63 protein-coding genes (1 of these 63 only partly in view) are annotated in these 52863 nt (G+C 66.9%); 26 read left to right on the forward strand and 37 right to left on the reverse strand.

The window, feature by feature from the left end; translation table 11 throughout:
- Positions 1-390: 390 nt before the first annotated feature.
- The 8 genes from Q8Q80_RS05615 to Q8Q80_RS05650 form a co-directional block, all read right to left on the reverse strand.
- Complete coding sequence (locus Q8Q80_RS05615; RefSeq protein WP_305631986.1) at positions 391-1002, reverse strand: nitrogen fixation protein NifQ; 612 nt, start codon at positions 1000-1002, stop codon at positions 391-393.
- A gap of 32 nt (positions 1003-1034) precedes the next feature.
- Entirely contained in the window at positions 1035-1343 is a 309-nt protein-coding gene (fdxB, locus tag Q8Q80_RS05620; RefSeq protein ID WP_305613780.1) for a ferredoxin III, nif-specific, read from the reverse strand.
- 117 nt (positions 1344-1460) lie between these two features.
- Entirely contained in the window at positions 1461-1658 is a 198-nt protein-coding gene (locus Q8Q80_RS05625; RefSeq protein ID WP_257080224.1) for a CCE_0567 family metalloprotein, read from the reverse strand.
- 10 nt (positions 1659-1668) lie between these two features.
- Positions 1669-2145 carry a NifX-associated nitrogen fixation protein gene (locus Q8Q80_RS05630; RefSeq protein ID WP_305631987.1) on the reverse strand — a complete coding sequence of 159 codons (477 nt, stop codon included), beginning with the start codon at positions 2143-2145 and terminating at the stop codon, positions 1669-1671.
- Complete coding sequence (gene nifX, locus Q8Q80_RS05635; protein ID WP_069040494.1) at positions 2138-2551, reverse strand: nitrogen fixation protein NifX; 414 nt, start codon at positions 2549-2551, stop codon at positions 2138-2140. The genes Q8Q80_RS05630 and nifX overlap by 8 nt, the downstream gene beginning before the upstream one ends.
- Before the next feature lie 35 nt (positions 2552-2586).
- A complete protein-coding gene (gene nifN / locus Q8Q80_RS05640) occupies positions 2587-4032 on the reverse strand; it encodes a nitrogenase iron-molybdenum cofactor biosynthesis protein NifN (RefSeq protein ID WP_305631988.1) in 1446 nt (481 codons plus the stop codon).
- A 10-nt stretch (positions 4033-4042) separates the two neighbouring features.
- On the reverse strand, positions 4043-5437 hold the full coding sequence (nifE, locus tag Q8Q80_RS05645) for a nitrogenase iron-molybdenum cofactor biosynthesis protein NifE (RefSeq protein WP_305631989.1): 1395 nt from the start codon (positions 5435-5437) through the stop codon (positions 4043-4045).
- A 201-nt stretch (positions 5438-5638) separates the two neighbouring features.
- On the reverse strand, positions 5639-5953 hold the full coding sequence (locus Q8Q80_RS05650) for a hypothetical protein (protein WP_305631990.1): 315 nt from the start codon (positions 5951-5953) through the stop codon (positions 5639-5641).
- Positions 5954-6071: 118 nt separating this feature from the next.
- Here Q8Q80_RS05650 and Q8Q80_RS05655 point away from each other — a divergent pair, with 118 nt between their 5' ends.
- The 4 genes from Q8Q80_RS05655 (at position 6072) to Q8Q80_RS05670 (ending at position 9509) form a co-directional block, all read left to right on the forward strand.
- Entirely contained in the window at positions 6072-6497 is a 426-nt protein-coding gene (locus Q8Q80_RS05655; protein ID WP_305631991.1) for a response regulator, read from the forward strand.
- A gap of 10 nt (positions 6498-6507) precedes the next feature.
- Entirely contained in the window at positions 6508-8217 is a 1710-nt protein-coding gene (locus Q8Q80_RS05660) for an AAA family ATPase (RefSeq protein WP_305631992.1), read from the forward strand.
- Between the two features lie 26 nt (positions 8218-8243).
- Positions 8244-8786: a flavodoxin gene (locus Q8Q80_RS05665; protein ID WP_305631993.1), complete on the forward strand. Its 543-nt coding sequence runs from the start codon at positions 8244-8246 to the stop codon at positions 8784-8786.
- Positions 8787-8930: 144 nt separating this feature from the next.
- Positions 8931-9509, forward strand: coding sequence for a transposase (locus Q8Q80_RS05670; RefSeq protein ID WP_305631994.1), 579 nt, complete (start codon positions 8931-8933; stop codon positions 9507-9509).
- Between the two features lie 432 nt (positions 9510-9941).
- On the opposite strand, the gene nifK is transcribed toward Q8Q80_RS05670, so the two are convergent.
- The 3 genes from nifK to nifH form a co-directional block, all read right to left on the reverse strand.
- The gene (nifK, locus tag Q8Q80_RS05675) at positions 9942-11501 is read right to left on the reverse strand and encodes a nitrogenase molybdenum-iron protein subunit beta (RefSeq protein WP_305631995.1); all 1560 of its coding nucleotides are present in this window, start codon (positions 11499-11501) and stop codon (positions 9942-9944) included.
- 119 nt (positions 11502-11620) lie between these two features.
- Positions 11621-13075 (reverse strand): nitrogenase molybdenum-iron protein alpha chain, encoded by a 1455-nt coding sequence (gene nifD, locus Q8Q80_RS05680; protein WP_305615504.1) that lies wholly within the window; start codon positions 13073-13075, stop codon positions 11621-11623.
- A 116-nt stretch (positions 13076-13191) separates the two neighbouring features.
- A complete protein-coding gene (gene nifH / locus Q8Q80_RS05685) occupies positions 13192-14070 on the reverse strand; it encodes a nitrogenase iron protein (RefSeq protein WP_069038340.1) in 879 nt (292 codons plus the stop codon).
- A gap of 76 nt (positions 14071-14146) precedes the next feature.
- On the opposite strand from nifH, the gene Q8Q80_RS05690 reads away from it, so the two are divergent.
- The 4 genes from Q8Q80_RS05690 to Q8Q80_RS05705 all read left to right on the forward strand — a co-directional run bounded on the left by Q8Q80_RS05690 (position 14147) and on the right by Q8Q80_RS05705 (position 15995).
- Positions 14147-14383 carry a hypothetical protein gene (locus tag Q8Q80_RS05690; protein WP_305631996.1) on the forward strand — a complete coding sequence of 79 codons (237 nt, stop codon included), beginning with the start codon at positions 14147-14149 and terminating at the stop codon, positions 14381-14383.
- Positions 14384-14450: 67 nt separating this feature from the next.
- Positions 14451-14948 carry a group II truncated hemoglobin gene (locus Q8Q80_RS05695; protein ID WP_371132705.1) on the forward strand — a complete coding sequence of 166 codons (498 nt, stop codon included), beginning with the start codon at positions 14451-14453 and terminating at the stop codon, positions 14946-14948.
- Positions 14929-15522: a hypothetical protein gene (locus tag Q8Q80_RS05700; RefSeq protein WP_069038339.1), complete on the forward strand. Its 594-nt coding sequence runs from the start codon at positions 14929-14931 to the stop codon at positions 15520-15522. The genes Q8Q80_RS05695 and Q8Q80_RS05700 overlap by 20 nt, the downstream gene beginning before the upstream one ends.
- A gap of 41 nt (positions 15523-15563) precedes the next feature.
- Positions 15564-15995, forward strand: coding sequence for an ArsC/Spx/MgsR family protein (locus tag Q8Q80_RS05705; RefSeq protein ID WP_305631997.1), 432 nt, complete (start codon positions 15564-15566; stop codon positions 15993-15995).
- Between the two features lie 138 nt (positions 15996-16133).
- Here the strand turns inward: Q8Q80_RS05705 and Q8Q80_RS05710 are convergent, their stop codons facing one another.
- Positions 16134-16301, reverse strand: a complete 168-nt coding sequence (locus tag Q8Q80_RS05710; protein ID WP_305631998.1) for a hypothetical protein — start codon at positions 16299-16301, stop codon at positions 16134-16136.
- A gap of 43 nt (positions 16302-16344) precedes the next feature.
- Here Q8Q80_RS05710 and Q8Q80_RS05715 point away from each other — a divergent pair, with 43 nt between their 5' ends.
- Positions 16345-16620 (forward strand): DUF6156 family protein, encoded by a 276-nt coding sequence (locus Q8Q80_RS05715; protein WP_305631999.1) that lies wholly within the window; start codon positions 16345-16347, stop codon positions 16618-16620.
- A 163-nt stretch (positions 16621-16783) separates the two neighbouring features.
- Here Q8Q80_RS05715 and Q8Q80_RS05720 read toward each other — a convergent pair whose 3' ends face one another.
- The 17 genes from Q8Q80_RS05720 to Q8Q80_RS05800 all read right to left on the reverse strand — a co-directional run bounded on the left by Q8Q80_RS05720 (position 16784) and on the right by Q8Q80_RS05800 (position 27877).
- Positions 16784-17155 (reverse strand): hypothetical protein, encoded by a 372-nt coding sequence (locus Q8Q80_RS05720; RefSeq protein WP_305632000.1) that lies wholly within the window; start codon positions 17153-17155, stop codon positions 16784-16786.
- Positions 17156-17158: 3 nt separating this feature from the next.
- On the reverse strand, positions 17159-17392 hold the full coding sequence (locus Q8Q80_RS05725) for a hypothetical protein (protein WP_305632001.1): 234 nt from the start codon (positions 17390-17392) through the stop codon (positions 17159-17161).
- 32 nt (positions 17393-17424) lie between these two features.
- Positions 17425-17721, reverse strand: coding sequence for a (2Fe-2S)-binding protein (locus Q8Q80_RS05730; protein ID WP_257092551.1), 297 nt, complete (start codon positions 17719-17721; stop codon positions 17425-17427).
- Between the two features lie 35 nt (positions 17722-17756).
- Positions 17757-18599, reverse strand: a complete 843-nt coding sequence (locus Q8Q80_RS05735; RefSeq protein ID WP_305632002.1) for an SIR2 family protein — start codon at positions 18597-18599, stop codon at positions 17757-17759.
- Positions 18600-18626: 27 nt separating this feature from the next.
- The gene (locus Q8Q80_RS05740) at positions 18627-19775 is read right to left on the reverse strand and encodes a DegT/DnrJ/EryC1/StrS aminotransferase family protein (RefSeq protein ID WP_305632003.1); all 1149 of its coding nucleotides are present in this window, start codon (positions 19773-19775) and stop codon (positions 18627-18629) included.
- 14 nt (positions 19776-19789) lie between these two features.
- Positions 19790-20053, reverse strand: a complete 264-nt coding sequence (locus tag Q8Q80_RS05745; protein WP_305632004.1) for a hypothetical protein — start codon at positions 20051-20053, stop codon at positions 19790-19792.
- Position 20054: 1 nt separating this feature from the next.
- Positions 20055-20270 carry a putative nitrogen fixation protein NifT gene (nifT, locus tag Q8Q80_RS05750; protein WP_305632005.1) on the reverse strand — a complete coding sequence of 72 codons (216 nt, stop codon included), beginning with the start codon at positions 20268-20270 and terminating at the stop codon, positions 20055-20057.
- 32 nt (positions 20271-20302) lie between these two features.
- The gene (locus Q8Q80_RS05755; protein WP_305632006.1) at positions 20303-21454 is read right to left on the reverse strand and encodes a cysteine desulfurase family protein; all 1152 of its coding nucleotides are present in this window, start codon (positions 21452-21454) and stop codon (positions 20303-20305) included.
- Positions 21451-21819, reverse strand: a complete 369-nt coding sequence (locus Q8Q80_RS05760) for a hypothetical protein (RefSeq protein ID WP_305632007.1) — start codon at positions 21817-21819, stop codon at positions 21451-21453. The genes Q8Q80_RS05755 and Q8Q80_RS05760 overlap by 4 nt, the downstream gene beginning before the upstream one ends.
- An 18-nt stretch (positions 21820-21837) precedes the next feature.
- Complete coding sequence (locus Q8Q80_RS05765; protein ID WP_305632043.1) at positions 21838-22098, reverse strand: nitrogen fixation protein NifZ; 261 nt, start codon at positions 22096-22098, stop codon at positions 21838-21840.
- 1 nt (position 22099) lies between these two features.
- Entirely contained in the window at positions 22100-22453 is a 354-nt protein-coding gene (locus Q8Q80_RS05770) for a nitrogen fixation protein NifZ (RefSeq protein WP_305632008.1), read from the reverse strand.
- A complete protein-coding gene (locus tag Q8Q80_RS05775) occupies positions 22446-23243 on the reverse strand; it encodes a 4Fe4S-binding leucine-rich repeat protein (RefSeq protein ID WP_305632009.1) in 798 nt (265 codons plus the stop codon). Before Q8Q80_RS05775 ends, Q8Q80_RS05770 begins: the two co-directional genes overlap by 8 nt.
- Complete coding sequence (locus Q8Q80_RS05780) at positions 23243-23818, reverse strand: tetratricopeptide repeat protein (protein WP_305632010.1); 576 nt, start codon at positions 23816-23818, stop codon at positions 23243-23245. Before Q8Q80_RS05780 ends, Q8Q80_RS05775 begins: the two co-directional genes overlap by 1 nt.
- A 10-nt stretch (positions 23819-23828) precedes the next feature.
- The gene (locus tag Q8Q80_RS05785; RefSeq protein WP_305632011.1) at positions 23829-24251 is read right to left on the reverse strand and encodes an iron-sulfur cluster assembly accessory protein; all 423 of its coding nucleotides are present in this window, start codon (positions 24249-24251) and stop codon (positions 23829-23831) included.
- Between the two features lie 10 nt (positions 24252-24261).
- Positions 24262-24462, reverse strand: coding sequence for a 4Fe-4S binding protein (locus Q8Q80_RS05790; RefSeq protein WP_305615595.1), 201 nt, complete (start codon positions 24460-24462; stop codon positions 24262-24264).
- A gap of 58 nt (positions 24463-24520) precedes the next feature.
- Positions 24521-26095, reverse strand: coding sequence for a nitrogenase cofactor biosynthesis protein NifB (gene nifB, locus Q8Q80_RS05795; protein WP_305632012.1), 1575 nt, complete (start codon positions 26093-26095; stop codon positions 24521-24523).
- Positions 26096-26299: 204 nt separating this feature from the next.
- Positions 26300-27877 carry an FAD-dependent oxidoreductase gene (locus Q8Q80_RS05800; RefSeq protein ID WP_305632013.1) on the reverse strand — a complete coding sequence of 526 codons (1578 nt, stop codon included), beginning with the start codon at positions 27875-27877 and terminating at the stop codon, positions 26300-26302.
- A 219-nt stretch (positions 27878-28096) separates the two neighbouring features.
- Between Q8Q80_RS05800 and Q8Q80_RS05805 the strand changes: the two genes are divergently transcribed.
- From Q8Q80_RS05805 to Q8Q80_RS05815, 3 genes are read left to right on the forward strand one after another with little or no spacing between them, the layout of a single operon-like run.
- The gene (locus tag Q8Q80_RS05805; protein WP_305632014.1) at positions 28097-29608 is read left to right on the forward strand and encodes a YdiU family protein; all 1512 of its coding nucleotides are present in this window, start codon (positions 28097-28099) and stop codon (positions 29606-29608) included.
- 31 nt (positions 29609-29639) lie between these two features.
- Complete coding sequence (locus Q8Q80_RS05810; RefSeq protein WP_257080256.1) at positions 29640-30074, forward strand: Ohr family peroxiredoxin; 435 nt, start codon at positions 29640-29642, stop codon at positions 30072-30074.
- Positions 30075-30090: 16 nt separating this feature from the next.
- Entirely contained in the window at positions 30091-30333 is a 243-nt protein-coding gene (locus tag Q8Q80_RS05815) for a hypothetical protein (RefSeq protein ID WP_305615542.1), read from the forward strand.
- Between the two features lie 93 nt (positions 30334-30426).
- Here Q8Q80_RS05815 and fdx read toward each other — a convergent pair whose 3' ends face one another.
- Genes fdx through Q8Q80_RS05845 form a run of 6 tightly spaced genes read right to left on the reverse strand, consistent with a single transcriptional unit; the run spans position 30427 to position 35062 of the window.
- On the reverse strand, positions 30427-30759 hold the full coding sequence (fdx, locus tag Q8Q80_RS05820) for an ISC system 2Fe-2S type ferredoxin (RefSeq protein ID WP_305632015.1): 333 nt from the start codon (positions 30757-30759) through the stop codon (positions 30427-30429).
- Positions 30756-32630 carry a Fe-S protein assembly chaperone HscA gene (gene hscA / locus Q8Q80_RS05825; RefSeq protein WP_305632016.1) on the reverse strand — a complete coding sequence of 625 codons (1875 nt, stop codon included), beginning with the start codon at positions 32628-32630 and terminating at the stop codon, positions 30756-30758. The genes fdx and hscA overlap by 4 nt, the downstream gene beginning before the upstream one ends.
- Positions 32631-32674: 44 nt before the next feature.
- Positions 32675-32998 carry an iron-sulfur cluster assembly protein IscA gene (iscA, locus tag Q8Q80_RS05830; protein WP_257080260.1) on the reverse strand — a complete coding sequence of 108 codons (324 nt, stop codon included), beginning with the start codon at positions 32996-32998 and terminating at the stop codon, positions 32675-32677.
- Between the two features lie 13 nt (positions 32999-33011).
- The gene (gene erpA / locus Q8Q80_RS05835; RefSeq protein ID WP_305632017.1) at positions 33012-33389 is read right to left on the reverse strand and encodes an iron-sulfur cluster insertion protein ErpA; all 378 of its coding nucleotides are present in this window, start codon (positions 33387-33389) and stop codon (positions 33012-33014) included.
- A gap of 11 nt (positions 33390-33400) precedes the next feature.
- A complete protein-coding gene (gene iscU, locus Q8Q80_RS05840) occupies positions 33401-33808 on the reverse strand; it encodes a Fe-S cluster assembly scaffold IscU (RefSeq protein WP_257080262.1) in 408 nt (135 codons plus the stop codon).
- A gap of 45 nt (positions 33809-33853) precedes the next feature.
- On the reverse strand, positions 33854-35062 hold the full coding sequence (locus tag Q8Q80_RS05845) for an IscS subfamily cysteine desulfurase (protein WP_305632018.1): 1209 nt from the start codon (positions 35060-35062) through the stop codon (positions 33854-33856).
- Between the two features lie 332 nt (positions 35063-35394).
- On the opposite strand from Q8Q80_RS05845, the gene rsxA reads away from it, so the two are divergent.
- From rsxA to Q8Q80_RS05900, 11 genes are all read left to right on the forward strand, one after another.
- Positions 35395-35985: an electron transport complex subunit RsxA gene (gene rsxA / locus Q8Q80_RS05850; RefSeq protein ID WP_305632019.1), complete on the forward strand. Its 591-nt coding sequence runs from the start codon at positions 35395-35397 to the stop codon at positions 35983-35985.
- 1 nt (position 35986) lies between these two features.
- On the forward strand, positions 35987-36523 hold the full coding sequence (locus Q8Q80_RS05855; RefSeq protein WP_305632020.1) for an RnfABCDGE type electron transport complex subunit B: 537 nt from the start codon (positions 35987-35989) through the stop codon (positions 36521-36523).
- A gap of 4 nt (positions 36524-36527) precedes the next feature.
- Positions 36528-38042 carry an electron transport complex subunit RsxC gene (gene rsxC / locus Q8Q80_RS05860; protein ID WP_305632021.1) on the forward strand — a complete coding sequence of 505 codons (1515 nt, stop codon included), beginning with the start codon at positions 36528-36530 and terminating at the stop codon, positions 38040-38042.
- Positions 38039-39112: an RnfABCDGE type electron transport complex subunit D gene (locus Q8Q80_RS05865; protein WP_305632022.1), complete on the forward strand. Its 1074-nt coding sequence runs from the start codon at positions 38039-38041 to the stop codon at positions 39110-39112. Before rsxC ends, Q8Q80_RS05865 begins: the two co-directional genes overlap by 4 nt.
- Positions 39109-39759: an electron transport complex subunit RsxG gene (gene rsxG / locus Q8Q80_RS05870; RefSeq protein WP_305632023.1), complete on the forward strand. Its 651-nt coding sequence runs from the start codon at positions 39109-39111 to the stop codon at positions 39757-39759. Before Q8Q80_RS05865 ends, rsxG begins: the two co-directional genes overlap by 4 nt.
- Complete coding sequence (locus Q8Q80_RS05875) at positions 39756-40439, forward strand: electron transport complex subunit E (protein ID WP_305632024.1); 684 nt, start codon at positions 39756-39758, stop codon at positions 40437-40439. Before rsxG ends, Q8Q80_RS05875 begins: the two co-directional genes overlap by 4 nt.
- Positions 40440-40451: 12 nt before the next feature.
- Entirely contained in the window at positions 40452-40736 is a 285-nt protein-coding gene (locus Q8Q80_RS05880) for an RnfH family protein (protein ID WP_257080270.1), read from the forward strand.
- Positions 40723-42393, forward strand: coding sequence for a SagB family peptide dehydrogenase (locus Q8Q80_RS05885; RefSeq protein ID WP_305632025.1), 1671 nt, complete (start codon positions 40723-40725; stop codon positions 42391-42393). Before Q8Q80_RS05880 ends, Q8Q80_RS05885 begins: the two co-directional genes overlap by 14 nt.
- Positions 42390-43211, forward strand: a complete 822-nt coding sequence (locus Q8Q80_RS05890) for an ankyrin repeat domain-containing protein (protein ID WP_305632026.1) — start codon at positions 42390-42392, stop codon at positions 43209-43211. Before Q8Q80_RS05885 ends, Q8Q80_RS05890 begins: the two co-directional genes overlap by 4 nt.
- Positions 43212-43331: 120 nt before the next feature.
- Positions 43332-44273: a VTT domain-containing protein gene (locus Q8Q80_RS05895; RefSeq protein WP_305632027.1), complete on the forward strand. Its 942-nt coding sequence runs from the start codon at positions 43332-43334 to the stop codon at positions 44271-44273.
- Positions 44274-44331: 58 nt separating this feature from the next.
- Positions 44332-45585 (forward strand): Hsp70 family protein, encoded by a 1254-nt coding sequence (locus tag Q8Q80_RS05900; RefSeq protein WP_305632028.1) that lies wholly within the window; start codon positions 44332-44334, stop codon positions 45583-45585.
- Between the two features lie 110 nt (positions 45586-45695).
- Here the strand turns inward: Q8Q80_RS05900 and Q8Q80_RS05905 are convergent, their stop codons facing one another.
- Together Q8Q80_RS05905 and Q8Q80_RS05910 are read right to left on the reverse strand one after the other, a co-directional pair.
- Positions 45696-47726 (reverse strand): sigma-54-dependent Fis family transcriptional regulator, encoded by a 2031-nt coding sequence (locus Q8Q80_RS05905; protein ID WP_305632029.1) that lies wholly within the window; start codon positions 47724-47726, stop codon positions 45696-45698.
- Positions 47727-47831: 105 nt separating this feature from the next.
- The gene (locus tag Q8Q80_RS05910; RefSeq protein WP_305632030.1) at positions 47832-49337 is read right to left on the reverse strand and encodes an efflux transporter outer membrane subunit; all 1506 of its coding nucleotides are present in this window, start codon (positions 49335-49337) and stop codon (positions 47832-47834) included.
- An 81-nt stretch (positions 49338-49418) separates the two neighbouring features.
- Here Q8Q80_RS05910 and Q8Q80_RS05915 point away from each other — a divergent pair, with 81 nt between their 5' ends.
- The 3 genes from Q8Q80_RS05915 to Q8Q80_RS05925 form a co-directional block, all read left to right on the forward strand.
- Positions 49419-50051: a TetR/AcrR family transcriptional regulator gene (locus tag Q8Q80_RS05915; protein WP_305632031.1), complete on the forward strand. Its 633-nt coding sequence runs from the start codon at positions 49419-49421 to the stop codon at positions 50049-50051.
- An 80-nt stretch (positions 50052-50131) separates the two neighbouring features.
- The gene (locus Q8Q80_RS05920; RefSeq protein WP_305632032.1) at positions 50132-51265 is read left to right on the forward strand and encodes an efflux RND transporter periplasmic adaptor subunit; all 1134 of its coding nucleotides are present in this window, start codon (positions 50132-50134) and stop codon (positions 51263-51265) included.
- Positions 51262-52863 carry the 5' portion of an efflux RND transporter permease subunit gene (locus Q8Q80_RS05925; protein WP_305632033.1) on the forward strand. Its footprint extends 1509 nt past the window's final position, so the window shows 1602 of its 3111 coding nt (coding positions 1-1602); the start codon lies at positions 51262-51264; its stop codon lies beyond the right edge, outside the window. The genes Q8Q80_RS05920 and Q8Q80_RS05925 overlap by 4 nt, the downstream gene beginning before the upstream one ends.

Below are 52863 nucleotides of genomic sequence, written 5' to 3' on the forward strand. Positions count from 1 at the left end.
AGACACACGCCACGACCCGATAGATCGGGACGATCCAAAACCGATCCCCGACACCCGCCCCCGTCACGACCCCGTAGGTTGGGGTGAGCGCAGCGATGCCCAACAGACACACGCCACGACCCGATAGATCGGGACAATCCAAAGCCGATCCCCGACACCCGCCCCCGTCACGACCCCGTAGGTTGGGGTGAGCGCAGCGATGCCCAACAGACACCCGCCACGACCCGATAGATCGGGACGATCCAAAGCCGATCCCCGACACCCGCCCCCGTCACGACCCCGTAGGTTGGGGTGAGCGCAGCGATGCCCAACAGACACACGCCACGACCCGAAGATCGGGACGATCCAAAACCGATGCCCCGACACCGGCGGCATCGAGCTCGGCTGTACTTACTCTTCGGGGCCGAAGCAGGCGACGTAGTCGGTGCAGGCGCCGCAGCTGGGCGACTTGCACACGCGGATGTCGGCGCGTTCGCACAGCTGCAGGTAGAGGAATTTCTTCCACTTCATGTCCTGCGTGTTGCGCACCGCCAGCGTGGTGAAATGGTCATGCATGAGTGCGGACAGCATGCTGCGGTCCGGCAGATCCATGTCCTGCCACAGGTGATCGGCGCCGACACAGGCGGTGGCGACCGCGTGGGAGAGCCACAGATTGTCTTCGTCGGCCTGCGTGCGGTGATCCGCCAGCAGCGTCACCACGTCGTCGATCTCGATGGCTTCGACGAAGTCTTCCGGCGTGTCGAGCCACAGGTCCGGCAGCCATTCCGCTCCGGGAAAGTGCTGCGCCAGCAGGCGGCGCGTGGTCGCGGTGTCGAGGCCATACAGCGGCAGACGGTGCAGGCCATGCAGTCGCCAGCGCTGGCCGATCACGCCGGCCAGTGCGTGCGTCAGCCTGCTTTCCGGATTGCGTGCGAGGCGCATCAACAGACTGCGGAAACTGACGGCGCCGGGCCGCCGTCCGGAGACGGCACAGTCTTTCAACGATTCGGTGCGAGTGTCCATGTCGGTCTCCGGGATGCGTCGGGTCGCCGGATCTAGACTTCGGCCGGTTCGTGCGTGTAGCACTTCTTCGGGCACACCTTCGAACAGGCCTGACAGCCGATGCAATTGGCCTGGGTTCCGATCGTCATGACCTTTCTTTCGTACTCGTCGTCGTCATCGTCGTTCTCGGGATCGACCACGATCAGGTCACCGTCTTCGGTCATGCCGGCCAGCGCCAGCACGTTGTTGGCGCACACCTTGACGCAGCGCGCACAGCCGATGCAGTTGTCCTGGTTCAGCTTGCTGACGAATTTCGGAGTCCAGATTTCGCCGCTGGGCAGCGTGACGGAAAAGGTGGCCATGATGCTTCCTTCGATCAGGAGGTCCGTTCGGCAGCGCGATGTCGGTCACGCATCCGGACAGGCCCCGGGTGGTGTCGCGATGGCCGGGACCGTCGCGACGGACAGGACAGTTCGTGCTCAGGCCGTCGCGGCGGCCAGATCCTTGCGCGCCGCCATCAGCGACTGGTGCGCGTCGTACGCCGTCTGCGCCACGTCGAGGATCTTTTCCCAGTTGGTCGGCAGGTCTTCCGACAGATCGTGCAGATCCATCTTGGCCTGGGTCGCCCGCGCGTTGAGCTTCTTCACTTCGGCTTTCAGCGTTTCGATGTCAGGCATGGCGCGCTCCTCAACCCCAGTTGGCAACTTCGTTGTACTGGGTCACCATGCCGACGCCCTCTTCGACGTACTTCTGTCCCGCCTCGGCCAGCTTGGCATAGCTGGGGAAGCCGAATCGATGCGCGTCGCGCAACTGCTTGTTCACCGCGATCAGGCGACCGGCGATCAGCACCATGCGGCCGAAGCCCTCGTGCGACATTTTCATCATCGGCGTCACCATGACCTTGGTTTCGCGTTCGATGGTCAGTCCGACGGCGTTGAAGAACAGTTCGATGCGCCACAGCGTTTCCGGGTCCGGATCGCCCATCAGCGGCAGTGCGCGGCGCGCCTCGGCACTCAGGATGTAGGGCTCGAGCAACTGTGCATCGCTCTTGCCTTCCCACGCACCGTGCATGTCCTGCGCACGGAACTGCTTGATCAGCTCGCTCAGGAAGGGGGTTGCCAGTGCCGCACTGTCTTCGGCAGTGATGTCCAGGGTTTCAGCCATTTTGTTCAACCTCGTCTTCAAAATCGAAATCGCGCCGCGCGTCCTTGTCCAGTGCCTTGCGCAGCCACGGCGGCGGCGTACCGCGCAGCACTTCCTGCAACTTGTCCAGAATGTCCATGATGGGTTCCGGCTGATTCACCTTGATCGGGTGGATCTTGCTGGCCACCACGCGCGCCGCCGCCGAGCCGCCGATGGCGGCGACATAGACGATGGCGACGTCCTTGATCGCTTCGAGCTTGGGCGCGAGCTTGTCCTCGTCGCCGTCTTCGTCGAGCTTGCCGCCGAAGTCGAAACTTTCGAGAAAGTGGTAGCCGTCGCGGTCGATTTCGTACACCGCGAGGTGTTTGGCCCAGCCGAAGTGCGCGTCGACGCACTGCTTGTCCTGGGTGGCGAAGGCGATTTTCATCATCTGCTCCTCATGGTTTCGATCGATGGTTGGCGTCAGGCGCCGACCGCATCGGGTACGACATCGACTGCCGGGATGGCACTGCTGCCGCCACAGCCGCCGGTGCTGCACGATGTGGCTTCGGCGCCGCTGGCCGCGCGCCGGCTCTCTTCCGGCAGCGGCCAGTCCTGCGGCGTGTTCTGGTGTTCATCGGCGAGAAAGATGTTGGCCCAGCCGTTGATCAGTTCGCGCGTGCCGCGGTAGCCCACCATCAGCATGTGGGCGGCGCCCAGGCGGTCGAACATCGGAATGCCGACACGGTGCAGCGGTATGCCAAGCCGTTCGGCCGCCTGGCGGCCGTGCGAGTGGGTGATCAGCAGTTGCGCGCCGCCCGCCTTCGCCCGCGTTTCGAGATCTTCGAGGTCGCCCACCAGCACTTCGGCGCAGGGCACGCCTTCGAGCACGCGCGAATGCGTCGTGGTGACCGCAGCCACCACATGCGCGCCCATTTCGGCGGCGGTGGTCGTCAGCGCGTACAGCAGGTCGGGTTCGGCGGCGAAGGCCATGTTCTTGCTGCCGACCCAGAAGTGGGCGTCGAGCATCACGTCCTGCAGCTGGCTGCGCTGGCGACGGTATTTGTGCGGCACCGGTCTGCCCGACAGCTGCGACAAGTGCTGCAGGAAGTCGTCCACCGCGGCCAGCCCGGTCAGGCGGTCGAATACGCGGTAGGGCACGCCGCAGCGTTCTTCGATCGCGGCCGCCGCGGCGTCCATGCGCGCACCGACGGCCAGCGTGGCCCTGGCCGCGCCCAGCTGGCGCAGCGCGTCGGGCGTGGTGCCGCCGAGCGTGGTCGGCGTGAAATTTTCCGGAATGTGGCCGTCCATCGAGCCCGATATGTCGGGCATCACGCGCGCCTGCAGGCCGAAGGCCTCGATCATTTCGCGCAGTTCGTCGATGTCGGCCGGCGTCAGGTGGGCGCCCGGCAGCAGGTTCACCAAGTGATCGTCACGCACCTCGCACGGCTGCGCGAAGGCATCGACCACGGCCAGCACGGCCTTGCCCCAGCCGTCTTCGAAGGCGCCGACGTAATCCGGCGTCGACACGTAGACGATGTCGGTGCCGGCCAGCGTTTCGCCGTGCTTCTTGCGGATCAGGTTCAGATAGCCGTCGACGTCGTCACCCTTGGTTTCGGTGAGCCCGGTCGAGGCGATGGCGATCAGCGACGGATTGGCGCGCTTCTTGATGTTGAGGATGGCCTGCTCGATGTTTTCCAGGCCGCCGAGGATGGTGCTCACCTCGTTCATCGCCGTGGTCTGCATCGGGATCGCTTCCTTGAAGTGACGCACCAGCAGCACCAGTCCGAACGAGGTACAGCCCTGCGAGCCGTGCATCATGGGCATGCAGTTGTCCAGGCCCATGAAGGCGTAGCACGCCCCGAGCGGCTGGCTCATCTTCAGCGGATTGACCGTACAGGCCTTCTTCGAATCGATGACGGTAGCCATGGCGCGATCCTCAGGCGGCGACCACGTCCCAGGGCGCCGGCCGGCGCACCTGTTCCCAGATCGGGTTGTACAGCGCCTTGTCGATTTCGCGCACCAGATCGACCATGCCTTCGTAGCCGGCGTAGGCGTGGTGGCGTTCCTGGTTGATGTCCAGCCAGGGCATCTTCGCCTTGAGCGCGATGAACTGGCTGCGGCCACCCGACAACATGATGTCCGCCTTGGCGTCCTTGAGCATCGCGTACATTTCGCGCGGCGTCATGTCGTCGATCATGTGGGCGTCCTGACCCATCAGCTCCTTGATCTTTTCCTTGTCTTCCATGGTCGATTTCTTGACGCTGGTGCCGACGATTTCCAGACCGGCTTCCTGCAGCGCGGCGACCACCGACCAGCTCTTCACGCCGCCGGTGATCAGCAGCACCTTCTTGCCTTCGAGCCGCGGGCGGTAGGCGGCGATGCGTTCGAAGGCGCGCTTTTCCTCGACCGCGATCAGCGCTTCGGTGCGCACCTTCAGCTCTTCCGGCGCGCCCTTCTCGACCAGCAGGCGGGCGATTTCACGCAGCGTTTCCGACATGTCGCCGATGCCGTAGAACGAGCCTTCGAAGAACGGAATGTCGTAGCGCTCTTCCATCTTGCGCGCGATGTTGATCATCGACTTCGAGCACACCATCATCGCCGCCCTGGCGCGGTGACTGTAGGCGACTTCCCGGTAACGGCCGTCGCCGGAAATGCAGGAAAGGATGCGCACGCCGAGCGCGTCGAGCAGCGGTTTCACCTGCCACAGTTCGCCGGCCAGGTTGTACTCGCCGATGATGTTGATGTCGTAGGGTGTGACGAAGTCGGGCTCTTCGGTGCCGATCACGTAGTCGAGCAGCGCTTCGGCGCCGAGCTTGTTGCCGAGGTTCTTCGGGCCGACGAAGCCGGGTGCGTTCACCGGAATCACCGGCTTGCCGAATTTTTCGGTTGCCCGTTTGCATACCGCTTCGATGTCGTCGCCGATCAGCGCGGTGACGCAGGTCTGATAGACGAACACCGCCGGCGGGTCGTACTTCTCGATGATTTCCTTTACCGACCTGAACAGCCGCTTCTCGCCGCCGTAGATCACGTCCAGTTCATTGATGTCGGTGGTGAAGCCGGTGCGGTAGAGCTGCGAGGTGCTGGACGAGGAATTGCGGTTGTCCCACGAGTTGCCCTCACAGGCGATCGGTCCGTGCACCAGGTGGGCGACGTCGACGATGGGCTGCAGCGCGACCTTGGCGCCGTCGAAGGCACAGCCACCAGCGGCCGCGCCGGGCGACAGCTGCTTGGTGCAGCCCTTCTTCTTTTCCTTGGCCGACTTGTTCTGGTTGTGCTCGCAGGCGGGTTCTTCGAACACGTCCTGGATCTTGGCGGATACACGGGCATCCATTGCACACCTCCCATTCGGTCATGGCATCCGTCGCAGGCGACGGCCCTGCAGCCACTTGAGCAGGAATGATGCCAAGCCGCTGCAGCGCACAAAGCGGCCATCGAATCAGTGCAGTAGCGGCACGACGCCCTTCAGTCCGACAAACCGTGAGTGGTTTGCGACAAGGCTTTGTCGGGTTTGGCAGGTGTCGCGCCGGTGGCATCACTCGATGCCGTCCATTTTTGCCTTCTGATAAATGGCCGCCTGCAGGCGCCGTGCGATGCCGCCCGGGCTGGCGTCGAAGTCGCGGCTGGCCGCGTTGAGCGCGTCCTGCGCGATGGCCGATTCGGGCAGGGTCAGCGCGATGCGCCCGGCCATGTGCGTGGCCTGCGGCATGGCCCGCAGGATGGCCTGGCGGTTCGGGTGCTCGATCAGCGGCACCAGCTTCGTGGCTTCCGGCCGGCCGTCCAGGCATACGGCATCGTCGATCACTTCGACCTTGCGGCCGTCTTCCGTCGTCTTCACATGGATCGTCATTTCGCTTCTCCCGTCAGGATGGATTGCACACAGGGGTGTCGAAGCAGGAGGCGTGCCGCAACGGGAACGAAGCTTGCTCAGTGGTCGGCAGACACCTATCGACACGGAGGCAGGCATCATGCAGATCGGCGTAGACAGCCAGCGCGCGGTGGAAAACAAGCGCGTATTCGTGGTCGACAACGACGACGTCGTCAGCATGGCGCTGCAGTTCATGCTGGCAGACGAAATGGAAACCCATGTGCTGGCCGACAGCGCCGAGGCGCTGGCCAAGGGCCGCAGCGCGCCGCCCGACCTGCTGCTGCTCGGTGCCGGCGTGCTGGCGAGCGAAGGCGTTGACGTGGTGACGCGCCTGAAGCAAGGGCTGGGCGGCGTGAAGATGCTCGTCGTGTGCAGCGATGCCGACGACGAAGACGTCAGGGCGGCGCTGGCACTGGGTGCGGAAAGCACCTTGCTGCGGCCGCTCAAGGTGGAAACCGTGCGGCGCAAGGTCGACACCCAGCTGGGCCGTCGCACGCCACTCGAAATTCCGGTCGTGCTGCGCTGAGCGCCCGGCGATGAAAGTCCTGATCGATGCGCCGCACGTCGAGAGCATGATCGACGCCTTCCCGGATCTGGCGACGCTGCGCGAACAGCTGCGCTTCGGCAACCGGGTCGAAGTGCCGGTGTCGCGGCTGTCGGTCGATGCGCTGCGCTTTCTCGGCAAGCTCTACAGTGAGGCGGGGCCGGCCATGCAGGCGCGCGCTGCGCATCTGGCGACGCTGCAGCGCGCGCTGGAGGGCGACGGTCGCCGCTTTGCTGCCGGCGACCTCGAATCGCTGGTGCCGGCACTGGCGCGTCATCTCGCGACAGATGCCATCCGCGGCTGGCTGTCCACCGCCAATCTGATGACGCGGCCGCTGCCCTGGGTGGTCAGCCGGCTCGATTACACGCCGGCCGGCAACGACGAAACCGGCAAGGTGTTCATCGAGCTGAAGGCCAACGTGAAGGCCACGCTGGCAACCGCCGTCATCCGCATCTACGGTGCCGACGTGGTCGACCGCACCGTGGGCGAGATACTGGCCGCCAAGGGTTTCCTGAAAGAGACGCCGGAACTGATCGCCGCGTACGACGACACCATCGGCCGCTACTTCGACTGGCGCGGCCGCTACGGCGAACAGTTTTCCGGTACCGGCACCGGCTTCCACGCCGAAGATCCGGCTGCCAGCCACCGCGACACCGACTGGACGCGCAAGGACATCGTCGTGCTGTCGGCCAGTGGCGGTGCAGCGCGCCTGGTCAACGACGAAGGCATCCTGCCGGCGCGCACGCTGCTGCTCGACGCGCCGGGCGACATTCTCGGCCCGTATCTGCGCAAGGCGGCGAAGAGCAACCGCTACGACGCCGAAGAAGAGGTCGGTGCCTCGCGCGACGCCATGCCTGAAGGGCTGTTCTCGCAACTGCCGGTGCACCCCTACATCCTGATGTTCCACCTCGACCTGCATCACTACCTGTGGGTGCACGTCGAAGACATCTCGCCGTACGCCTATCAGCCTGCGCTGAAGCAGAAGCTGGTGCTGCCGCCGGAACAGACCGACCTGATCGACATCCTGACCGCCGAAATGGACGTGCTGATGGACGACATCATCGCCGGCAAGTCGGGCGGCACCACCGTGCTGTGCGCCGGTCCGGCCGGCGTCGGCAAGACGCTGACCGCCGAGGTGTATTCGGAAATCATCCGCCGTCCGCTGTACCGCGTGCACTCGGGCCAGCTCGGGCTGAACGTGGCGCAGATGGAAACCGCGCTGAAGGACGTGCTCACGCGCGCCCAGCGCTGGGGCGCGGTGATGCTGATCGACGAGGCCGATGTCTACATCAAGCGGCGCGACGACAACATCACGATGAACGCCGTGGTCGGCGTCTTCCTGCGCGTGCTCGAATACTTCAACGGCCTGCTGTTCCTGACCACCAACCGCGTCGACGACATCGACGAAGCCATCGTGTCGCGCTGCATCGCGCTGATCAAGTACATGCCACCCGACCAGGCGGCGCGCGCGCGCATCTGGCAGGTCATGGCGGCGCAGTTCGCGCTCGACATCGACGACGCGCTGATCGAACAACTCACCGTTCTGTTCCCCGCCGCCACCGGACGCGACATCAAGGGACTGGCGAAGCTGGCCGCCAAGTACTGCCAGCACAAGGCCTGCCTGCCCACGCTCGACGTGTTCAAGCGCTGCGCGATCTTCCGCGGCATGGACCAGGCGCACGAAACCGGAACCGCTTCCTGACCCACCTCATCTGAATGGAAACCACCATGGCACGCATCGGACTTTTCTTCGGCACCAACAGCGGCAGCACACGCAAGATCGCCAAGCAGATCAAGAAGCGCTTCGACGACGACACGATGGCCGAACCGGTCAACATCAACAAGGCGACGCCGGCCGACCTCGCCGCCTACGACTTCCTGATCCTCGGCACGCCGACGCTGGGCGACGGCCTGCTGCCCGGGCTGGAAGCCGAGTGCGACGACGAAAGCTGGGCCGAAGCACTCGACAAACTCAAGGGCACCAGCTTCGCCGGCAAGACGGTGGCGCTGTACGGCCTCGGCGACCAGGACACCTACGCGCACGAATTCGTCGACGGCCTGATCCTGCTGTACGACTTCTTCAAGGGCGCCGGCGCGAAGATCGTCGGCGCCTGGCCGACCGACGGCTACAAGTTCGACGTGTCGCAATCGATCATCGATGGCAAGTTCGTCGGTCTGGCCATCGACCAGGACATCCAGCCCGACCTCACCGCCGAGCGCCTCGACGCCTGGCTCAAGCAGATCGCCCCGGACTTCGGCCTGCCGCTCTGATCGCGGCCGATTGTTGGGCATCGCTGCGCTCACCCCAACCTACGCGGTGTCTCGTAGGTTGGGGTGAGCCGAAGGCGATGCCCAACGCCACAATGTCATTCAGATTTCGCCGTACCGCCTCCGTAGGTTGGGGTGAGCGCAGCGATGCCCAACATCCCGAGCCCCATGCACGTTCGATGCATTTATCATCGACGGATGCGCTACCGTCGTTCGTCCGCCCCTGGCGCGACCTTCTTCTTTACGCTCGTATTGGCCGACCGGTCATCCGGTCTGCTGCTTCGCCACATCGGGTCGCTGCGCGAGGCTGTTCGCGTCACGGCGTTGCATCACCCCTTCCACATCGATGCGGCGGTCATCCTTACGGACCATCTGCACATGTTGTGGACGCTCCCGGCCGGCGATGCCGACTACGCAACGCGCTGGATGCTGGTCAAGGCGGCCTTCTCGCGTGCACTGCCGCGCGACGAAAAGATGGACGCCAGCCGCCTCAGGAAGGGTGAGCGTGGCGTTTGGCAGCGGCGATACTGGGAGCACCTCATTCGTGATGACGACGATTTCGCACGCCACGTCGATTACATCCACTTCAATCCGGTGAAACACGGACTGGTCGAACGCGTCGCCGACTGGCCGCATTCGTCCTTCCACCGCTACGTCGAACGGGGCATTCTGCCCGCCGACTGGGGCGGTGACGGTCCGCCGATCGAAGGTCGGTTCGGAGAATGAGGCGAGGAGTCACGCGGGGTCACATTTCGATGTTGGGCATCGCTGCGCTCACCCCAACCTACGGAAAATCACGGAGTTCCCCACCCCGCCTCCGTAGGTTGGGGTGAGCCGCAGGCGATGCCCAACGCCACACCGTCATCCAGAGTTCCCACCCCGCCCCCGTAGGTTGGGGTGAGCCGCAGGCGATGCCCAACGCCACATCGTCATCCAGAGTTCCCACCCCGCCCCGTAGGTTGGGGTGAGCCGAAGGCGATGCCCAACACCACATCGCCGCCCGGAGGTCCCACGCCGCCCCCGTAGGTTGGGGTGAGCCGAAGGCGATGCCCAACACCGGCCGTGGCTTCGTCGTGATGCAAAAACGGGCTGCCCGGTTTCCCGGGCAGCCCGTCCGGACTGTTCTGAGCGGACCGGGGTTGCCCCCGGTGCCGGTGCTCAGCGGATGATGTCGTACGAGTAGTCGGTCTTGCCCGGAACGATGGTGTTCACATCGATGGACTCGAAGAACTCGTCCAGCAGCATGACCAGAACGCGCAGGCCGCCCTCGTAACCCCAGATCGGGTAACGGTGGTAGTGGTGGCGATCGAAGATCGGGAACACCATGCGGATCAGCGGGGTGCCGGTGTCGCGCTCCAGGTACTTGCCGTAGGTGTTGCCGATCAGGAAATCGACCGGCTCGGTGTAGAGCAGCGAACGCATATGCCACAGGTCGCGCTTCGGATACACCTTGCAGCCGGCACCGTAGGGCGACGCATCAAGCACTTCCTGAACCTTCTTCGCCCACTCCTTTTCACCGTTGGTGGCCAGGATGTGTGCCGGCTCCGCCCCGAGCTCCAGCAGGAACTCGGTCAGGCCGATCATCATGTCCGGGTCACCGTACATGGCATAGCGCTTGCCGTGCAGGTGGGCCTGGCTGTCGGCCATCGCGTCGACCAGCTGGCCGCGCTCCAGCTCGAGTTCGGCCGGGATCGGCTTGCCGGTGATGCGCGACAGTTCCATCAGGAACTTGTCGGTGCCGGCGACGCCGATCGGGCTGTGCAGCACGACGACTTCCTGGCCGTGTTCGGCGATGAACTTGCTGGTCTTCTCGCAGCAGTAGCCCTGGAAGATGATGGTTGCCTTGGCGTTCAGCGCGCGTTCGACGGTGGCCTTGGTGGTGCCGCCCTCGTACATCCGGAACTCGCCGTCGGTCGGTGTGTTCCACACTTCCGACGGATCGCACAGGATGTTGTAGTCGATGCCGAACAGACCGAGGATGCGCTTCATTTCCTTCATGTTGCCGACAACGAAACCATCGAAGCCGAAGATGAAGTTGATCGACTCGTCCGGTACGCGATCGAGCTTCGGTGCGGTGTCCGCCTTGCCGTCCCAGAAGTGGCGCAGGATGCCCAGCAGCGCATTGTCGTAGCCGGTGATGTGGCTGCCGACGAAAGCCGGGGTGTGGGCGAACGGCACGTCGAAGTCGGCCGGCACGCTGCCTTTTTCCTTCGACGTCTTGATGAAGGCGTTCAGGTCGTCACCGATGACTTCCGCCATGCAGGTGGTCGATACCGCGATCATTTCCGGCTTGTACAGGTTCAGCGTGTTGGCCAGACCGTCGATCATGTTGTTCAGACCGCCGAACACGGCCGCGTCTTCGGTCATCGACGAGGACACGCACGAAGTCGGTTCCTTGAAGTGGCGCGAGAAGTGCGAACGGTAGTAGGCAACACAGCCCTGCGAGCCGTGCACGAACGACAGGGTCTTGGCGAAGCCGTTGGCGACGTAGACCGCGCCCAGCGGCTGGCAGGCCTTGGCCGGATTGACGGTGAGCGCTTCGCGGGCGAAGTTCTTCTGCTTGTAATCCTCGGTCTTCGTCCATTCGACGATTTCCTGGATCTTGCTGTCGGCATGGTTGAACTCGAATTCGGACTTCTTGTCCGCGAGCATCTTCTGGTACTCGGGCTCGCGGAAGAGCAGTTCGTGGTCGAGAATCTTGTCGGCTGATTGAGGCATGGTTGATAGCTCCTTGATGTAGGGTGGGCCGGCAGCATCAAGCCACCCGGCCCGTCGACACGCGGGTCGTTCGTGGTGGGTTTCGGTGCCCTCAACCCACCCTACGTTTTGCTTCGTGCTTACTTCTTCCAGGGCGTCTTCGACAGGCCCCAGATGGGCGAGCTGATCGCCATGTCCATGTCGCGGGCAAAGATGGCAAAGCCGTCGTAGCCGTGATACGGACCGGAGTAGTCCCAGCTGTGCATCTGGCGGAAAGGCACGCCCATCTTCTGGAACACGTACTTTTCCTTGATGCCGGAACCCACCAGGTCAGGCTTCACCTTCTCGACGAACTTCTCGAACTCGTGACCGGTCACGTCGTCATAGATCAGCGTGCCGTCCTTCACGTAGTGCGTGGTGCGCTGGTAGTCGTCGTTGTGGCCGAATTCATAGCCGGTTCCGACCACTTCCATGCCCAGATCTTCGTAGGCGCCGATGACGTGACGCGGGCGCAGGCCGCCGACGAACAGCATCACCTTCTTGCCTTCGAGACGCGGACGGTACTTGTCGATGACGGCCTGCATCAGCGGCTTGTACTTGGCGATCACCTTTTCGGCGTTGGCCTTGATCGTGTCGTCGAAGTGCGCAGCGATCTCGCGCAGCGACTCTTCGATCTTGGTCGGGCCGAAGAAGTTGTACTCGACCCAGGGCACTCCGTACTTCTCTTCCATGTGCCGGCTGATGTAGTTCATCGAGCGGTAGCAGTGCAGCACGTTGAGCTTGGCTTTCGGGGTGTTCTCCAGCTCGGCGATGGTGCCGTCGCCCGACCACTGGGCGATCACGCGCAGGCCCATCTCTTCCAGCAGGATGCGACTCGACCAGGCGTCGCCACCGATGTTGTAGTCGCCGATGATGGCCACGTCGTACGGCGTCGACACGAAGTCGGGGCGCTTGTCTTCGGTCTTGTCGAACACCCAGTCGCGGATCGCGTCATTGGCGATGTGGTGACCGAGCGACTGGCTCACGCCGCGGAAGCCCTCGCAGCGCACCGGCACGATGGTGTGGCCGTCGTACTGCTTCGACTTCTTCTTCGACACCGCTTCGATGTCGTCGCCGATCAGGCCGATCGGGCACTCGGACTGCACGGTGATGCCCTTGTTCAGCGGGAACAGGTCCTGGATTTCATCCATGATGACTTCCAGCTTCTTGTCGCCGCCGAAGACGATGTCCTTCTCCTGGAAGTCGGAGGTGAATTGCATCGTCACGAAGGTGTCCACACCGGTCACGCCGATGTAGTAATTGCGTCGCGCCGCCCACGAATACTGGCCACAGCCGACCGGGCCGTGCGAAATGTGGATCATGTCCTTGATCGGACCCCACACCACGCCCTTGGAACCGGCGTAGGCGCAGCCGCGGATGGTCATCACGCCGGGCAGCGACTTGATGTTCGACTTGACGCCGCAGTCGGGCTTGCCTTCCTCGTGAACATTGAGGTGCTTGGCCCGCTTCTTGGCGGTCTTTTCCGGGTAGGCCTTCAGCACCTCTTCGATGAGAGCTGCGTTCTGGGCCTTCTTTTCGTCAATCGTCATGCTCATTTGAGTACTCCTGTACGTATCGAGAGCGGAGGGAGGAGAACCGTGGGGTCGCCGGCGGAGGCCGGGAGCCTGCGGGCTTTGCGACCCGCGGCTCCCGACCCTCGACTCTCGGTTTCTCAGGCGACTTCGGTTGCCTTCTTGCCGACCTGCGACTCGTCGATCTGCTTCATGATGCCGTGCTCCATCAGCAGGTCTTCGAGCTGGTCCATCGTGATCGGCGTCGGGATCGTGCCGTTGCCGGCGTTGGCGTGGATCTTCTCGGCCAGCGTGCGGTACTCGCCCGCCTGCTTCGAATCCGGTGCGTACTCGAGCACCGTCATGCGACGCAGTTCGGCGTGCTGCACGATGTTGTCGCGCGGTACGAAGTGGATCAGACGCGATCCGAGCATCTTGGCCAGCGATTCCGCCAGTTCGAGTTCCTTGTCGGTCTGGCGCTCGTTGCACACCAGGCCGCCGAGGCGCACGCCGCCCGAATTGGCGTACTTCAGAATGCCCTTGGAAATGTTGTTGGCCGCGTACATGGCCATCATTTCGCCCGACATCACGATGTAGATTTCCTGCGCCTTGTTTTCGCGGATCGGCATGGCGAAGCCGCCGCACACCACGTCGCCCAGCACGTCGTAGCTGACGTAGTCGACGCCGTCATAGGCACCGTTTTCCTCGAGGAAGTTGATCGAGGTGATGACACCACGGCCGGCGCAGCCGACGCCGGGTTCCGGGCCACCGGACTCGACGCAGCGGATGTCCTTGTAGCCGATCTTCATGACGTCCTCGAGCTCGAGGTCTTCCACCGAGCCGGCTTCAGCGGCCAGCGACAGGATGGTGTCCTGTGCCTTGGCGTGCAGGATCAGGCGGGTCGAGTCGGCCTTGGGGTCGCAGCCGACGATGAGGATTTTCTGGCCCAGATCCGACAGCGCGGCCAGTGTGTTTTGCGAAGTGGTCGATTTACCGATGCCACCCTTGCCATAGAAGGCGATTTGCCGAAGTTTTGCCATTTCGATGTCACTCCTGAGTCGATGAACAGTTGGATGCCGCCGACCGTTTGGTCTTTGGCGCTTACCGTGCCACCGGATGCAGCCCCTCGTGCCTTTATTGGTCTTCGTGGTTGCCACTGCGGCGAGTCATGGTCGGTGCGAGGTCACTTCAGCAACTGCCGTGCCACTCGCGTTCAACATCGACCAAAGCCATCGCACACGCCATTTCGTGGCGTCGATCGGTGGTCTGGCGAATGAACGGACGGATGTGACAAACGCGACATTCGACGCAGCGCTGTGCGGAATGGCCGGGTCGGCGCAAGGTCTGTCGTGAATGCTGCAAACGGCCTGCAGGCGGGCATTGGGCGCGCCCGGCGGCGAGCGGGTACGGCGCTTGCTCTATGCCTGCACTCACCTGCGTAACCGATGCCATGGAAACCCGCCCGCCTGCAGACAAGCCTGTCGCCCCCTCCGTCAGTTCAGCTTCTGCCGGCGGCAATCCCCACTTTGAGCGCATCGGTGGCGAAGCTGCGATCGAACGTCTGGTGGAGCGCTTCTATCACCACATGAGTACGCAGCCGGCGGCGGCCGGCATTCGCGCGATGCACCCGGCCGACCTGCGGTCTGTGCGCCAGATACTGGTGAACTATCTGGTCGAGTGGACCGGCGGTCCGCAGCGCTATTCGACCGAGCGGGGCCATCCGCGGCTGCGCCGCAAACACCTGGCATTCCCGATCGGCGCCGCCGAACGGGATGCGTGGATGGACTGCATGCGACAGGCGCTGCAGGAAGTAGTGACCGACGCCGCGTTGCGGCAGCAGCTTGAGCAGGCTTTTTTCAAGACCGCGGATTTCATCCGCAATGATCAGGGGAACCACCATGAGCATCACCATAGCTAGCTCCGCATTTGCCACGCTGGAAAACGAGAAGCGGATGCTCAACGCCGTCTTCAAGGGGCCGACCCACAAGGCGGATCGCGTCGGCTTCCGTGGCGACATCGCGCTGAAGTTCGCCCAGCAGTTCGCCGACGAGGCGCGCCCGCCCGAAATCAGCATGGACCAGGTGATCGCCGCCGCGCACGAAGGCGAGCAGCAGATTCCCTTCCTGACCGGCTTCCTGCTGTCGTTCGAATACCTGAAGCTGCTGGCCGACGTGCTCGGCGAGGCGCTGTCGCCGACCGGCAAGTACTTCCTGTTCTGCGACAACATCGACCTGTCGAAGAAGTACCAGGTGCAGTACGGCGGCGCGACCTTCTACATCCTGCCGATCGACGAAGCCACGGTGTACAACGAGCTGCTCGAACTGCTGTATCTGGAAAAGACCGAACTGAAGAAGTTCGACACCGCCGGCAAGGTGGATGCCGTGGCCGATGCCGCACTCAAGTTCACCGGCAAGTTTCCGGAAATCACGTTCGAAGAAGGCCTGAAGCTGATGGGCCCGATCCGCAACCTGTACGAGAACCGCCCGGTCTGACGCGGCGGCGCCCGGCGGCAGCGCCGGGCGCGTGCACAACCATGAGTCACATTGTTTTCTTCGAAAAGCCCGGCTGCGGCGGCAACGCGAAGCAGAAGCAGTGGCTGCTCGACGCCGGCCATACGCTGGACGTGCGCAGCCTGCTGGCCGAGCCTTGGACGGCCGATGCCCTGCTCGCATGGCTCGCTCCGCTGCCTGTCGTCGACTGGTTCAACCGCGCCGCCCCGCGCGTGAAGTCGGGCGAAGTCGTGCCGGAAGACGTCGATCGCGACACCGCGCTCGCGTTGTTGCTGGCCGAACCGCTGCTGATCCGCCGGCCGCTGCTGCAGGTTGGCGACGAACGCAAGGTCGGCTTCGATCCAGCGGTCGTCGACGCCTGGATCGGCCTCGACCGTCACGCGGCGCAGCGCTCCCGCGCGCAGTCGGAAGGTTGTGCCGCCGGCATGAGCGAAGGCGGTTGTGCGGCACCGTGACCGGGGCGGCCAGGTTCGACCGCCGCTGTTGGGCATCGCTGCGCTCACCCCAACCTACAATTACAGCTCGGCGCATTTCGTAGGTTGGGGTGAGCGAAGCGATGCCCAACAATCCCCCTCAAAAGAAGTACCGCCCGCTCAATCCGGTGTCATGTCCGGCTGCAGCACCACCTCATCCGGCAGGCCGTTGTCGTTGTGCTGCACGTCGATACCACCCAGCGGCGAGTACCCTTCGTCGCCCTCGAGCAGTACCGCCGCCTCCGGCGGCAATGCGCGCAGTTTCTCCATCAGTTGTCCGACATTCACGGCGGTGCCCCTTTTCCTTTCACGACAATCGAGACCACGCGACATGAATGCCACGACCACGCAGCAACGCTACTTCCTGACCTATCGCGGTGTGAAGCTGCCTCTTCAGTTCGCCGAAGAACTGGCAGCCGACGCGCTGAGCAACCGCAACACCTATTTCGTCGCGACCTACGATGACGCCGGGCGCATGTTGCGTTGCGAGAAGCGGGTTTACGGCGAAGTCGAAATGAGCCATGTGTATGCCTATGGCGACGATGGCCGGCTGGTGAGCGCCTGCATCACCATTGGTGACGATGAACCGCAGTGGATGCATTTCTGACGTTCGGGATTGTTGGGCATCGCTGCGCTCACCCCAACCTACGTGTCGGGCGGATGTTGTCGGGGTGGAGGCCGCACCGGGTGCCGCACGCCGGCAACGCGCCGGTTCGTAGGTTGGGGTGAGCGCAGCGATGCCCAACACCCGGCCTGCGCCCGACGTGCCGTCAATCGGTGCACGCGGTGAACGCGAACAGCGCGGGCTGCTCTTCGCGGTACACGCGCAGCCACATCAGCGTGGCCGGGGCGAGCGAACTGGCGGCGAACCACAGCGTGCCGTCTTGATCGGGCGCGCCATCCAGCACCCGGCGCGTGACGTCCCAGCCATCCCAGCCCAGTTCGGGCATCCGGTTGCGCGCCTCGGCGGGCAGCCCGTGCAGGCAGTCGGCGATGACCTTCAAGCGCCCGCACAGCGCATTACGGGTCAGGCGCGAGCGCTCGAAGTCGTCGCGTGCGAGCCCTTCGCCGAGGATGAGCACGTCGCCGCAGGCCTCTTCGAGGATGGCCAGCGATGCCGCACCGAACAGGGTATCGGCCAAGGCTCAGGCGCCGATGCGGTTCTCGAAGTTCAGCGCTTCGACCTTGCCGACGGCGCCGCACTTCACGCAGCGCCATGCAGCCGAAAAGGCCTGGCCGGTACAGGCATCGTCGTAGGTCTGGCGGCAGCCGACCTGGCCGCACTCGCAGCGGAAGGTCTGGCCGTTGCACTTGCCGGCCAGGCCGGTGCGGTTGCCCAGGCACAGGCCGCGTTCGGCCTTGATGAGGTCATAGCTCATGGTGTTCTTCCTGTAATCGGTTCTTGAGAGGTTCAGACGAAGCTGAGGATTTCCACCGTCACGTTCTCTTCGCCCATCTGGGCCTGACAGGCCAGACGTGACTTGGAACTGACGCCGACGATTTCGTCGAGCTTCGCGTTTTCGGCGCGCTGGATCTTCGACAGGCTCTTGCGTCCTTCATTGATGGCGACGTGGCATTCGCCGCATTTCGCTTCGCCGTCGCACTTGCTGACCAGCTTTTCGCCGGCGGCCAGGATGGCGGCCAGCAGCGTGGTGCCGGCGGCGACTTCACTGGTGCGTCCGGACGGCATGATGGTGAGGGTGGCCATGGTGTGTTTCTCCGTTTCTGTGAGGGGGTGGAAAGTCAGGCGGCTTCGCTGAGCGGTGCCATGCGGGTCGCAAATTCAGCCAGCGACATATCGATGCGGGTGATGTTCTGTTCGGCCAGGAATTTCGCTTCCATGCGCGTCGGCTCCTCGGACAGCAGCGCCCAGTGCGTGTCGCTCGAACGCTTCATGATCTGGCGTGCGAAGGTACGCGTGAGCTGGTCGTTGAAGCGGCAGCCGATGAACAGGAAGTGGCGGCCGGTGCGCAGCGCCTGGATTTCGGCCGGGATCGGTGTCTGGATGTCGATCTCCGTCAGCACCTCGACATAGTCGGAATCCGACACCAGGTAGTTGCCGGCCGGGTTGCTGCTGCCGATCGGCTTGTACAGGATGGTCTGCCAGTCCGGCGTGCGGTCGGGCACCGGATTGCCGTCGCTGTCGTACCAGCCGGTCCAGGTGCCGAAGTGTTCGGACTGCGACAGACCCTGCACCTCGCCCCACTTGACGCCAGCCGCCTGCAGCGCCGCCGCCATCGCTTCGTCGTACCAGGTGTCGACGATCAGCGGTACGCCGAGCGAAGCCAGCCAGCTGTGCATGGCCGAGTAGTGCGGCGCCGCGGCGAATGCCGTATTCATCTGGTCGACCAGCGTCTTGCGGTGCTTGAAGTTCTCGATGAACTGCGCCGCCTGGGTCAGCCGGCCGCGGATCTTGTGCGGCACCGACACCTTTGCCGTGAGCAGCGCGACCAGTGCTTCGGGCGAGCCCGGCACCGCGTAGTCGGGCACCAGCGACAGCACGTGCTGGCCCAGATAGGGCACGATGCGGCCTGCGCGCAGGCCCTGTTCGAGTTCGGCGGGCAGGTCGGTGAGAGTGCGGGTCATGATGGGTCCTTGAGCGATGCGTCGGGTTCAGTAGATGGCGGCGCCGGCGCCGACATTGGTCGCCGCGTCCTTCAGCGTCTTCACCACGAAGCGCACTTCGTCCTCTTCGATGAAGCCGTGGAAGGGCAGCGCCAGCGAGCGGTCGCCGATGCGGTCGGTGTTCTTCAGCTGGCCGCGTTTGTAGCCGTACTGCTGGTAGTGGAACTGGTGGTGCAGCGGCCGGCAGTAGGCGGCCACCTCGATCGCTTCGGTGTCGAGGTCCTCGACCAGCTGCGCGCGCGCGCTCAGCGTGAAGCGTTTGCCGAGGTGCACGACGTAGAGCATCCAGTGCACCTCGTCGACGTCCTGCGCCAGATAGGGCGGCTTGATGCCTTCGAAGGTCTGCATCTGCTGGTGGTACCAGACCTCGACCTGCTTGCGACGGGCGTGGATTTCATCGATGCGTTCGGCCTGCGCGATGCCGATGGCGGCGGCGATGTCGCTCATGTTGGCCGCCAGGGGCACGCGGCTGCCGACCGACACCGAATTGCGGTCGGCCAGCGCATGCGATCGCAGGTAGCGCAGTTCGCTGGCGAGCTTCGCATCGTCGGTCAGCACCATGCCGCCTTCGCCGCAGTTGAGCGCCAGCGGCTGCGAAAAGTCGAAGATGGACATGTCGCCGAAGGTGCCGACCAGCTTGCCCATGTAGCGTGAGCCGATGGCTTCGGTCGAATCCTCGATCAGCGCGACGCCGTGCCGGTCGACCAGTGCGCGCAGTTCGGCCCACGCCGCCGGATGACCATTGCAGTTGTTGGCGAGGATGGCGCGCGTGCGCGGTGTGATGGCGTCGGCCACGGCCTGCGGTGCGACGGCACCCGACCAGTAGTCGATGTCGGCCAGCACCGGTGTTGCGCCGGCATGCACGATGGCATTGGCCACGTGATGCCAGCTGTAGGCGCTGGCGATCACCTCGTCGCCGGGGCCGATGCCGAGCGCGCGCAGCGCCAGCCAGGCGCCCATCATGCCGCTCGACACGGCCACCGCGTACTTGCGCGCGTGCAGGTCGGCGAATACGGACTCGAAGGCCTCGACCATCGGACCGCCGGACAGCCGGCCCGAGCCCATGACCTGCGCCACCAGCTGCGCTTCGCGTGCGCCGAGATCGGCAATCGAAAGTGGAATCCAGTCGCTGTCCATGCGCGTCTCCGGCGTCAGGGGTTCTGCGTCAGCACGATGCCGTCGGCGACCAGCGGGTCGCTGGTCACCGACCAGCAATGGCCGTCCGTGTGCATCAGGAAGAGGTCGCGGTTGCCGATGTGCAGCGCCGGCGTTTCGCCACGCATGTCGAAGGCATCGACGGTCGAGGCGCGCAGGCCGGGAATCACCCGGCGCACGCCGTCGACCGCTTCGCGCAGGCTGCCCGCGGCAAGCGTGATGCGCGCCACCTGCGTCAGTTGTTCGGCGTCGAGTCCCATGTCAGTCGCGCCCTCCGGTGAGCCGGGCCTCGACGGTGATCGGCAGCCGCGTGTCGGCCGCCATCTCCGGCAGATCCAGCGTCCAGCCATTGGCCAGCGTGATCTGGCCGCCCCACATGTCCGGCCGTTCCATCTGCACGATCGGCTCTTCGAGGTCCTTCTTCGGCACGTAGAGCGACAGTTCTCCCTTGTTGCTCTTGCGGATCATCACTTTCATTGCCGGCTCCGTTCAGGATGGTTCATCGATGTTCAGTGGGTGGTCGCGGCGGGCGCGACCGATGGCTGCTGCAGTGCGAGCGAGGACAGCGCCTGCACGACGCGGGCGATCTGCTCTGCGTCGTTGCCACGGCCGAGCGACAGCCGCACGGCGCCGAGCGCATCGGCGGCCGGTACGCCCATCGCGCGCAGCACGTGCGAAGCTTCGCTGCCGCCTGACGAACAGGCCGCGCCGGATGAGGCGAAGATGCCCTGCCGTTCCAGACGGTCGAGCACGCGGTCGGCCGACTGCCCGGCGATCGCCAGCATCAGCGTGTTCGGCAGTCGCGGGGCCGCTGCGCCGAACACGGTCAGACCGGGCAGCGTTTCGCGCAGGGCGGCTTCGAGCGTGTCGCGCAGCGCGCCCAGGCGCAGCGCGTCCGGCTGCATCGTTGCGCGGGCTGCCCGTGCTGCCACCGCAAAGCCGGCAATGCCCGGCATGTTTTCGGTGCCGCCGCGCCGGCCGCGTTCCTGCTGGCCGGACAGCAACGGCGGCCAGCTCAGACCCTTGCGCACGATGAGCGCGCCGCAGCCTTTCGGGCCGCCGAACTTGTGCGCCGACATCGACATCAGGTCGGCACCCCAGCCGGCGAAATCGAGCGCCAGCTTGCCGGCCATCTGTGTCGCATCGACATGGAAGGGCACGCCGGCGGCGCGCGCCTGCGCAGCGATGTCGGCCACCGGCTGCAGCACGCCGGTTTCATTGTTGGCGGCCATCACCGACAGCAGGGCAGCCGGCTCGGCCAGCGCTGTCGCCAGCGCATCCGGCTGCAGCCGACCCTGAGCGTCCACCGGCAGCAGTTCGACCTCGATGCCGACTTCGCGCAGCCGCAGCGCGGCCTTCAGGAAGCCGCTGTGTTCGGTCGCCGACAGCAGCACGCGCGGTGCTGCGCCGGCACGGGCCAGTGCACCGCTGAGCGCGTGATGATTGGCTTCGGTGGCGCCGCTGGTGAACACCACCTCGACCGGCTGCGCACCTGCCAGCGCGGCCACTTCGGCGCGTGCCTGCGCCAGTGCGCCGCGCGCCTGCTGACCGAATCCGTGCTTCGACGAAGGGTTGCCCCAGCCGCTGCGCAGGCAGTCGGTCACCGCTTCGATCACTTCGGGCAGCGGCGGCGTGGTGGCGTTGTGGTCGAGATAGATCATGGCCAGAACACCCGTTGCGGGTCTTCGCACAGCACGTCGAGCAGGGTGTCCAGCCGGACGCCCTTCGAGTGCCTGACCCAGCTCGCACTTGCATGGTCGCGGCGGCTCAGCGTCCAGCCACCCGCCGAGCGCTGGAGCAGCGCGATGTCGATGACGCCGCCGTCCGGATCGACATTGCGCGAACAGCACGGACTGGTGACCACCCAGCCGTCGTCCGATGCCTGCACCTCGGGCCGCACGTAGCGGTAGCGCTCGCGCCGCTCCAGTGCGCGCAGCACGCGCCGGCGCAGCAGCTCGCTCTCCGCGACCACGGCGTGCGGTGCGTGCTGCGGCTGCCGGGCGGGCGGGCGGGGGCGCGGGTTCATGGGGCGGACGCGCGGCGGTCAGGCCGGCGCGATTTCCTCTTCCAGCACGCCGACCACGCAGGATCGCGGCTTGTCGTCGGCGCCCGCCGGGCCGTCGGCGAATTCGACCATGTAGACCGGCAGGTTGGCTTCTTCGTGATGCCCGATCTGGACGATTTCACCGGTGGCGCCTTCGGCCACCAGCAAGGCATCCAGCGGCACCTCCGGGTGCGAGCCGTCGTTGAACAGATCGGTCAGCGCGGTCACGCGCTGGCCCCATTCGAATTTCGCTTCGCGCATTTCAAACACGTTCGTCTCCCGCCTTGATGGCTGCCAGTTGTGTGACGCGGTCGCCGAGTATTTCGACCACGTGCGGCGGCAGGTTGTCGAGCGATACCAGCTCCCGACCGCGCATGCCGACGCGATGGCCGGTGCCCAGAAACTCGACCGCATAGATGTAGTACTGCTGCAGGAAGGTGCCGATCGACGTGACGAAGCCGACGTCGCCCTTCTTCGCCAGTACCTCGCCGATGTCCTTGCCGCAGTACGTTCCGTCGTTGCGGATCGTGAAGCGGCTGACCACCTTTTCGCCGTACTGGAATACCGGGTCGGCGGTCAGTTCGACCGTGTCGCTGTCGCGGCTGATGTCACTCATGCTGTGCTCCCGTCTGCTGGTCCAGTGTCTTCAGGCGCGCGAGCGCTTCTTCGCGCACCTCCGCCTCCTCGTCGCCATGCGCCATCAGGCGCGCCAGGTCGCGGCCGGCGCGCTGCGCCACTTCCCAGCGCACTTCCCACGCCGGGTCGTGCGCCATGCGGTACAGCTGCGCCACCGGCAGCCGCGCCACCACCTCGCGCCGCACCGCGATCTCGCGGTCGTCGCACATGCGCAGCAGCGCCGGCATGCCGACCCGCTTGACCGCTTCGAGGCGCACTTCCCACTCGCGGTCGTCGAGCATCCGCGGCACCAGCGCCTCGGGCAGCCGGCGCGCCACCAGTTTGCGCACGTAGTAGTCGTCGTCGCTGGCCATTACCAACAGCTCGCGCCCTTCCAGGCGCATCGCCACGCGGATGCGCACTTCGCGGTGCGGGTCGTTGCGCAGGCGCACCGCCTGCGCCAGCGGCAGACGCACGGCCACCGACAGGCGCACCGTTTCGTCTTCGTCGTCGATCAGCGGCTGCAGGCGGAACACGTCGGCCTGCCGGCAGGCGATGGCGCGCACTTCGAAATACGGGTGTGCCAGGTAGTCGTTGCTGACCTGCGGATTCCAGCGGAAGAAGCGATCGATGCGCTTGGCGTAGCGGTCCTGCACGCAGGCGTGGCCGCGCTCGCAGCGGATCAGTTCGCTGCGCGTGCCACAGGTCGTACAGTCGAGCGGTACGCCGTGCCAGTCGACCGGCGGGATGTCCTCCTCGACGCCGACCGGGTCCGTGGGTCCGGTGATCATCACGCCACCACCCCGCCCGTCGCGGCCACGTCGGGGCAATCTTCGTAGCCGATGTCGTCGCGTCCCATGCGGGCGAGCACGTCGTCAAGCACGCGATGACCCACCTTGTTCGCCGGATCGAGCTCGGCCAGTCTGGCGAGTGCGGCGCGACCGGTGTCGAGATCGCCCAGACGCAGGCTCAGATAGGCAAAGCCCTTGAGCGAAAACAGATAGAAGCGCGGCAGCGCCTCGAGTGCGCCAAAGCGTGCGTCCGCGCCCACCTGCCGCCAGTCGGACGGCAGCCCGAGGGCGGTCGACGCCATGGCGAGTGCGCGCAGCGAAATGGCGCGCGCGTCGTCCAGCCGGTTGCCGTAGAAGTGGAAGCGGTACAGTGCGATCAGCGTGGCCGGATGTTGCGGCGCCAGGGCGTGCGCCCGGTCGAGCAGCGCGAGCGCTTCATCGACCTGGCCCCGGATGAGGCCGGCGCGTCCGATCAGGCGCTCGGCTTCGGCGGGCAGGCCGCCGCCGAGTACCGCCAGATCGAAGTCGGCGATGTCATCCGCACCGATGTCATCCGCTCGTTTCTCCGACCACATCGCCGTACCCTCAGCCGCGCCGGATCGCGTCGATGCCGACCGACACGACGCCGGGCATCGCATGGCTGTCGCCATGACCGCTGGCGTGGCTGTGCGTGGCCTGCGTGCCGGTCGAGCTGCTGCTGCACGCGCACGGCGCCTGGTTCGGGTTGATGAAGGTGAGGCCGCTCTTGATCGGCGTGTCCGAGAAGTCGATCGTCACGCCTTCGAGCATCAGGCGTGACTCGGCCGGCAGGAACATGCGCACGCCGGACACCTCGACCACGGCGTCGCCCGCCTGCGGCAGGGCCTCGACGGTGAATTCCGAGTTGAAGCCGGAGCAGCCGCCCGCGCTGACCAGCAGCCGGAAGCCGGCGCCGTCGGGTTCGCCGGAAAAGCGCACCATGCGCGACATGAACTTTGCTGCTGCGGGTGTCAGGGTTACGTTTGTCATTTGTCTTTCCTCACGCTGCCAGGGGAAGAATGCAATGGTCGACCGGACATACCGCCACACATTGCGGCGTGTCGTAGTCGCCTTCGCATTCGGTGCATTTATCGGGGTCGATGATGAAGAGGTTCTTTTTTTCGCTGATGGCTTCGTTCGGACACTCCGGCTCGCAGGCCGAACAGCCGGTACAGAGGTCGGCAATGATCTTGAGTGACATGGTGATCTCCCTTCGGAAGTGACCGCGGCACGCCGCCGCGGTCGCGTGGGTCATCGGGTCATGCAGCAGCCGTGAAGGCACCCTGGCGGATCGATGCGTCGCCGCGCGCCTGGTGCACCGTTTCGCCGCGGGCGACGCGGCCGGTGTAGTCGGCGAACCACGACAACGCGGCCTTTTCGATGAATTCATCGACGTAGTTGTCGACCGGCTCGATGCCGGCGGTCTTCAGTTCGTCGCGCGGGCAGGCGCCGATCTTCGACACCAGCACGGCGTGGCAGTCGTTGATCGCGGTGACGATGGACGGCAGCTTTTCGTCTTCGCCGTAGCCGCCCTGGCAGAACAGGTCCACCCGGCGGTGACCGACGAACAGCGCCTCGCCGGCCGACACTTCGAAGATCTGGAATTCGTCGGCGTGGCCGAAGTGCTGGTTCACCCGGCCGCCACCGGTGGTGGCCACCGCGACCAGCACCTTGATGCCGTCGGCGGCGCCTGCGTCCTGCGTCGCGGCGAGCGCCTCGACCTTGGCGGCGTGCTGCGCCTGGCGTTCGGCCTCGACGCGGTCCTGGTATGAACGGCGACGATCGAGGTCGTACACCACTTCCATCTCTTCGATCTTGTCGAGCGTGAATTCCTCGCTGCGGTCTTCACCGAGCAGGCCGACCGCATCGGCGCGACACTGCCGGCAGTGCCGCATCAGGTTGGCACCGCCCATGCACGCGTCCTGCACCGCCTTAAGTTCCTGCGCCGTCGGGCCGCGCTGGCCGGTCAGGCCGAACACCGTGCCGTGCTCGGCTTCGGAGATCAGCGGCATGATGTTGTGCAGGAAGGCGCCGCGCTTCTTCACCTCGCGGTTCACCTCGATCAGGTGTTCGTCATTGATGCCGGGGATCAGCACCGAATTGATCTTGGTCAGCACGCCGCGCGCGGTCAGCATTTCCAGCCCCAGCATCTGCTGCTGGTGCAGGATGGTCGCTGCTTCGACGCCGGTGACGCGGCGGTGGTCCCAGAAGATCCACGGATAGATCTTGGCGCCCACTTCGGGGTCGACCATGTTGATCGTGATGGTCACGTGGTCGATGTTGTACTTGCAGATTTCGTCGACCAGCGCGGGCAGAGCGAGGCCGTTGGTGGACAGGCACAGCTTGATGTCCGGCGCCTGTTCCTGAAGCATGCGGAAGGTTTCGAAGGTCTTCTTCGGACTGGCCAGCGAATCGCCCGGGCCGGCAATGCCGAGCACCGTCATCTGCGGGATTTCGCTGGCGACCGCGACCACCTTCTTCACTGCCTGTTCCGGCGTCAGCTTCTGCGACACGACGCCCGGACGCGATTCGTTCGAACAGTCGTACTTGCGGTTGCAGTAGTTGCACTGGATGTTGCAGGCCGGCGCCACGGCGACGTGCATGCGGGCGTAGTGGTGATGCGCTTCTTCCGAATAACAGGGGTGATTCTTGACCTTGTTCCACACGTCGGCCGGCATGTCGTCCGGACCGTCGGACGTGCCGCAACTGGCCTTGCCTTCACCGCCGGAGGTACCGCAGCCGGCGTGGGCGGGCGCTTCGACCGGTTCGGCCAGCGCATTGCGGTTGGATTTCAGGGCATCCAGGCTGACGTAACTCGCTGCTGCACTTTGCATGACGAAACTCCTTGTTCTGCTGATGCGCCAATGGGCAATCAGGGCGATCCGGGCGAATGGGGCTGGCAAGGTTCGTTTAGCCATTTCCGTGCCAACGACGGTTTTCCTTTTCATTCAATTGCTTGGCCTGCCTCACCCGGGGTGGCCGGAACCTTACGCTTGCGACAAAACCCACACTTGCGCGGTGCGGGTGCGACACGCCCATCAATGCAGCGCCCCGGGGTGGTCCGCCTTGTCGATCAGCAGTGCATTGACCGACTGCGCAAAAGCGCGCCAGGCATGCGCAAGATCGCGCCGGATGTCATGCCGGTAACGGGCCGACGGCCGCGCCTCGTCCGGGAAGTTCGACAGCGCACAGGAGGTGCCGTTGTGCTTCAGCGCTTCGCCCAGCAATGCGTCGCTGAGGCCGGAGAAGGGCGCCAGCACGGCGGGTGTCAAGGCGGAGCGGCCCTGTTCGACGGCCACGCCACGCGTGTCGAAGGACAGGGTGGCGAGTTCGGCCAGTGCGTCGGCATACAGCTGGTCGATCACGTCGAGCAGCACGTTGCGCGTCAGGTCCGCGCTCTGCTGCGCCGCCAGTGCGCGCGCGATGCGCTGCCGGTACAGATTGGCGCACAGCCTGCGCTGGTCGGCCACCCAGTCGGTGAAGTGGCGCACGCTGCCTTCGTTGGCCGGTGACAGCAGCGCGTGCGAGGTGGCCGCGCGCGCCAGCAGGCGGTTGGCGATGCGCGTCGCGGCGTCGAGTGCGCCTTCCAGATAACCCGCGCCGCGCGCCGCGGTTTCGCTGCCACCCAACAGCAATCGACCCTCCCAGCGTTCGGCGGCCAGCGCCTCGCAGCCGTCCTCCGGGTGCTGGCTCGGCGCTGCCGCGTCGCGCGTGCTGCAGGTCAGCGGTTCGTTCGCCCAGTCGCGCAGGTGCAGTTCGCCCTCGTCGGCAGGCGGACCGAACAGTTGCGCCAGCTGACTGCGCACCAGCAGTTCCAGCGAAGCCGCGTAAGTCTTGCGCTGTGCCGGCGACAGCGCGACGAAACCGCCGAGTGCCGCGGCGTCGCTGCGCGCGTCACAGGCGTCGAAGATTTCCGCCAGCACTGCCTGCGGATGCGACACGAAGGCATTGCCCGACAGGCCGGCATCGCGCCAGAACGCATGGCGGTAGCGCATTGCCGCCTTGGCCTGGGCGGACATCCAGGTCGGGGTGTCCTGCAGCGCCTGCATCAGCGGCGCGTCGAGCGCCGGTTCGAAGGCGATGTGCTCGGCCACCAGCCGCGGCGGCATCGCCAGCACCACGTGTCGCGCAGCGATGACGAAATCCTCCTGCGGGCTGCGGCAATGCGCCTCGACGAAATCGCCGCGGTCGACCAGTCGCAGCAGCCTGCAGCCGGTGCGCAGGCGGTCCGGCGCCAGCCGCTGCACCAGCGCGGAGACGATGGCGCCCATGCCGCCGGAGACGCGGTGCGCGCCGTTGTGCACGCCATCCTGGGCCAGCGGTTCAGGGCTCGAATCCGTGCTGGCCAGATGCAGGATGACGCCGCTGTCGTGCTGCGCATGGCCGTCGAGGCCGAGTTCGGCGAGCAGCTTCACCATGCGCGGCTGCGTCTGCGGCCAGTACCAGCCGGGTCCGAGGTCGAGCGCTGCCTTGCCGGCCGCGCCCGGCACGGTTTCGATGCGCCCGCCGGCGCGGGGCCGCGCATCGATCAGCAGAAAGTCGCGTCCGGCCGATTGCAGCCGGCCGGCGAGGCTCAGGCCGCACAGTCCGGCGCCGACGATCAGGGTGTCCAGCATGGTGCGGTCCTCCGGGTGGCAATCAGATGCATAGCGTTCAGCAAGCATCGTTCCACGGCGCCTTGTCGCGCCGCATGGCGGCGCTGCGGGGGCGACCGGCTGACGCGACGTCGGCTTTGTCGCGTTTGGCGCATCGCCACCGCGCATGCGCAATGCAATCGTCCGCTTCCCGGGCGTGCGCGATTCTTGCTAGGTCACTGCGATGACAGCAGGCACGACATGAACGCACCCCTCACCCATCCGCCTGGCCTTGCACTGGAAGCGCTCGCCTTCGACAACCGCTACGCACGGTTGCCGGCTGCCTTCCATACGCGGCTGCCACCGTCGCCGCTGCCGTCGCCGCATCCGGTCGTCGTCAGCGAGGACGCGGCGGCGCTGATCGGTCTCGACGTCGCGCAGACGATGCGGCCGGACTTCGTCGACGCCTTCGCCGGCAACGCGCTGCTGCGCGGCAGCGATCCGCTGGCTGCGGTCTATGGCGGGCACCAGTTCGGCAGCTGGTCGGGGCGCCTGGGCGACGGCCGCGCCCACCTGCTCGGTGGCGTGCGCACGTCGTCCGGCACGCTGGAGCTGCAGCTCAAGGGGGCGGGACCCACACCGTATTCGCGCTTCTCCGACGGTCGTGCGGTGCTGCGTTCGTCCATCCGCGAATTCCTCTGTTCCGAGGCGATGGCCGCGCTCGGCATACCGACCACGCGTGCGCTGTGTGTCATCGGCTCGTCGTTGCCGGTGCAGCGTGAAACGATGGAAACGGCTGCGGTGGTGACGCGCATCGCCCCCACCTTCGTGCGCTTCGGCAGTTTCGAGTACTTCGCCGACATGGATGATGTCGCCAGCCTGCGCACGCTGGCCGATCATGTGATCGACGGCTTCCTGCCGCATCTGCGCGATGCGCCGAAGCCGTTCGAGGCACTGCTGGCCCACGTCGCCCGCCGCACCGGCGAGCTGATCGCGCACTGGCAGGCGATCGGCTTCATGCACGGCGTGATGAACACCGACAACATGTCCATCCTAGGTCTGACGCTGGACTACGGCCCGTTCGGCTTCATGGAAGCGTTCGACGCCGGGCATATCTGCAATCACTCCGACACGTACGGGCGCTACGCCTTCCGTGCGCAGCCGCGCATCGGCCTGTGGAACCTGTATGCGCTGGCCGACGCGCTGGGGCCGCTGATCGGCCATCCCGACGTCACGCGCGCGCTGGTCGACGATCACTACACGCCCGCCTTCGACGCGCACTTCGCGCAACGGATGCGGGCCCGCCTCGGTCTGGCGACGGCGCAGCCCGGCGATGCCGACTTCATCGGCGCCACCCTCGGCCTGCTGCAGCTGCAGCGCATCGACTACACGCTGTTCTTCCGCGCGCTCTCAGGCCTGCCCGGAGCGGTTCTGCGCGAGGCGCGCGCCGTCATTGACGCGCCGCTGCGCGACCTGTTCGCCGACCGCGAGGCGTGCGACGCCTGGCTGCTCGGCTGGCGTGCGCGACTCGCCCGCGAAGGCAGTCGCGATGCGGCGCGCAAGCTGGCGATGCGCGCGGTCAATCCGCGCTACGTGCTGCGCAACTGGATGGCCGAGGCGGCGATCCGCCGCGCGCGAGAGGGCGACTTCAGCGAAGTGCGCGCCGTGTTCGACTGCCTGCGCCGGCCTTTCGACGACCAGCCGGAGTGTGCCCGCTACGCCGCACCACCGCCGGACTGGGCGGCCGGCATGTCGGTCAGCTGTTCGAGCTGACACCTTTCTTCATCACTCACCGGGAACGGCCATGGACCTCATCTACAAAACCCGCGTCTTCAGCCAGGGCGGCCGCAATGGCCGCGTGCAGAGCGAAGACGGCACATTGAAGCTCGACCTCGCCGCGCCCGCCGAAATGGGCGGCAAGAAACCCGGCAGCAATCCGGAGCAGCTGTTCGCGGCCGCCTGGGCCGCCTGTTTCGAAAACTCGGTGCGGCACATCGTGCGCGCCGACCGGCTGCCGGTGAAGGGCTGCATGGTCGAGGCGGAAATATCGCTGTTCAAGAACTTCGAGGAGGCCTACCGGATGGCGATCCGCTTCACCACGGTGCTGCACGGCATCGACCAGCCGACCGCCGACTCGCTGGTCGAGCGCGCGCTGAAGGTGTGTCCGTATACAGATGCGACGAAGAACAATGTCACCGTCAGTGCGGTCGCGGTGCTCGAAGCACCGGCGACGGCTTGAAACCAGGAGACCTGCGATGACCAGTGAAAACGGCTATTTCATCGACTGGAACGGCAAGGCGCGCAGCGTGCAGGACCCGGGCGGCGATTTCGTCATCGAGATCGACCTGCCGTCGAAGTACGTCGCGCTGTACACCACCAGGGGCACGCTGATGCACGAGGCAACCTTCTACCGGACGCTGGAGGACATCGCGAACAAGGGGCTCAAGGTGGAGCTGGTGCCGGGTTCGCACCCGTGGGGCATGCAGAAGGAGTGGTAGCCGGGAAAAAGTGCGCGGCGAAAGCGCCCGGAAGGCGTTTCCGCCGCGCAACGAACATGCTCTGTTTCACCGTGCCCCGATTTCCCGGGCGCGTCACTCGCGCGCGAGATTGCGCGTGTGCATCGGCAGTTCTATCGTCAGGTCGGTACTGCCGAGACGGACGCAGCAGGCGAGCCGCGAGGCGGATTCCAGGCCCCAGGCGTCGTCGAGCTGGTCCTCCTCGTCGTCGTCCGGCTGATTGACCGACGACGCGCCCTGCCGCACGTAGATGTGGCAGGTGGCGCAGGCGGCCACCTTTTCGCAGGCATGCTCGATCGCGATGTCGTGCGCCAGCAGCGCATCGCACACGGTCGTGCCGGCCGTTACTTCGAAGCTGGTGCCGGTCGGGCACAACTGCGGATGAGGCAGTACGGTGATCCGGCTCATGTCTGCAGCGCCGATATCCGCGTGCCGGCCAGCGCACGGCGGATGCCGGCATCCATGCGCAGCCCGGCAAAGTGGGTGGTGGCGGTGTTCAGCGCCTCGCTGGCGCGCTTCAGCCGCGGCAGGTCGCCGCCGCTTTCCAGTTCGTCGGCCAGCGCGAACATCGCGGATTGCACGGCCACGAATTCGTCGTGTGTCAGCAGGGCGTGTCCGTCTTCCGCCAGCGCGGCTTCGGTCGCATCGACCAGACGGCGGGCGTCCACCTGCGCCTCGCGCAGCATGCGCGCCGCCATGTCGACGTCGGCCTTGCCCCAGGCGTCGGTCAGCATGTCGGCGATCTGCGTGTCGCTCAGACCGTAGGACGGCTTGATTTCGATGTGCGCCTCGGTGCCGCTGGTCTGCTCCCGGGCCGACACCGACAGCATGCCGTCGGCGTCGATCTGGAAGGTGACGCGGATGCGTGGCGCGCCGGCCACCATCGCCGGAATGCCGCGCAGTTCGAAGCGCGCCAGCGAACGGCAGTCGCTCACCAGTTCGCGTTCGCCCTGCACGACGTGGATCGCCATCGCGGTCTGGCCGTCCTTGTAGGTGGTGAATTCCTGCGCGCGTGCGGCCGGCAGTGTGGTGTTGCGCGGGATGACCTTCTCGACCAGACCGCCCATCGTTTCCAGACCGAGCGACAGCGGGCAGACATCGAGCAGCAGCCAGTCGCCGTCGCCGCCGGGGTTGTTGCCGGCGAGCACGTTGGCCTGCATGGCAGCGCCCAGCGCCACCACCTCGTCCGGATCGAGGTCGCTCAAGGGCTCGCGGCCGAACAGCTTGCCGACCGCGTCGCGGACCTGCGGCATGCGGGTCGAGCCGCCGACCAGCACCACGCCGTCGACCTCGTCGGCGGCGATGCCCGCGTCGCGCAGTGCGCGCCGTACCGGCGCCATGCTGCGAGCCACCAGATCGGAGGTCAGGCTTTCGAACTGTTCGCGCGTCAGTTCGAAACTGAAGCTGCGTCCATCGTCCAGCTGGCCGGCAATCGTCGTTACCGGTGCACTCGACAGCGCCTCCTTGGCGCTCCGCGCCCGCGCCAGCATCATGCGCGTTTCGCCGGCGGAGGTCGCTGCGAGTGCCAGGTTCTGCCGCAGCCAGTCGGCGATGCGATGGTCGAAATCGTCGCCGCCAAGTGCGGCATCGCCGGCGGTGGACAGCACTTCGAACATGCCCTGCGAAAGCTTCAGGATCGAAATGTCGAAGGTGCCGCCGCCGAGATCGTAGATGGCGAACACGCCCTGCGCCGCGTTATCCAGCCCGTAGGCGATGGCGGCGGCCGTGGGTTCGTTGAGCAGGCGCAGCACATTGAGGCCGGCCAGGCGCGCCGCATCCTTGGTGGCCTGACGCTGCGCGTCGTCGAAATAGGCCGGCACCGTGATGACGGCACCGACCAGATCGCCCCCCAGGCCCTCTTCGGCGCGCTGGCGCAGCGAACGCAGGATGTCGGCCGACACTTCGACCGGCGAGCGCACGCCGCTGCGGGTGGCCAGACTGAGCATGCCCGGTGTGTCCACCAGCGTGTAGGGCGTGTGCACCGACGCGTCGAGATCGGACAGCGTGCGGCCCATGAAACGCTTCACCGACACGATGGTGTTGCCGGGGTCGTCGACCTGCGCGGCCTGCGCGGCGTGGCCGACCACGATGTCGCTTTCGGCGTAGCGCACCACCGAGGGCAGCAGACGGCGCCCTTCGGCGTCGGGCAGCACGCGCGACAGTCCGCTGGCCACCGTGGCGACCAGCGAGTTGGTGGTGCCCAGATCGATGCCGACCGCCAGCCGGTGCTGATGCGGTGCGGCGCTGAGGCCCGGTTCGGCAATCTGCAGCAAGGCCATGATGGGCTACTCCCGTTTCGGTGGTGACGCCGGCGCAGCAGGCTTCAGACGCCGAAGCTTTCGCCGCAGCCGCAGGCTGCCTTGACGTTCGGATTGTTGAACTTGAAGCCTTCGTTCAGGCCTTCACGCACGAAGTCGAGTTCGGTGCCGTCGAGAAAGGGCAGGCTCTTCGGATCGACCAGCACGGTGACGCCATGGCTTTCGAAGCTCACGTCCTCCGCTTCGGCGGCGTCCGCGAACTCAAGCGCGTAAGCCAGCCCGGAACAGCCGCTGGTCTTCACCGCCAGCCGCAGGCCGACGCCCTGGCCGCGTCTGGCCAGACTTTTCTGCACATGCCGCGCCGCGGCTTCACTGATGGTGATGGTCATGGCCGGCCTCCGGTCACATCGAGAAGGAACTGCCGCAGCCGCACGACGAGGTCGCGTTCGGGTTGCGGATGATGAAGCGCGAGCCTTCGAGACCGTCCTCGAAATCGATTTCGGCGCCCATCAGGTACTGCAGGCTCATCGAGTCGGCGAGCAGCGTGACGCCGGACTGCACGATGTGCGTGTCGTCCTCGTTCACCGTCTCTTCGAAGGCGAAGCCGTACTGGAAGCCGGAACAGCCGCCGCCGGTCACATAGACGCGCAGCTTCAGTGCCGGATTGCCCTCTTCGGCAATCATTTCGGCCACCTTGCTGGCAGCCGCTTCGCAGAAGGTGATCGGCGACAGGGCGGGCGGGGTCGCCGTGGCGAGTGTGTTTTCGGCCAGCGTGTTCATGACGTTTCCTTTCAGGCGGCTTCGACGGCCGTGTTGGCGGCGGTCTGCTTGGTGCGGTAATCGGCGACGGCGGCCTTGATCGCGTCTTCGGCCAGGATGGAGCAGTGGATCTTCACCGGCGGCAACGCGAGCTCTTCGGCAATTTCGGTGTTCTTGATCGCCAGTGCCTCGTCCAGCGTCTTGCCCTTGACCCATTCGGTCACCAGCGACGACGAGGCGATGGCCGAGCCGCAGCCGTAGGTCTTGAACTTCGCGTCTTCGATGATGCCGTCGGCACCGACCTTGATCTGCAGCTTCATGACGTCGCCGCAGGCCGGCGCGCCGACCATGCCGGTGCCGACGTCTTCGTCCTGGTTCGAGTAGCCGCCCACGTTGCGCGGGTTGTCGTAGTGGTCAAGCACCTTGTCGCTGTATGCCATGGTGGTTCTCCGAAAAGGGTAAGTGAGGGGTGTTGCCTGCGCCGCTCAGTGGCTGGCCCACTGAACCGACGCCAGATCGATGCCTTCGTTGTGCATGTCCCACAGCGGCGACAGTTCGCGCAGCTTGTTCACCGCGGCGCTGACCTTCTCGATCACCGTATCGACCTCCTGCTGGGTCGTGAAGCGGCCGATCGAGAAGCGGATCGAGCTGTGCGCGAGTTCGTCGCTGCGGCCCATGGCACGCAGTACGTAGGACGGTTCCAGGCTGGCCGAGGTACAGGCCGAGCCGGACGACACGGCGACATCCTTCATGCCCATCAGCAGCGATTCGCCTTCGACGAAGTTGAAGCTGAGGTTGAGGTTGTGCGGCACGCGCTGTTCGAGGTCGCCGTTGACGAACACCTGATCGAGCGTCATCAGGCCGTTCATCAGTCGATCGCGCAGCGAGCGGATGCGCTCGTTCTCGCTGCCCATGCTGTCGCGTGCCAGCCAGTAGGCTTCGCCCATGCCGATGATCTGGTGGGTCGCCAGCGTGCCGGAACGCATGCCGCGCTCGTGGCCGCCGCCGTGGATGATGGCGTCGATGCGCACGCGCGGCTTGCGGCTGACATAGAGCGCGCCGATGCCTTTCGGGCCGTAGGTCTTGTGGGCCGACAGCGACATCATGTCGACCGGCAGCTCGTCCAGACTGAACGGCACCTTGCCGGTCGCCTGTGCGCCATCGACGTGGAACAGCACACCCTTTTCGCGGCAGATGGCGCCCAGCGCGGCGATGTCCTGGATGACGCCGGTTTCGTTGTTCACGAACATGACCGACGCGATCACCGTGTCCGGCCGCAGCGCGGCGCGGAACACGTCGAGGTCGAGCAGTCCGTTTTCCTGTACGTCGAGCACCGTCACGTCGCAGCCGGCGCGTTCGAGTTCGCGCACCGTGTCGAGCACCGACTTGTGTTCGGTCTTCACGGTCACGACATGCTTGCCTCGGCCGGCGTGGAACTGCATCGCGCCTTTGATGGCCAGGTTGTTCGATTCCGTGGCGCCGGAGGTCCACACGATGGAACGCGGATCGGCGCCGACCAGCGCGGCCACCTGTTCGCGGGCCAGTTCCACCGCTTCTTCCGCGGCCCAGCCGTAGGCATGCGAGCGGCTGGCCGGATTGCCGAAGTTGTCGAACAGCCAGGGCATCATCTTTCCGACCACCCGGGGATCGACGGGTGTGGTGGCGGCGTAGTCCAGATAGATCGGGCGGTTCATGTCGGACTCTCCTGCATGGAAGGGTTTGGCAGGGACTACGCAACTTGCGGGCCAGTTTGAAAAATTGCGATGGATCAACGACTTGCTTTTTTGTTCGTTGCGCCTTCCTCGACGGTCAGACAAGTCATGTCGAATTTGTAGGGTTGCCGACGCGCTGCAGCACGACATGCGCCGAGTCACCTGATCGGCTTGCGGATTGCGCGGCCAACGGCCGGAAATCGCGCCGGTACGGCCGTTGCGGCGGATTTGCCGGGTGGCGCCGGCAGCGGCGCGGCATGTCGGGGCGGGCATGGCACGCCACATGCATTGAGGCCTGCAACAAGGAGGTCGCAATGCGTGATGTCTTGCTTGCAGTAATCGGCATAGCGCTGGTCAACAACGTGGTGCTGGTCCGCTTCCTCGGCCTGTGCCCCTTCATGGGCGTGTCGAAGAAGATCGACAGCGCCTTCGGCATGGGGCTGGCGACCACCTTCGTCATGACACTGTCGGCGCTGGCCGCCTGGGTACTGGAACACGCGCTGTTGCTGCCGTTCGACCTGGGCTACCTGCGCATCCTGTCGTACATCGTCGTCATCGCCGCCGTCGTGCAGTTCGTCGAAATGGCGATGCGCAAATCCACGCCCGACCTGCACCGCGTGCTCGGCATCTACCTGCCGCTGATCACCACCAACTGCGCCGTGCTCGGCATCCCGCTGCTCAATGCGCAGTCGGCGCTCGGCGTCGGCATGAGCGTGCTGACCGGTTTCGCGTCGGGTGTCGGTTTCACATTGGTGATGGTGCTGTTCGCCGGGCTGCGCGAGCGGCTGCAGCTGGCGCGCGTGCCCGACAGTTTCGAGGGCGCGCCGATCGCGTTCGTCACGGCCAGCCTGCTGGCGCTGGCATTCATGGGTTTTACCGGGCTCGTACCCGCAGCAGGAGGCTGAAATGGAACAGATGATCACCGCAGTGATGAGCCTGGCCGCCATCGGCTCAGGTCTCGGCGTCGTGCTCGGTGTGGCGGCGCGCAAGTTCGCCGTCGAGGGCGACAGCCGCGTGGAAGAGATCGTGGCGATGCTGCCGGCCGCCAATTGCGGTCAGTGCGGCTTCCCCGGTTGCGAAGGCGCGGCGCAGGCCATCGTCGAGGGCGAGGCGTCGCCGACCTGCTGCCCGCCCGGTGGCAAGGTGGTGGCGCTGGCGATTGCCGGACACCTCGGCATCACGCTGGGCGACGACGACATGGAAGAGGCGCCGAAGATCGCGGTCATCGAGGACGCGATCTGCATCGGCTGCACCAAGTGCTACCGCCTGTGTCCGTCCGATGCCATCGTCGGCGCGATGAAGCAGCTGCACGGCGTGTTCGCCGAAGCCTGCACCGGCTGCAACCAGTGCGCCGACAAATGTCCGACCGGCGCCATCACGATGCAGGCACTGCCGGCCACGGCGGGCACCTGGGTGATGCCGAAGCCCGTGATGGCGGCCTGAAGTCATGGCTCACGTCGTCATCCCGCCGATCCGGCGCCTGCTCACGCGCTGGGGCATCCACCCGGACAGCCACAAGTTTCCGGCGGCCGGGCTGGACATCGCTGATGCCGGGCTGCCGCCGCTGCTGGTGCTGCCGCTGTCGCAGCAGGCCGGCGCACCGGCGCGGCCGGTGGTGAAGGTTGGCGACCACGTGCTGCGCGGTCAGCTGGTGGCCGAAGCGGTCGGTCATGTGTCGGCGCACGTGCATGCGTCGACGTCGGGCACGGTGCTGGCGATCGGCGACGCGCCGATGCCGCATCCGTCGGGGTTGCCGGGGCAGGGCATCACGCTGCGCCCGGATGGTCTCGACCGCTGGGCGCCGCGCGACGTCGAACCGTATCCGATCAATCTGGCGCCGGAAGAGATTGCCCGTCGCGTCGCGGCGGCCGGGGTCGTCGGCATGGGTGGTGCCGCGTTTCCGGCAGCCGTCAAGCTGGCGCTGGGCCAGCGCAGCGGCATTCACACCGTCATCCTCAACGGCAGCGAATGCGAGCCCTATCTGTCGTGCGACGACCGGCTGATGCAGGAGTGCGCCGGCGACATCATCGAGGGCGCGCGCCTGCTGCTGCGCGCCACCGGGGCACAGCACCTGCTGGTGGGCATCGAGGACAACAAGCCTGATGCCATCGACGCCATGAAGTTGGCGGCACATCCCTACCCGGAAGTGTCGGTCGTGCGCATTCCGAGCCGCTATCCGATGGGTGCCGAACGCCAGCTCATCCACACGCTGCTCGGTGTCGAGCCGCCGGCGGGCGGGCGCGCGGCCGACGTCGGCGTGGTGGTGCACAACGTGGGCACGGCGGCGGCGGTGTGGCGTGCACTGCGCCACGGCGAAGCGCTGACCGAGCGGGTGATAACGGTGGCCGGCGGTGCCGTTGCGGCACCGCGCAACATGCGCGTGCGTGTCGGCACGCCGATGTCATGGCTGGTCGAGCGCGCTGGCGGACTGACGCGCGAGCCGGCCCGGCTGGTGGTCGGCGGGCCGATGATGGGCGTGGCCGTGCCCGACCTCGACGTACCGGTCGGCAAGGGCGCCAGCGGCGTGCTCGCGCTCACCGCGGCCGAAGTCGGCGAACGTGAGCCGAGCGCCTGCATCCGCTGCGGCAGCTGCGTCGTCGCCTGTCCGGTCGGCCTGATGCCACTGGAAATGGCCAACCGCATCAATGCCGGCGAACTGGGGCAAGCCGAGGACATCGGCCTGCGCGACTGCCTCACCTGCGGCGCCTGCGGTTATGTGTGCCCGTCGCGCATACCGCTGGTGCAGTACTTCGCGCACGCCCGCGGCGAACTGATGGCGCGCGAACGCGAACGCAAGCGGCTCGACGAAGTGCGCGAACTGACCGAGGCGCGCGCCGCGCGCCACGAACGCGAAGCGCGTGAAAAAGCTGAAATGCACGCCCGCCGGAAAGCCGAGCGTGCCGCCGCGCAGGCGGCCGAAGCGGCGGCGAAGGCGTCCGCAACGCAGGAGGAATCGGCATGAACTCGCCAGTCCAGGCGTCGCCGCACGCGCTGTCGCGGCGCACCAGCGGCCACATCATGGCGCTGGTCATGGCGGCCCTGGTGCCGGCGACCCTGGCCGGCTTCTGGCAGTTCGGCTGGCCGGCCTTCTGCCTGTGGGCGGTCACCGTGCTGTCCTGTGTGCTGGCCGAAGCGCTGTGCCTGCAGTGGTCCGGCCGGCGCGTTGCGCCAGTATTGTCCGACGGCTCGGCCGCGCTGACCGGCTGGCTGCTCGCCATGTCGCTGCCGCCCTGGGCACCCTGGTGGATCGGCGTGCTTGGCGGCTTCATTTCCATCGTCATCGCCAAGCAGGTGTTCGGCGGGCTGGGCTGCAATGTGTTCAATCCGGCCATGGTCGGACGCACGGTACTGCTGGTGTCGTTCCCGGTTCACATGACGCAGTGGGTGAGCCCGCAGGTGCTGGCCCAGGGCACCGACCTCGCACAGGCGATTGCCATTGGCCTGAACGGCGGCATCCCCGATGCGCTGACCAGTGCGTCGCTGCTCGGTCACGTGAAGACCGAACTGGGACGCGGCCTGACGCTGGTCGATGCGCTGCACGGCTTTCTGCCGGAACAGTCGATGCTGGGCCTGCGCGCCGGCAGCCTGGGCGAAACGTCGGCGCTGCTGATCGGCGCCGGCGGGCTGTTCCTGGTGTTCAAGCGCGTCATCGGCCTGCGCATTCCGCTCGGTTTTCTTGCCGGCCTGTGCATTCCGGCGGCCATCGCGCACGCCGCGGCGCCGCAGGCCTTCCTGCCGGCGACCACCCATCTGCTGTCGGGCGGTGCGCTGCTGTGCGCCTTCTTCATCGCCACCGACTACGTGACGTCGCCCAGTGCGCCGTTCGGGCAGTGGATATTCGCCCTCGGTGCGGGTCTGCTGACCTGGTTGATCCGCACCTGGGGCGGCTATCCGGAAGGTGTCGGTTTCGCCATCCTGCTGATGAATGCCGCCACACCGCTGCTCGACCTGTGGGCCCGGCCGCGCATCTTCGGCCGGCGCATCGGCGGCAAGCCGCTGGACGCGCGCCGGGCACAGGAGGTCACGCGATGAGCGGTTCGCGCGCACCCGACGCACTGTGGTTTCCGGGCGCGTCGCTGGGTGTGGTGATGCTGGTGACCACCGCATTCCTCGCCTTCGGCCAGTTCGCGACCCGCGACCGGATCGCGCAGGCGCAATCCGATGACACGCGGCAGCAGCTCGAACAGATCCTGCCGGCCGGCTATGCAGACAACAACCTGCTGACCGACACACTGCAGCTGGCCGGGCCGGATGGCGCTCCGCTGACCGTGCATCGCGCGCGCAAGCAGGGCGCGCTGCGCGCGCTGCTGTTCGAAATGTCGGGCTACGGCTACGGCGGGCGCATCGTGCTGCTGATGGCGGTCGATGTCGACGGTCGCATCGTCGGCGTGCGGGTGACGAAGCACAACGAAACACCGGGCCTGGGCGACAAGATCGAGGTCGCGCGCCATGACTGGATACGTTCTTTCGACGGCAAGTCGCAGCAGCAGCCGGCACCGGCGCGCTGGGCGGTGAAGAAGGACGGCGGCGACTTCGACCAGTTCGCCGGCGCCACCATCACGCCGCGCGCGGTCGTCGCGACAGTCAAGAAAGGCCTCGAATTTCTCGCTGCACACCGCGCTGAACTGACGGCGGATGCGAGCGGCGAGGCGGTGCAGGTCAGCGGGGAAAAACCATGAGTGACAGTCCGTCAGCAAAGACCGTCGCACGCGACGGCCTGTGGGACAACAATGCGGTGCTCGGCCAGATGCTCGGGCTGTGTCCGGCCATGGCGGTGACCAGCAGCGCGACCAATGGTCTGGGCATGGGTCTGGCGACCATGGTCGTGCTGGTCATGTCGAATGCGCTCATTTCGTCGCTGCGTCACTGGGTCAGCGACGAGGTGCGCATTCCGGTCTTCATCGTGCTGATCGCCGGCATGGTGACGCTGGTCGATATGGGCCTGAACGCCTGGTTCCACGACCTGTACAAGGTGCTCGGCATCTTCATCGCGCTGATTGTCGTCAATTGCGCGGTGCTCGGCCGCGCCGAGGCCTTCGCGTCGCGCCAGTCGGCGGCGCTGTCGGCATTCGACGGTCTGGCCACCGGCCTCGGCTTCACGCTGGCGCTGACCGTGATGGGTGCGCTGCGCGAAATCACCGGTGCCGGCACGCTGTTCGCGAATGCACATCTGCTGCTCGGGCCGCATTTCGCCTTTCTCGAAACGAAGGTGCTGCCGGCGGATTCCGGCGCGTTGTTCATGATCCTGCCGCCGGGCGGATTCCTGGCGCTCGGCCTGCTGATCGCGGGACGCCGCTGGCTGCAGCGGCGCGCCGATCGGCGTGCCGCTGCGCTGACCGGCGCGCAGGCCGCTCACTGAAGGAGGCGCGCCATGCGGATCGCCGTTGCCTACGCTGGAAGTATCGCCAACCACTGGCTGAAGATCGACGTGCCGGACACCTGCACGGTGGCCGAAGGCATTGAGCTGTCGGGCATCCTGAAGCTGTGTCCGGACATCGACCTCAGCCGGCAGAAGGTCGGCGTGTTCGGCAAGGTCGTGAAGAAGGACGCACCGCTGCGCCCGGGCGACCGCATCGAAATCTATCGGCCGATCATCTGCGACCCGGAAACGGTGCCGCGCAAGAACGGCGTGTCGGACGACGATGACGACGACTGAAACGGAGCAGGCGCCGGGCGCGACCGCGTCTGCTGTCGAGGTCGTGCGCGCCTATCACCTGCGCACCCGCCACCGCTACGCCGCGTATGCCGCCGGCCCGGAGACGCTGGACTGGGACGCGCAACCTTCGCCATTCCGGCACTTCGAAGGTGCGCCGCGCAGCACGCTGCCGCTGGCGACCGACGACGCCAATCCGGCCCGGCCGCGCCTCGATCAGGACTTCGCCGCGCTCGATGCGCCGCTGCCGCCATTGCCGCTGTCGCTGCACACGCTGGGCGCGCTGCTGCACCTGTCGCTCGGGCTGACGGCGTGGAAATCGAGCGGCCCGGACCGCTGGGCGGTGCGCGCCAATCCGTCCAGCGGCAACCTGCACCCGGTGGAGGCGTATCTGGTGATACGCGGGCTCGATGCGCTCGCTGACGGGCTGTACCACTACCTGCCGGAGACGCACGAGCTGGAATGCCGCGCCCGCCATGGTGCTTGTTCCGCCGGAAGCGCCGGCGTGCACGTCGTGCTGACGTCGGTCATGTGGCGCGAGGCATGGAAGTACGGCGAACGCGCCTTCCGCTACTGCCAGCTGGATACGGGTCACGCAGTCGGTGCGTTGCGCTATGCGGCGGCCGTGCTCGGCTGGACGCTGCAGGCGCAGCCGGACATCGACGGGGCGTCGCTGGCGGCGCTCGCCGGCACCGATCGCCTGCAGGACTTTCCGGCACGCCGTACCGTCGACACCGAAATCGAGGAGGCCGAACTGCTGCTCGCCATCGGCTGCGATGGCGGCGACGGTCCGCCACTGCCCGGGCTCGGACACGTACAGTGGTTCGGCACGGCGAGCACGGTGGACCGCCATCCGATGTATCGCTGGACGGCGGTGGGCGAGGTGGCGGCCGCCACCCGCGGCGCCGTGCAGGGCGCAGCGCCGGTTGCCGTCGTGCGTCCGGAGGTGGTGTTTGCCGCCTGCGGGCGATCGGTTGCCGACGTGCTGCTGGGGCGACGCAGCGCGCAGCGCTTCGATGCGCGGGAGGTGCTGGCGCGCGACGCCTTCGAACGTCTGCTGGAACGGCTGCAGCCGTCCGGCGCCATGCCGTGGGATGCGCTGCCCGGCGGCTGGCGCATCGATCTGCTGCTGTTCGTGCATCGCGTCGAAAACCTGTCGCCCGGGGTCTATCTGCTGTCGCGCGGCCGCGTCGAACAGGGCGTGCCGGCGCGGCTGGCCCGCCAGCACGACCTGGTGCCCGTGGACGGTGTCGCCATGCCGCTCTACCGGCTGGCGGCGATGGAACCGATGGCGCTTGCGCGTCTTGCCCGCAGCCTGCACTGCCATCAGGACATCGCCGCCAACGCCTGCCTTGCGCTCGGCATGCTGTGCGAGTTCGAAGCCGCGCTGGCGGCGTCCGCCGCCAACTATCGCGATCTGCACCGGCAGGCCGGACTCATTGGCCAGGTGCTCTATGCCGAGGCGGAGGCGATGGGCCTGCGCGGCACCGGCATCGGCTGCTTTTTCGACGACGCAGTGCACGAGCTGATCGGCCTCGAAGGCACGGCGCACCAGACGCTGTATCACTTCACCCTCGGGCGCGCGATCGACGATGCGCGCATCGAATCATCGCCGGCCTACGCGCAGCGTACCCCGGCCGAACCGGAACCCACGCCATGAACGACACCGCGACCGCTTCCCGCCATCGCTGCATTCCCGCCGACCAGGCGGCCGACCTGCTGCTGCGCCATCGCAGCGGCGGCCTCGCGTCGCTCGCACTGTTCGACACGCGCGACCGTGCCAGCTACGAACGCGCGCACATCGCCGGCGCGCAGCATCTGACCGAAGCCGGCTTCGGCGACGCCATGCAGGCGGTCGGCCGGTCGACGCCGGTGCTCATCTACTGTTACCACGGCAACGCCAGCAAGACCTGGGCGGGCATGTTCGCCGACTTCCGCTACGCCGAGGTCTACAGCGTCGACGGCGGCCACGATGCGCTCGCCGCGGCGCTTGGCCGGCGCGCGTCGGAAGGTGCCGGGCAGCCTCCGTCGGCTGGCGGTTCGGCTGCGCTGCAGGCCTTCGTGGCCGAACACGGCTTTGACGCCAGCGATCTCGATGTTTCCCGCGAACACGGCCTGACGCCGCTGATGCGCGCGGCGCTGTCCGGCCGGGCCGATCTCGTGGACGAACTGCTGGCGCTCGGGGTCGCCGTCGATCGGCGCAACGGCGACGGCAACAATGCGCTGTGGCTGGCCTGCGTGTCCGGTCAGGCCGGCATCGTGCGTGCGCTGGTCGCGGCAGGCATCCATGTCGACAACCGCAACGACACCGGCGCCACCGCGCTGATGTACACCGCGTCGAGCGGCAAGCACGACATGCTGGCGCTGCTGCTCGAATGCGGTGCGGATCCGATGATCCGCACCGACGACGATTACCTCGCCGCCGATCTGGCCGCCACCGTGGAATGCCTGCGCCTGCTGCGACACACCGTGCGCTGAACTGATCCGGGCCCCTGCAGCGACCGTTCGGGCTTCGTCCGCGAATCCGGCCGGCAGCGCGCATGACGTCGCGACGATGTGTCATCGTCGACGCCTGCGCAAGTCTGTCGGGGGAATGCTGTGAGTGAGTTGCCGGCCCAGTACGGCCTGTGGTTGCTGTTTGCCGTGGTGCTGGCGGAACAGCTCGGGTTGCCGATTCCGGCCATGCCGCTGGTCATGCTGGCCGGCGCGCGCGTGGCCGACGATCCGATGTATGGCGTGATCGCACTGCTGGTGGCGGTGCTGGCATCGACACCGGGCGATCTGGCCTGGTACGTCGCTGGCCGGCGGCACGGCCATCGCGTGCTGAAGCTGCTGTGCCGCATTTCGCTGTCGCCCGACACCTGCGTGCGCACCAGCGAATCGACCTTCTCCCGCTACGGTCTGGCGACGCTGGTGATCGCCAAGTTCGTGCCCGGCCTGTCCACGCTGGCGCCGCCGCTGGCCGGTGCGCTGGGCATGCGGCCGAGCGCCTTCATGTTGTTCAATACCGCCGGTGCGCTGCTGTGGGCGGGCGCCGCGCTGGCCATCGGACTGGTGTTCCACGAACAGATCGGTGCCGTGCTCGACTATCTGGCCGGCCTGGGGTCGGTGGCGGCCGCCGTGGTCGGCACGCTGCTCGCGTTGTACATCGGGTATCGCTGGTTCGACCGCCAGCGCGCGATGAAGGCGCTGCGCGCGGTCCGGCTGGCGCCCGCCGACCTGCTGGACATGCTCGACAGCGGCGTCGACGTGACGGTGATCGACGTGCGCTCGGGGCTGATCACCGACGCCGAACCGGTGCGCATTCCCGGTGCGTTGCTGATCGCGCTCGAACGGATCGATGCCGAGGCGCACCGGTTGCCGCGCGACCGGCCGGTCATCGTGTACTGCGCGTGCCCGAACGACGTGTCGGCGGTGCGTGCCACCTTGAAGCTGCGCGCTGCCGGCATCGCCGACGCGCGTCCGCTGCTCGGCGGCATCGGCGGCTGGAAGGCGGCCGGCTACCGGCTGGAGACGATCGAGCCGGCCGCCGGCGTTTGACCCGGCTTGCGCAGCGCCGTAGGCTGCGCGCCCTTGTTGTCCATGTAGTGAACGCATCATGAGCCTGACCGCCTGCGGCATCGATTTCGGTACCTCCAACTCCACCGCCGCGGTGCACGACGGTGCGGTCGCCCGTCTGTTGCCGCTGGAAGCGGGGCGGCTGACGCTGCCGTCGGCCGTGTTCTTCAATCTCGACGAAGACACGATGTCGTTCGGCCGTGCGGCGCTCAACGAATACCTCGAAGGTTACGAGGGGCGCCTGATGCGCTCGATGAAAAGCCTGCTCGGCAGCGGCCTGATGGACACCGGCACCGATGTGGGCGGCCGTCACCTCGCCTTCCGCGACCTGATCGGCGGCTTTCTCGCCGAAATCCGCAAGCGCGCCGAAACCGCGGCGCGCTGCGGCTTCGACCAGGTGGTCATCGGCCGGCCGGTGTATTTCGTCGACGATGATCCCGAAGCCGACCAGCTGGCCGAAGACACGCTGGCGCAGATCGTGCGCGGACTGGGCTTTCGTGACGTCAGTTTCCAGTTCGAACCGATCGCCGCGGCGCATGCGTTCGAACAGACCGTCGAGCGGGAATCGCTGGTGCTGGTGGTCGACATCGGCGGCGGCACGTCCGACTTTTCCCTGGTCCGCCTGTCACCCAAGCGGCGCAAGGCGACCGACCGCAGCGCCGACCTGCTGGGCACCAGCGGCGTGCATATCGGCGGCACCGATTTCGACAAGCGGCTGTCGCTCGCCTGCGTCATGCCCGAGCTGGGCATGGGCGGTCTGCTGGCCAGCGGCGCCATCCTGCCCAACACCACCTATTTCCAGCTGGCCACCTGGCACACCATCCATCTCGCCTATCCGCGCGCCGTGCTGGCCAGCCTGCAGGACATGCGACTCGACGTGGTCGACACGAAGCGCTTCGACCGCCTGCTGCGCGTGGTGCGCGAGCGCAGCGGCCACCGCATCGCCATGCGCTCGGAAGCGGCGAAGATCGAACTGTCGCAGGCGCTCGCCTGCGAGCTCGATCTCGATGTGGCCGAAGCCGGCCTGGCGGTGACGCTGACGCGCCCGCAGTTCGAAGCCGCCATCGCCGCCGAGATCGAACGCGTGTGCGCCGCCGCGCAGCGCTGCCTGGATCACGCCGGCGTGCGGGCGGATACGCTCGACACGCTGTTCTTCACCGGCGGCTCGAGTGCCGTGCCGGTGCTGCGTGACGCGCTGTCCCGGCGCTTCCCGAAAGCACGCCCGGTCGAGGGCGACCTGTACGGCAGCGTCGGCTGCGGCCTGGCCGTCGTGGCGAGGCAGCGCTACGGTTGATCGGCCGTTGCGCGGCCGCAGTTGCCGAGGCCGCCGCTCCCACAGGTGCTCCCCCAGCCAGCATCACACCCCGCACACCGTACCGGGCTCACCCGCGGCAGGGCGGTCGCTTATGCACCTCCCCGTGGCCGTTCGATGCCGAGCTTTTTCATGCGCGAGCGCAGGGTGCCGGCAGCCAGGCCCAGCGTGGCGGCGGCGCCGGATTTGCCTTCGATGACCCAGTTGCGGTCGCCCAGCACCTGGGTGATGTGGCGGCGCTCGACCGATTCGAGGTCGAGGGCGGTGGCCGCAGTCGCGGTTGGCGGACCCGTGTTGTCGCCCAGCGGGGGCACGTCGAGCACGCTGCCGCGGCACACGATGGTGGCGCGCTCGATCACGTTCTGCAGCTCGCGGATATTGCCCGGCCAGTCGTAGGCCTGCAGCCGCTCCAGCGCACGTGCCGATACGCCGTCGATCGCCTTGCCATGGTCGGTCGAGAATTTCTTCAGGAAGTGCGCAACCAGCGCCGGAATGTCTTCCCGGCGCTGGCGCAGCGGCGGCAGCTCGACCGGGAACACATTGATGCGGTAGTACAGGTCGGCGCGGAAGCTGCCGTCCTTCACCATGGCCTTGAGGTCGCGGTGGGTGGCGACGACGATGCGCACGTCGACCTTGACCGTGGTCTGCCCGCCGACCCGCTCGAATTCGTGTTCCTGCAGCACGCGCAGCAACTTGGCCTGGGTGTCCGGCGGCAGCTCGCCGATTTCGTCGAGGAACAGGGTGCCTCCGTCGGCCAGTTCGAAGCGGCCGAGCCGGCGTGTCGCAGCGCCGGTGAAGGCGCCTTTCTCGTGGCCGAACAGTTCGCTTTCGACCAGATTCGACGGGATGGCCGCGCAGTTGAGCTTGATGAAGGGTTTGTCGCTGCGGTCGCTGCGGTCGTGCAGCGCGCGTGCCAGCGATTCCTTGCCGACGCCGCTTTCGCCGAGGATAAGCACGGTGGCCGACGTGCCGGCGACCTGGTCGATGCGCGCCAGCACCTCGTTCAGCTTCGGGCTCTGGCCGACGATGTCCGACGACGGTGTCGCCGTCAGCATTTCCGCCTTCAGATAGACGTTCTCGTCGGCCAGCCGCTTGCCCAGTTCGCTCACCTGACCGAGTGCGTCATTGAGCGCGCGCTCCGCTTCGCGCTGCGCGGTCACGTCCACCGGGTAGGCGTGAAACACGTCGTCCTGTTCGATGTAGTGCGCCTTGCAGTGCAGGATGCGATCGCCGACCGCGTATTCCCAGTCGGCTGACGGCGGCGCCGCCTCGCGCAGCGCACGCAGCCGCTCGGCGAGGTCATCGGGCAGCAGGCGCAGCGGCTCGCCGCCGGTGTGGCCGATCACCGCCAGCAGGTCGCGCGCCCCCGGGTTGGCGTAGGTGATGGCACCCCTGCTGTCCAGCCGCAGCACGGCCGACGGATTGCGCTCGGGAAACAGCGCAATCGTGCGCTGATGGCCGCTGGCGTCGAAGTAGCGCTTCAGGTTGAATGCCACCAGCGTGCCGAGCAGCAGCAGGACGGCCGAATAGCCATGGACGATGAAGGCGATGAAACGCGTCGCGGCGTGGGTTTCCTCGACACTGGCGCTGAACTCGCTGCGGATGTCGTCGACGATGCTGGCCAATTCACCGCCCATCTCGTCGGCGTGCAGGCCGACCTGCGACAGCAGCGCCATGGCCGCGCCATCATCCGGGCGCGGGCTGGACAGCGCGCTTTCGAGTTGTTCCGCCAGGCTCTGCACTTCGCCCAAGCCGATGCGGCAGATCGTCGCGTCCTGGTCGTCGAGCGCGTTTTCCAGCTTGTCCAGCTGGGTCACCAGCATGGCGTGATTGCTGCGATACAGCTGCCGGAATTCATTCACGTCGCGGCTGGCGTAGTAGCGATACAGGATGGCCTGCTGTGCCGCGATCGGTCCGCGCAGGCTGGAGATCGCCTCCAGCGCGGGCAGGCGCATCGTGAACAGCCGTTCCGACGCCCGTTCGAGCGCCCGCGTCTGCAGGTACACCGCGCTGGCCAGCACCACGCTGATCACGGTCGCGACGACGAAGGCGATGACCAGACCGCGGGCGGGCGGCTTCACCAGTACGCTGGCGTCGGCCGAGCGAGCTTCGCTTCCGGGCATTGGAAGGGGAAGGGAAAAGGAAAAAGAAAAGGGCGGGGGCATCGCGGGCATCGGTCATCACGGGGTCACTGGACCCTCGATCAGACCGCCGCGATGGTGCCAACCTTACCCGTCGGTGCCCGGCGTGCCCGCGACCGGTCGTGGCTGTGTGTCATCGGTCACGGCCGGCTGCCAGCCGCCGCCCAGCGCGCGGAACGATGCCACTGCGGCCCGCGCGGCGTCGGCTTCGGCCTGGATGCGCGCGTCGCGCGTGCGCAGCAACCGGCTGTCCGCGTCGAGCACCTCGACCAGACTGACCACGCCGCCCTGCCAGGCCGCGAAGGCGCGCGTGCGTGCCCGGGTCAGCGCCGCCTCGCCGGTGCTCAGCGTCGCGGCCTGCGCCTCGCGCTTGACCAGCGCGGTGAAGGCATTCTCGACCTCTTCGGTGGCACGCAGCACGGCTTGCCGATAGTGCGCCAGCGCCTCGGCTTCGCCGCCGCGGGCGGCGGCCACTTCGGCGTCGACGCGCCCGAAGTCGAACAGGCGCCAGCGCAGGCCGGCGGCCAGACGGGCTTGCGCGGCGCCCGACGCGATCAGGCTGTCGCCGCCCGTCGTGGCAAAACCCAGCAGGCCGGTCAGCGCCATGCGCGGGTAGTACGCGGCGATGGCTTCGCCGATGCGCGCATTCGAGGCGGCCAGCCGGTATTCGGCCGCCATCAGGTCGGGCCGGCGCCGGATCAGGCTGGCGGGGCCGCCCGCCGTGGCGACCGCCGGCGCACGCGGCAGCGCAGCGGGCGGTTCGAGTTCGGCGCGCCAGTGGCCGGGGGCATCGCCGGTCAGCACGTCGAGCGCGAACATCGCGGCATCGCGCCCGGCTTCGAGTGCGGGCAGCGCGGCCTCGACTTCCGCCAGCGCGCCCTGCGCCTGATCGAGCTGCAGTTCGGCGGCCAGACCGCGCGACACCTGCAGCGCAATCAGCCCGACCAGACGGCGCTGCGTATCGATCTGTTCGTGCAGCACCTGCAGCCGCGACTGCAGCGCCCGCACGTATATATAGGTGTCGGCCGCCTGCGCCACCACGGCGAGTCGCGCGCCCGCCTCGCCGGCACCGGCCGCCAGATAGTCGGCGCGGGCGGCGTCCTCGCCGCGCTGCAGGCCACCGAACAGGTCCAGTTCCCAGCTTGACCCTGCATTGAGCGCGTATTCGTCGGCCGTGCGGTCAAAGCCGGGGCGCGCGTCGAGCAGGCGACCCAGCGGCGTCTGTACCGACAGTCGGCCGGTGGCCGCCTCGGCGCCCAACTGGCCGGACGGGCGCTGGATGGCCGTGCGCACCGCCAGCCCCGCACGCGCCTGTTCGAGCCGTGCCGCCGCGACCGCCAGATCGAGGTTGCCGGCCAGCACGCGCGCGACGATGCGGTCGAGCAGCGGGTCGTCGAAGCCGGTCCACCAGCGCACGGGATCTTCGGCACCGGCCGGAGCACTGCGCACGTCGACGGCGCCGGCCGACACGAAATGCGTGCCGGCCGGCGGTTCGGGGCGGCGGAAGTCGGGGCCGACCGCGCAGCCACCCAGGGTGAGGCCGGTCAGCATCCAGACGGCGGCAGTCGGCAGGCGGCGGAGGGATGACGGCATTGCGCGCTCCTGATAAAGAGTTACAAGTTTATATACTCGTTACTCGTTGTCAATGCAGGGTCGACCTTGTAACCTTGCTTCATGGATGACATCGCAGCCCACGACACCCCTTTGGCGACCGGTCAGCGCGGCCCGGTCGAACACGAACGGCGCGAGCAGATCATCGCCGCCGCCGACGAACACTTCCGTCACTACGGTTACCAGAAGACCACGGTGGCCGACCTGGCGCGCGCCATCGGTGTGTCGAGCGCCTACGTCTATCGCTTCTTCGAGTCCAAGCAGGCGATCGGCGAGGCGGTCTGCAGGATGACGCTGCAGCCGCTGGACGAACGGCTGATGGCCATCGCGAGCGAGGACGCACCTGCCGCGGATCGGCTGAGACGCTTCTACCGCGCGCTTTTCGAAGAAGGCTTCGAACTGTTCTTCAACGAGCGCCGGTTGCACGACATCGTGGTTGCGGCGGTCGAAGAGGGCTGGGGCTCGGTGGCGCAGCACAAGGACGCCATCCTGCAGGCGCTGTGCCGCATCGTCGCCGATGGCCGCGAGCGCGGCGAATTCGAGCGCAAGACGCCGCTCGACGAGGTGTGCCGCGCCATTTTCGTCACCACGTCGCCGTTCTGCCATCCGGTGATGCTCGAACAGACGCCGCGCGAGGAAATCGCCGTGAACGCGGCGGCGGTGTCCAGCCTGGTGCTGCGCAGCCTTTCGCCTTGAGCAACAGTTTTCAGGTTACTAGTTGACTTATTCGTAACTTGTTACGAAACTGGGCGCTCTCTTTCCGAAAGTGCCCGGTCATGGATGCCCGCCCGCTTCGCCTCCCCGCCGTCATCGGCGTCGTCTTCGCAATCCCGCTCGTTCTTGCCCTCGCCGCATGCACCCAGCCGGCACAGCCCGACCCGCGCACCGGTGTGCCGCGCGTGGCTGTTGCCGTCGTGCAGCCGGATCGTGCGGCGTCCCAGTCCTACACCGGCGTGGTGACCTCGCGTGTAGTCGGTGACCTGGGTTTCCGGGTCGCCGGCAAGGTGGTCGAGCGCCTGGTCGATACCGGTCAGACCGTACGGCGCGGCCAGCCGCTGATGCGCCTCGATGCCGCCGACCTCAATCTGGCGCTCGCGGCGCAGGCCGCGGCGGTCGAGGCGGCGCGGGCGCGCGCGATACAGGCGCGCGCCGACGAGCAGCGGCTGCGCGGAATGGTGGAGCAGGGCGCCGTGTCGGCCCAGGTGCGCGACCAGGCGGTCGCCGGCGCCGACAGCGCGCAGGCCCTGCTCGACGCGGCGCTGGCGCAGCAGCAGGTGGCGCGCAATGCGGCCGGTTACTCGCTGCTGGTGGCCGACAGCGATGGCGTGGTGGTGGACACCCTCGTCGAACCGGGCCAGGTGGTGCGCGCCGGCGAGCCGGTCGTGCGGCTGGCGCGCTCGGGCGCGCGCGAGGCGCTGGTCAACCTGCCCGAATCGGTGCGCCCGGCTGTCGGCTCGAGCGCCACCGCCACCTTGCACAGCCTGCCGGGCGCCACCTTCACGGCCCGCCTGCGCCAGTTGTCCGACGCGGCCGACCCGCGCAGCCGCACCTTCGAAGCGCGCTACCTGCTCGACGGCGCCGCGGCGCAGGCACCGATCGGCAGCACGGTCACCCTTGCGCTCGACCCCATGTCGGGCGACGCAGCGGGCGAGCGGGTGCGGGTGCCGATCGCCGCGCTGCACGACGCCGGCCAGGGTCCGGGCGTCTGGGTGATCGAACAGGCCGGCGACACCAGCCGTGTCACCTTCCGCCCGGTCACGCTGGCCGGTCTGGGTCACGACAGTGCGTCGATTTCCGCCGGCCTGCGTGCCGGCGAACGCATCGTCGCGCTCGGCGCCCATCTGCTGCGCGACGGCAGCGCCGTGCGCGGCCTCGACACGGCACTCGCCGCCGCGGGGCGCGCGCCATGAGCCGCCTCAACCTGTCGGCGCTCGCCGTGCGCGAGCGCGCGGTCACGCTGTTCCTGATCATCGCGGTGGCGGTGTCCGGCGTGTTTGCCTTCTTCAAGCTGGGCCGGGCCGAAGACCCGGTGTTCAGCATCAAGGTGATGACCTTCAGCGCCGCCTGGCCCGGTGCCACCGCACAGCAGATGCAGGATCTGGTGGCCGAGCCGCTGGAAAAGCGCATGCAGGAACTGGCCGGCTACGACCGGGTGGAAACCTTCACCCGGCCCGGCCTGATGTTCGCCACGCTGACGCTGAAGGATTCGACCCGCCCGGCCGACGTGCCGGAGCAGTTCTACCAGGCGCGCAAGAAGTTGGGTGATGAGGCGCGCCGCCTGCCGCCCGGCGTTTACGGGCCGTTCATCAACGACGAATACTCCGACGTGAATTTCGCGCTGTATGCGCTCAAGGCGCGCGACCTGCCGCAGCGCGATCTGGTGCGCGAGGCGGAACGGCTGCGCGAGCGGCTGCTGCGCGTGCCCGGTGTAAACAAGGTGAACATCATCGGCGAGCGGCCGGAGCGGGTGTTCGTCGAGTTGTCGTACGAGCGGCTGACCACGCTGGGCATCGATGCGCGCGACATTTTCGATGCGCTGGCGCGGCAGAACGCGGTGACGCCGGCCGGCTCGGTCGGCACCGACGGCCCGCGCGTGTTCCTGCGGCTCGATGGCGCCTACGCCGGTGTCGACACGCTGCGCGACACCCCGGTGCGCGCCGGCGATCGCACCTTCCGGCTGGGCGACATCGCCGACATCCGGCGCGGCTTCGAGGATCCGGCCACCTTCCTGATCCGCCACGACGGCGAACCGTCGATGATCGTCGGCGTGGTGATGCGGCCCGGCTGGAACGGCCTGGAGCTCGACCGCGCACTCGCCGCCGAAGAAGCGGCCCTCGCCGCCGAACTGCCGCTCGGGCTCAGCTTCACGAAGATTTCCGACCAGGCGGTGAACATCACCCAGGCGGTGGACGAATTCATGCTGAAGTTCTTCGTCGCGCTGGCGGTGGTGACCGGCGTGAGTTTCCTGTCGCTCGGCTGGCGCGAGGGCGTGATCGTCGCCGCGGCGGTGCCGCTGACGCTGGCGGCCGTCTTCATCGTCATGCTGATGACCGGGCGCGAATTCGACCGCATCACGCTGGGTGCGCTCATCCTGTCGCTCGGCCTGCTGGTGGACGACGCCATCATCGCCATCGAAATGATGGTGGTGAAGATGCAGGAAGGCATGGCGCGCGTCGAAGCGGCTGCACACGCGTGGACGGTGACCGCCGCGCCCATGCTGTCCGGCACCGCGGTGACGGTGATCGGGCTGATGCCGGTCGGCTTCGCGGCGTCGAGTGCCGGCGAGTACGCCGGCAACATTTTCTGGATCGTTGCCTTTTCGCTGCTGATGTCCTGGCTGGTCGCCGTCGTGTTCACGCCCTACCTCGGGGTGAAGCTGCTGCCGGCCGTGGCCGCCGTGCCGGGCGGCGCCCGCGCCATCTACGACACGCCGCGCTACCGGCAGCTGCGTGCGCTGGTCGGGTGGTGCGTGCGGCGCAAGGGCACGGTGGCGCTGGTCGTGCTGCTC

The organism is Methyloversatilis sp., assembly GCF_030698125.1.
GTDB lineage: Bacteria > Pseudomonadota > Gammaproteobacteria > Burkholderiales > Rhodocyclaceae > Methyloversatilis.

Excerpts from the sequence above, each read along its gene's own strand:
- Q8Q80_RS05865 (WP_305632022.1), top strand. The coding sequence starts at position 38,039 with ATGAACTCGCCAGTCCAGGCGTCGCCGCACGCGCTGTCGCGGCGCACC.
- Q8Q80_RS05815 (WP_305615542.1), top strand. The coding sequence starts at position 30,091 with ATGACCAGTGAAAACGGCTATTTCATCGACTGGAACGGCAAGGCGCGC.
- Q8Q80_RS05695 (WP_371132705.1), top strand. The coding sequence starts at position 14,451 with ATGCCTGCACTCACCTGCGTAACCGATGCCATGGAAACCCGCCCGCCT.
- Q8Q80_RS05715 (WP_305631999.1), top strand. The coding sequence starts at position 16,345 with ATGAATGCCACGACCACGCAGCAACGCTACTTCCTGACCTATCGCGGT.
- Q8Q80_RS05655 (WP_305631991.1), top strand. The coding sequence starts at position 6,072 with ATGCAGATCGGCGTAGACAGCCAGCGCGCGGTGGAAAACAAGCGCGTA.
- fdx (WP_305632015.1), bottom strand. The coding sequence starts at position 30,759 with ATGAGCCGGATCACCGTACTGCCTCATCCGCAGTTGTGCCCGACCGGC.
- rsxA (WP_305632019.1), top strand. The coding sequence starts at position 35,395 with ATGCGTGATGTCTTGCTTGCAGTAATCGGCATAGCGCTGGTCAACAAC.
- Q8Q80_RS05890 (WP_305632026.1), top strand. The coding sequence starts at position 42,390 with ATGAACGACACCGCGACCGCTTCCCGCCATCGCTGCATTCCCGCCGAC.
- rsxC (WP_305632021.1), top strand. The coding sequence starts at position 36,528 with ATGGCTCACGTCGTCATCCCGCCGATCCGGCGCCTGCTCACGCGCTGG.
- Q8Q80_RS05800 (WP_305632013.1), bottom strand. The coding sequence starts at position 27,877 with ATGCTGGACACCCTGATCGTCGGCGCCGGACTGTGCGGCCTGAGCCTC.
- nifN (WP_305631988.1), bottom strand. The coding sequence starts at position 4,032 with ATGGCTACCGTCATCGATTCGAAGAAGGCCTGTACGGTCAATCCGCTG.
- Q8Q80_RS05765 (WP_305632043.1), bottom strand. The coding sequence starts at position 22,098 with ATGCGCGAAGCGAAATTCGAATGGGGCCAGCGCGTGACCGCGCTGACC.
- Q8Q80_RS05900 (WP_305632028.1), top strand. The coding sequence starts at position 44,332 with ATGAGCCTGACCGCCTGCGGCATCGATTTCGGTACCTCCAACTCCACC.
- Q8Q80_RS05910 (WP_305632030.1), bottom strand. The coding sequence starts at position 49,337 with ATGCCGTCATCCCTCCGCCGCCTGCCGACTGCCGCCGTCTGGATGCTG.
- Q8Q80_RS05775 (WP_305632009.1), bottom strand. The coding sequence starts at position 23,243 with ATGATCACCGGACCCACGGACCCGGTCGGCGTCGAGGAGGACATCCCG.
- Q8Q80_RS05915 (WP_305632031.1), top strand. The coding sequence starts at position 49,419 with ATGGATGACATCGCAGCCCACGACACCCCTTTGGCGACCGGTCAGCGC.
- Q8Q80_RS05650 (WP_305631990.1), bottom strand. The coding sequence starts at position 5,953 with ATGACGATCCATGTGAAGACGACGGAAGACGGCCGCAAGGTCGAAGTG.
- Q8Q80_RS05920 (WP_305632032.1), top strand. The coding sequence starts at position 50,132 with ATGGATGCCCGCCCGCTTCGCCTCCCCGCCGTCATCGGCGTCGTCTTC.
- Q8Q80_RS05880 (WP_257080270.1), top strand. The coding sequence starts at position 40,452 with ATGCGGATCGCCGTTGCCTACGCTGGAAGTATCGCCAACCACTGGCTG.
- nifD (WP_305615504.1), bottom strand. The coding sequence starts at position 13,075 with ATGAGCATGACGATTGACGAAAAGAAGGCCCAGAACGCAGCTCTCATC.
- Q8Q80_RS05730 (WP_257092551.1), bottom strand. The coding sequence starts at position 17,721 with ATGGCCACCCTCACCATCATGCCGTCCGGACGCACCAGTGAAGTCGCC.
- Q8Q80_RS05615 (WP_305631986.1), bottom strand. The coding sequence starts at position 1,002 with ATGGACACTCGCACCGAATCGTTGAAAGACTGTGCCGTCTCCGGACGG.
- Q8Q80_RS05855 (WP_305632020.1), top strand. The coding sequence starts at position 35,987 with ATGGAACAGATGATCACCGCAGTGATGAGCCTGGCCGCCATCGGCTCA.
- Q8Q80_RS05690 (WP_305631996.1), top strand. The coding sequence starts at position 14,147 with ATGCAGCCCCTCGTGCCTTTATTGGTCTTCGTGGTTGCCACTGCGGCG.
- Q8Q80_RS05740 (WP_305632003.1), bottom strand. The coding sequence starts at position 19,775 with ATGGACAGCGACTGGATTCCACTTTCGATTGCCGATCTCGGCGCACGC.
- nifK (WP_305631995.1), bottom strand. The coding sequence starts at position 11,501 with ATGCCTCAATCAGCCGACAAGATTCTCGACCACGAACTGCTCTTCCGC.
- Q8Q80_RS05760 (WP_305632007.1), bottom strand. The coding sequence starts at position 21,819 with ATGAACCCGCGCCCCCGCCCGCCCGCCCGGCAGCCGCAGCACGCACCG.
- Q8Q80_RS05905 (WP_305632029.1), bottom strand. The coding sequence starts at position 47,726 with ATGCCCGGAAGCGAAGCTCGCTCGGCCGACGCCAGCGTACTGGTGAAG.
- Q8Q80_RS05785 (WP_305632011.1), bottom strand. The coding sequence starts at position 24,251 with ATGACAAACGTAACCCTGACACCCGCAGCAGCAAAGTTCATGTCGCGC.
- nifE (WP_305631989.1), bottom strand. The coding sequence starts at position 5,437 with ATGGATGCCCGTGTATCCGCCAAGATCCAGGACGTGTTCGAAGAACCC.
- iscU (WP_257080262.1), bottom strand. The coding sequence starts at position 33,808 with ATGGCATACAGCGACAAGGTGCTTGACCACTACGACAACCCGCGCAAC.
- Q8Q80_RS05780 (WP_305632010.1), bottom strand. The coding sequence starts at position 23,818 with ATGTGGTCGGAGAAACGAGCGGATGACATCGGTGCGGATGACATCGCC.
- Q8Q80_RS05735 (WP_305632002.1), bottom strand. The coding sequence starts at position 18,599 with ATGACCCGCACTCTCACCGACCTGCCCGCCGAACTCGAACAGGGCCTG.
- Q8Q80_RS05700 (WP_069038339.1), top strand. The coding sequence starts at position 14,929 with ATGAGCATCACCATAGCTAGCTCCGCATTTGCCACGCTGGAAAACGAG.
- Q8Q80_RS05725 (WP_305632001.1), bottom strand. The coding sequence starts at position 17,392 with ATGAGCTATGACCTCATCAAGGCCGAACGCGGCCTGTGCCTGGGCAAC.
- iscA (WP_257080260.1), bottom strand. The coding sequence starts at position 32,998 with ATGACCATCACCATCAGTGAAGCCGCGGCGCGGCATGTGCAGAAAAGT.
- hscA (WP_305632016.1), bottom strand. The coding sequence starts at position 32,630 with ATGGCCTTGCTGCAGATTGCCGAACCGGGCCTCAGCGCCGCACCGCAT.
- fdxB (WP_305613780.1), bottom strand. The coding sequence starts at position 1,343 with ATGGCCACCTTTTCCGTCACGCTGCCCAGCGGCGAAATCTGGACTCCG.
- Q8Q80_RS05670 (WP_305631994.1), top strand. The coding sequence starts at position 8,931 with ATGCCCAACATCCCGAGCCCCATGCACGTTCGATGCATTTATCATCGA.
- nifB (WP_305632012.1), bottom strand. The coding sequence starts at position 26,095 with ATGCAAAGTGCAGCAGCGAGTTACGTCAGCCTGGATGCCCTGAAATCC.
- nifH (WP_069038340.1), bottom strand. The coding sequence starts at position 14,070 with ATGGCAAAACTTCGGCAAATCGCCTTCTATGGCAAGGGTGGCATCGGT.
- Q8Q80_RS05665 (WP_305631993.1), top strand. The coding sequence starts at position 8,244 with ATGGCACGCATCGGACTTTTCTTCGGCACCAACAGCGGCAGCACACGC.
- Q8Q80_RS05705 (WP_305631997.1), top strand. The coding sequence starts at position 15,564 with ATGAGTCACATTGTTTTCTTCGAAAAGCCCGGCTGCGGCGGCAACGCG.
- Q8Q80_RS05755 (WP_305632006.1), bottom strand. The coding sequence starts at position 21,454 with ATGATCTATCTCGACCACAACGCCACCACGCCGCCGCTGCCCGAAGTG.
- rsxG (WP_305632023.1), top strand. The coding sequence starts at position 39,109 with ATGAGCGGTTCGCGCGCACCCGACGCACTGTGGTTTCCGGGCGCGTCG.
- nifX (WP_069040494.1), bottom strand. The coding sequence starts at position 2,551 with ATGAAAATCGCCTTCGCCACCCAGGACAAGCAGTGCGTCGACGCGCAC.
- Q8Q80_RS05630 (WP_305631987.1), bottom strand. The coding sequence starts at position 2,145 with ATGGCTGAAACCCTGGACATCACTGCCGAAGACAGTGCGGCACTGGCA.
- Q8Q80_RS05770 (WP_305632008.1), bottom strand. The coding sequence starts at position 22,453 with ATGAGTGACATCAGCCGCGACAGCGACACGGTCGAACTGACCGCCGAC.
- Q8Q80_RS05625 (WP_257080224.1), bottom strand. The coding sequence starts at position 1,658 with ATGCCTGACATCGAAACGCTGAAAGCCGAAGTGAAGAAGCTCAACGCG.
- Q8Q80_RS05875 (WP_305632024.1), top strand. The coding sequence starts at position 39,756 with ATGAGTGACAGTCCGTCAGCAAAGACCGTCGCACGCGACGGCCTGTGG.
- erpA (WP_305632017.1), bottom strand. The coding sequence starts at position 33,389 with ATGAACACGCTGGCCGAAAACACACTCGCCACGGCGACCCCGCCCGCC.
- Q8Q80_RS05660 (WP_305631992.1), top strand. The coding sequence starts at position 6,508 with ATGAAAGTCCTGATCGATGCGCCGCACGTCGAGAGCATGATCGACGCC.
- Q8Q80_RS05885 (WP_305632025.1), top strand. The coding sequence starts at position 40,723 with ATGACGACGACTGAAACGGAGCAGGCGCCGGGCGCGACCGCGTCTGCT.
- Q8Q80_RS05810 (WP_257080256.1), top strand. The coding sequence starts at position 29,640 with ATGGACCTCATCTACAAAACCCGCGTCTTCAGCCAGGGCGGCCGCAAT.
- Q8Q80_RS05845 (WP_305632018.1), bottom strand. The coding sequence starts at position 35,062 with ATGAACCGCCCGATCTATCTGGACTACGCCGCCACCACACCCGTCGAT.
- Q8Q80_RS05790 (WP_305615595.1), bottom strand. The coding sequence starts at position 24,462 with ATGTCACTCAAGATCATTGCCGACCTCTGTACCGGCTGTTCGGCCTGC.
- nifT (WP_305632005.1), bottom strand. The coding sequence starts at position 20,270 with ATGAAAGTGATGATCCGCAAGAGCAACAAGGGAGAACTGTCGCTCTAC.
- Q8Q80_RS05745 (WP_305632004.1), bottom strand. The coding sequence starts at position 20,053 with ATGGGACTCGACGCCGAACAACTGACGCAGGTGGCGCGCATCACGCTT.
- Q8Q80_RS05805 (WP_305632014.1), top strand. The coding sequence starts at position 28,097 with ATGAACGCACCCCTCACCCATCCGCCTGGCCTTGCACTGGAAGCGCTC.